55 protein-coding genes, 1 pseudogene and 4 riboswitches (2 of these 60 running past the window's edge) are annotated in these 57671 nt (G+C 48.6%); of the genes and pseudogenes, 46 read left to right on the top strand and 10 right to left on the bottom strand.

Annotation, left to right across the window (positions count from 1 at the left end; translation table 11 throughout):
* The 5 genes from ACIFQN_RS01270 to htpG all read left to right on the top strand — a co-directional run.
* Positions 1-15 carry the 3' portion of an amino acid ABC transporter permease gene (locus tag ACIFQN_RS01270; protein ID WP_429831203.1) on the top strand. The gene continues 645 nt to the left of window position 1, outside the view, so the window shows 15 of its 660 coding nt (coding positions 646-660); its start codon lies beyond the left edge, outside the window; the stop codon is at positions 13-15.
* A 12-nt stretch (positions 16-27) separates the two neighbouring features.
* On the top strand, positions 28-750 hold the full coding sequence (locus ACIFQN_RS01275; RefSeq protein ID WP_429831204.1) for an amino acid ABC transporter ATP-binding protein: 723 nt from the start codon (positions 28-30) through the stop codon (positions 748-750).
* Positions 751-762: 12 nt separating this feature from the next.
* Complete coding sequence (locus tag ACIFQN_RS01280) at positions 763-1569, top strand: GNAT family N-acetyltransferase (protein ID WP_429831205.1); 807 nt, start codon at positions 763-765, stop codon at positions 1567-1569.
* A 223-nt stretch (positions 1570-1792) separates the two neighbouring features.
* Positions 1793-2644: a hypothetical protein gene (locus ACIFQN_RS01285; protein ID WP_429831206.1), complete on the top strand. Its 852-nt coding sequence runs from the start codon at positions 1793-1795 to the stop codon at positions 2642-2644.
* A gap of 163 nt (positions 2645-2807) precedes the next feature.
* On the top strand, positions 2808-4688 hold the full coding sequence (gene htpG / locus ACIFQN_RS01290) for a molecular chaperone HtpG (protein WP_429831207.1): 1881 nt from the start codon (positions 2808-2810) through the stop codon (positions 4686-4688).
* 53 nt (positions 4689-4741) lie between these two features.
* Here htpG and ACIFQN_RS01295 read toward each other — a convergent pair whose 3' ends face one another.
* Positions 4742-5479, bottom strand: a complete 738-nt coding sequence (locus ACIFQN_RS01295; RefSeq protein ID WP_429831208.1) for a cyclase family protein — start codon at positions 5477-5479, stop codon at positions 4742-4744.
* Positions 5480-5903: 424 nt separating this feature from the next.
* Between ACIFQN_RS01295 and ACIFQN_RS01300 the strand changes: the two genes are divergently transcribed.
* Positions 5904-6671, top strand: a complete 768-nt coding sequence (locus ACIFQN_RS01300) for a hypothetical protein (protein ID WP_429831209.1) — start codon at positions 5904-5906, stop codon at positions 6669-6671.
* Between the two features lie 74 nt (positions 6672-6745).
* Here ACIFQN_RS01300 and ACIFQN_RS01305 read toward each other — a convergent pair whose 3' ends face one another.
* Positions 6746-8869, bottom strand: a complete 2124-nt coding sequence (locus tag ACIFQN_RS01305) for a 5'-nucleotidase C-terminal domain-containing protein (protein ID WP_429831210.1) — start codon at positions 8867-8869, stop codon at positions 6746-6748.
* 151 nt (positions 8870-9020) lie between these two features.
* On the opposite strand from ACIFQN_RS01305, the gene ACIFQN_RS01310 reads away from it, so the two are divergent.
* Both ACIFQN_RS01310 and ACIFQN_RS01315 read left to right on the top strand, forming a co-directional pair.
* Positions 9021-10199, top strand: a complete 1179-nt coding sequence (locus tag ACIFQN_RS01310) for a substrate-binding domain-containing protein (protein ID WP_429831211.1) — start codon at positions 9021-9023, stop codon at positions 10197-10199.
* A complete protein-coding gene (locus ACIFQN_RS01315) occupies positions 10177-11052 on the top strand; it encodes a hypothetical protein (protein WP_429831212.1) in 876 nt (291 codons plus the stop codon). Before ACIFQN_RS01310 ends, ACIFQN_RS01315 begins: the two co-directional genes overlap by 23 nt.
* Before the next feature lie 3 nt (positions 11053-11055).
* On the opposite strand, the gene ACIFQN_RS01320 is transcribed toward ACIFQN_RS01315, so the two are convergent.
* The 3 genes and pseudogenes from ACIFQN_RS01320 to ACIFQN_RS01330 all read right to left on the bottom strand — a co-directional run.
* Positions 11056-11928, bottom strand: a complete 873-nt coding sequence (locus tag ACIFQN_RS01320) for a DMT family transporter (protein WP_429831213.1) — start codon at positions 11926-11928, stop codon at positions 11056-11058.
* A gap of 227 nt (positions 11929-12155) precedes the next feature.
* On the bottom strand, positions 12156-13541 hold the full coding sequence (locus tag ACIFQN_RS01325; RefSeq protein ID WP_429831214.1) for an amino acid permease: 1386 nt from the start codon (positions 13539-13541) through the stop codon (positions 12156-12158).
* A gap of 266 nt (positions 13542-13807) precedes the next feature.
* A riboswitch (glycine riboswitch) is annotated at positions 13808-13866 on the bottom strand.
* 2 nt (positions 13867-13868) lie between these two features.
* Positions 13869-13968: riboswitch (glycine riboswitch) on the bottom strand.
* Positions 13969-14166: 198 nt separating this feature from the next.
* A pseudogene (locus ACIFQN_RS01330) lies at positions 14167-14334 on the bottom strand (adenine deaminase C-terminal domain-containing protein); the annotation flags it as partial.
* A 54-nt stretch (positions 14335-14388) separates the two neighbouring features.
* Here ACIFQN_RS01330 and ACIFQN_RS01335 point away from each other — a divergent pair.
* From ACIFQN_RS01335 to ACIFQN_RS01375, 9 genes are all read left to right on the top strand, one after another.
* Complete coding sequence (locus tag ACIFQN_RS01335; RefSeq protein WP_429831215.1) at positions 14389-14877, top strand: hypothetical protein; 489 nt, start codon at positions 14389-14391, stop codon at positions 14875-14877.
* Positions 14878-14899: 22 nt separating this feature from the next.
* A complete protein-coding gene (locus ACIFQN_RS01340; protein WP_429831216.1) occupies positions 14900-15970 on the top strand; it encodes a C45 family autoproteolytic acyltransferase/hydolase in 1071 nt (356 codons plus the stop codon).
* Between the two features lie 42 nt (positions 15971-16012).
* Positions 16013-16945: an alpha/beta hydrolase gene (locus tag ACIFQN_RS01345; RefSeq protein ID WP_429831217.1), complete on the top strand. Its 933-nt coding sequence runs from the start codon at positions 16013-16015 to the stop codon at positions 16943-16945.
* Positions 16946-16974: 29 nt separating this feature from the next.
* Positions 16975-17547, top strand: coding sequence for an MOSC domain-containing protein (locus ACIFQN_RS01350; RefSeq protein ID WP_429831218.1), 573 nt, complete (start codon positions 16975-16977; stop codon positions 17545-17547).
* An 18-nt stretch (positions 17548-17565) separates the two neighbouring features.
* Complete coding sequence (locus ACIFQN_RS01355) at positions 17566-17871, top strand: hypothetical protein (RefSeq protein WP_429831219.1); 306 nt, start codon at positions 17566-17568, stop codon at positions 17869-17871.
* 79 nt (positions 17872-17950) lie between these two features.
* Positions 17951-19201, top strand: a complete 1251-nt coding sequence (locus ACIFQN_RS01360; protein ID WP_429831220.1) for an RNA-guided endonuclease InsQ/TnpB family protein — start codon at positions 17951-17953, stop codon at positions 19199-19201.
* Positions 19202-19569: 368 nt separating this feature from the next.
* Complete coding sequence (locus tag ACIFQN_RS01365; protein ID WP_429831221.1) at positions 19570-20313, top strand: metal ABC transporter ATP-binding protein; 744 nt, start codon at positions 19570-19572, stop codon at positions 20311-20313.
* Positions 20313-21173 carry a metal ABC transporter permease gene (locus ACIFQN_RS01370; RefSeq protein WP_429831404.1) on the top strand — a complete coding sequence of 287 codons (861 nt, stop codon included), beginning with the start codon at positions 20313-20315 and terminating at the stop codon, positions 21171-21173. Before ACIFQN_RS01365 ends, ACIFQN_RS01370 begins: the two co-directional genes overlap by 1 nt.
* Before the next feature lie 12 nt (positions 21174-21185).
* Positions 21186-22127, top strand: coding sequence for a metal ABC transporter substrate-binding protein (locus ACIFQN_RS01375; RefSeq protein ID WP_429831222.1), 942 nt, complete (start codon positions 21186-21188; stop codon positions 22125-22127).
* 260 nt (positions 22128-22387) lie between these two features.
* Here ACIFQN_RS01375 and ACIFQN_RS01380 read toward each other — a convergent pair whose 3' ends face one another.
* Positions 22388-23341 (bottom strand): ABC transporter substrate-binding protein, encoded by a 954-nt coding sequence (locus ACIFQN_RS01380; protein WP_429831223.1) that lies wholly within the window; start codon positions 23339-23341, stop codon positions 22388-22390.
* 213 nt (positions 23342-23554) lie between these two features.
* On the opposite strand from ACIFQN_RS01380, the gene ACIFQN_RS01385 reads away from it, so the two are divergent.
* The 4 genes from ACIFQN_RS01385 to ACIFQN_RS01400 all read left to right on the top strand — a co-directional run bounded on the left by ACIFQN_RS01385 (position 23555) and on the right by ACIFQN_RS01400 (position 27963).
* Positions 23555-24421, top strand: coding sequence for a LysR family transcriptional regulator (locus ACIFQN_RS01385; protein WP_429831224.1), 867 nt, complete (start codon positions 23555-23557; stop codon positions 24419-24421).
* A 178-nt stretch (positions 24422-24599) separates the two neighbouring features.
* On the top strand, positions 24600-26009 hold the full coding sequence (locus ACIFQN_RS01390; RefSeq protein ID WP_429831405.1) for a YfcC family protein: 1410 nt from the start codon (positions 24600-24602) through the stop codon (positions 26007-26009).
* 30 nt (positions 26010-26039) lie between these two features.
* On the top strand, positions 26040-27149 hold the full coding sequence (locus tag ACIFQN_RS01395) for a mandelate racemase/muconate lactonizing enzyme family protein (RefSeq protein ID WP_429831225.1): 1110 nt from the start codon (positions 26040-26042) through the stop codon (positions 27147-27149).
* 421 nt (positions 27150-27570) lie between these two features.
* Positions 27571-27963: a hypothetical protein gene (locus ACIFQN_RS01400; protein WP_429831226.1), complete on the top strand. Its 393-nt coding sequence runs from the start codon at positions 27571-27573 to the stop codon at positions 27961-27963.
* Between the two features lie 211 nt (positions 27964-28174).
* Here the strand turns inward: ACIFQN_RS01400 and ACIFQN_RS01405 are convergent, their stop codons facing one another.
* From ACIFQN_RS01405 to ACIFQN_RS01415, 3 genes are all read right to left on the bottom strand, one after another.
* Positions 28175-28339 carry a hypothetical protein gene (locus tag ACIFQN_RS01405; protein WP_429831227.1) on the bottom strand — a complete coding sequence of 55 codons (165 nt, stop codon included), beginning with the start codon at positions 28337-28339 and terminating at the stop codon, positions 28175-28177.
* Positions 28340-28426: 87 nt separating this feature from the next.
* Entirely contained in the window at positions 28427-28549 is a 123-nt protein-coding gene (locus ACIFQN_RS01410) for a GNAT family N-acetyltransferase (RefSeq protein WP_429831406.1), read from the bottom strand.
* Between the two features lie 138 nt (positions 28550-28687).
* Complete coding sequence (locus ACIFQN_RS01415; protein ID WP_429831228.1) at positions 28688-29632, bottom strand: helix-turn-helix transcriptional regulator; 945 nt, start codon at positions 29630-29632, stop codon at positions 28688-28690.
* Positions 29633-29739: 107 nt separating this feature from the next.
* On the opposite strand from ACIFQN_RS01415, the gene ACIFQN_RS01420 reads away from it, so the two are divergent.
* From ACIFQN_RS01420 to purU, 11 genes are all read left to right on the top strand, one after another.
* Positions 29740-30534, top strand: a complete 795-nt coding sequence (locus ACIFQN_RS01420; protein WP_429831229.1) for an alpha/beta fold hydrolase — start codon at positions 29740-29742, stop codon at positions 30532-30534.
* 162 nt (positions 30535-30696) lie between these two features.
* Positions 30697-30801, top strand: a riboswitch (glycine riboswitch).
* A 268-nt stretch (positions 30802-31069) separates the two neighbouring features.
* On the top strand, positions 31070-31381 hold the full coding sequence (locus ACIFQN_RS01425; RefSeq protein WP_429831230.1) for an iron-sulfur cluster biosynthesis family protein: 312 nt from the start codon (positions 31070-31072) through the stop codon (positions 31379-31381).
* 39 nt (positions 31382-31420) lie between these two features.
* Positions 31421-32839, top strand: a complete 1419-nt coding sequence (gene lpdA / locus ACIFQN_RS01430; protein WP_429831231.1) for a dihydrolipoyl dehydrogenase — start codon at positions 31421-31423, stop codon at positions 32837-32839.
* Positions 32840-32880: 41 nt separating this feature from the next.
* Positions 32881-32984: riboswitch (glycine riboswitch) on the top strand.
* A 290-nt stretch (positions 32985-33274) separates the two neighbouring features.
* Positions 33275-34525, top strand: a complete 1251-nt coding sequence (glyA, locus tag ACIFQN_RS01435; protein ID WP_429831232.1) for a serine hydroxymethyltransferase — start codon at positions 33275-33277, stop codon at positions 34523-34525.
* Positions 34526-34540: 15 nt separating this feature from the next.
* Positions 34541-35059, top strand: coding sequence for a serine dehydratase beta chain (locus ACIFQN_RS01440; RefSeq protein WP_429831233.1), 519 nt, complete (start codon positions 34541-34543; stop codon positions 35057-35059).
* On the top strand, positions 35060-35932 hold the full coding sequence (sdaAA, locus tag ACIFQN_RS01445; RefSeq protein WP_429831234.1) for an L-serine ammonia-lyase, iron-sulfur-dependent, subunit alpha: 873 nt from the start codon (positions 35060-35062) through the stop codon (positions 35930-35932). It begins immediately after the preceding gene.
* 129 nt (positions 35933-36061) lie between these two features.
* Positions 36062-36451, top strand: a complete 390-nt coding sequence (gene gcvH, locus ACIFQN_RS01450) for a glycine cleavage system protein GcvH (RefSeq protein ID WP_429831235.1) — start codon at positions 36062-36064, stop codon at positions 36449-36451.
* 23 nt (positions 36452-36474) lie between these two features.
* Entirely contained in the window at positions 36475-37806 is a 1332-nt protein-coding gene (gene gcvPA / locus ACIFQN_RS01455) for an aminomethyl-transferring glycine dehydrogenase subunit GcvPA (RefSeq protein ID WP_429831407.1), read from the top strand.
* Entirely contained in the window at positions 37766-39319 is a 1554-nt protein-coding gene (gene gcvPB / locus ACIFQN_RS01460) for an aminomethyl-transferring glycine dehydrogenase subunit GcvPB (RefSeq protein WP_429831236.1), read from the top strand. Before gcvPA ends, gcvPB begins: the two co-directional genes overlap by 41 nt.
* Positions 39300-40178, top strand: a complete 879-nt coding sequence (gene lipA / locus ACIFQN_RS01465) for a lipoyl synthase (protein WP_429831237.1) — start codon at positions 39300-39302, stop codon at positions 40176-40178. The genes gcvPB and lipA overlap by 20 nt, the downstream gene beginning before the upstream one ends.
* A 103-nt stretch (positions 40179-40281) precedes the next feature.
* Entirely contained in the window at positions 40282-41157 is an 876-nt protein-coding gene (purU, locus tag ACIFQN_RS01470; protein ID WP_429831238.1) for a formyltetrahydrofolate deformylase, read from the top strand.
* 97 nt (positions 41158-41254) lie between these two features.
* On the opposite strand, the gene ACIFQN_RS01475 is transcribed toward purU, so the two are convergent.
* On the bottom strand, positions 41255-41752 hold the full coding sequence (locus ACIFQN_RS01475; protein WP_429831239.1) for a DinB family protein: 498 nt from the start codon (positions 41750-41752) through the stop codon (positions 41255-41257).
* Between the two features lie 185 nt (positions 41753-41937).
* Between ACIFQN_RS01475 and ACIFQN_RS01480 the strand changes: the two genes are divergently transcribed.
* The 14 genes from ACIFQN_RS01480 to ACIFQN_RS01545 form a co-directional block, all read left to right on the top strand.
* Entirely contained in the window at positions 41938-43308 is a 1371-nt protein-coding gene (locus ACIFQN_RS01480) for a sigma-54 interaction domain-containing protein (RefSeq protein WP_429831240.1), read from the top strand.
* A 231-nt stretch (positions 43309-43539) separates the two neighbouring features.
* Positions 43540-44496, top strand: coding sequence for an agmatinase (gene speB, locus ACIFQN_RS01485; RefSeq protein ID WP_429831241.1), 957 nt, complete (start codon positions 43540-43542; stop codon positions 44494-44496).
* 83 nt (positions 44497-44579) lie between these two features.
* On the top strand, positions 44580-45992 hold the full coding sequence (locus tag ACIFQN_RS01490) for a purine-cytosine permease family protein (protein ID WP_429831242.1): 1413 nt from the start codon (positions 44580-44582) through the stop codon (positions 45990-45992).
* Positions 45993-46240: 248 nt separating this feature from the next.
* On the top strand, positions 46241-47074 hold the full coding sequence (gene ahlS / locus ACIFQN_RS01495; protein ID WP_429831243.1) for an AhlS family quorum-quenching N-acyl homoserine lactonase: 834 nt from the start codon (positions 46241-46243) through the stop codon (positions 47072-47074).
* Positions 47075-47100: 26 nt separating this feature from the next.
* Positions 47101-48189 (top strand): zinc-binding dehydrogenase, encoded by a 1089-nt coding sequence (locus ACIFQN_RS01500; RefSeq protein ID WP_429831244.1) that lies wholly within the window; start codon positions 47101-47103, stop codon positions 48187-48189.
* Between the two features lie 47 nt (positions 48190-48236).
* Positions 48237-49679, top strand: coding sequence for an aldehyde dehydrogenase family protein (locus tag ACIFQN_RS01505; RefSeq protein WP_429831245.1), 1443 nt, complete (start codon positions 48237-48239; stop codon positions 49677-49679).
* Between the two features lie 101 nt (positions 49680-49780).
* The gene (locus ACIFQN_RS01510) at positions 49781-50959 is read left to right on the top strand and encodes a CaiB/BaiF CoA transferase family protein (protein WP_429831246.1); all 1179 of its coding nucleotides are present in this window, start codon (positions 49781-49783) and stop codon (positions 50957-50959) included.
* Between the two features lie 31 nt (positions 50960-50990).
* The gene (locus ACIFQN_RS01515) at positions 50991-51893 is read left to right on the top strand and encodes an HpcH/HpaI aldolase/citrate lyase family protein (protein ID WP_429831247.1); all 903 of its coding nucleotides are present in this window, start codon (positions 50991-50993) and stop codon (positions 51891-51893) included.
* Positions 51890-53242 carry an MmgE/PrpD family protein gene (locus ACIFQN_RS01520; protein WP_429831248.1) on the top strand — a complete coding sequence of 451 codons (1353 nt, stop codon included), beginning with the start codon at positions 51890-51892 and terminating at the stop codon, positions 53240-53242. The genes ACIFQN_RS01515 and ACIFQN_RS01520 overlap by 4 nt, the downstream gene beginning before the upstream one ends.
* Position 53243: 1 nt before the next feature.
* A complete protein-coding gene (locus ACIFQN_RS01525; RefSeq protein ID WP_429831249.1) occupies positions 53244-53882 on the top strand; it encodes a succinate dehydrogenase cytochrome b558 subunit in 639 nt (212 codons plus the stop codon).
* Between the two features lie 33 nt (positions 53883-53915).
* Complete coding sequence (sdhA, locus tag ACIFQN_RS01530; RefSeq protein WP_429831250.1) at positions 53916-55721, top strand: succinate dehydrogenase flavoprotein subunit; 1806 nt, start codon at positions 53916-53918, stop codon at positions 55719-55721.
* Positions 55718-56464, top strand: coding sequence for a succinate dehydrogenase iron-sulfur subunit (sdhB, locus tag ACIFQN_RS01535; RefSeq protein ID WP_429831251.1), 747 nt, complete (start codon positions 55718-55720; stop codon positions 56462-56464). The genes sdhA and sdhB overlap by 4 nt, the downstream gene beginning before the upstream one ends.
* A 9-nt stretch (positions 56465-56473) precedes the next feature.
* Complete coding sequence (locus tag ACIFQN_RS01540) at positions 56474-57316, top strand: fumarate hydratase (protein ID WP_429831408.1); 843 nt, start codon at positions 56474-56476, stop codon at positions 57314-57316.
* A 9-nt stretch (positions 57317-57325) separates the two neighbouring features.
* On the top strand, positions 57326-57671 hold the 5' portion of the coding sequence (locus tag ACIFQN_RS01545) for a Fe-S-containing hydro-lyase (RefSeq protein WP_429831252.1). 191 nt of this gene lie beyond the right edge of the window; the window shows 346 of its 537 coding nt (coding positions 1-346); the start codon lies at positions 57326-57328; the stop codon falls past the right edge of the window.

Raw genomic sequence — 57671 nt, forward strand, 5'->3', positions numbered from 1 at the left:
GTTTCAAATTCGTAAAGGAGTGAGAGAATGCTGATTGCAAAGAATGTACGGAAATCCTTTGGTTCATTGGAAGTATTGCATGATATTAATTTGCAAGTAAACCCTAGTGAAGTTGTTGTGATGGTGGGGGCGAGCGGCTCCGGTAAGAGTACATTGCTTCGGTGTTTCAACGTTTTGGAAGAGATTGATCATGGGGACATCATAGTCGAAGGGGAAAGCATCCGGTCCTTGCAGTCTGATTTATGCAAACTGCGCTCAAAAATAGGGATGGTCTTTCAACACTTCAATCTGTTTCCGCACAAAACAGTGCTGGAAAATGTGATTGAAGCCCCCATGATCGTAAAGAAAATCAAGAAAGACGTGGCTATAAAAGAAGCAATGGTACTTTTGGAAAAAGTAGGCTTGGTAGAAAAAGCGAATCAGTACCCCAGTAAGTTGTCCGGTGGACAAAAACAGAGGGTCGCGATTGCCCGTTCCTTGGCGATGAAACCAAAAGCGATTCTCTTTGATGAGCCGACTTCGGCCCTGGACCCGGAATTGGTGGGAGAGGTCTTGCAGGTCATGAAGAATCTCGCAAAAGAAGGAATGACGATGGTCATCGTTACGCATGAAATGAATTTTGCCAAAGAGGTTGCAGACCGTATTGTCATGCTGGATAAAGGGAGAATCATTGAAGAAGCTGATCCAGAAACCTTTTTTCAAAATCCAAGCCATGAACGAACCAAGCAATTTCTGCAGCTGGTCATTTAGGAGTGAGGCAGCATGAGTGTTGAATGCAGAGTTCTTACGCATATGGATGAGATGAAAGCAGCTAATCAGCTCATTCAAGAGGTATGGGGAAGCAGCAACGGGATTTCCCCCTATCTGCTTCTGGCCAACTCTCAGGTAGGCGGGCTGGTGCTGGGCGGGTTTGTAGAGGATAAACTGATTGGGATATCCTATGGGTTCCCCTGTATGGATGGTACGGACATATTGCTTTATTCGCATTTGCTTGCTGTCGATCCGGATTACAGGGGATTGAAGGTAGGGACTATGCTCAAAGCATTTCAAGCGAACATGGCTCGTGAGCGCGGATTTACTGCGATAAGGTGGACCTTTGATCCATTAGAAAGCAGAAACGCCCATCTGAATATCTGCAAGCTAGGAGCTACGAGCCAAATCTATAAAGTCAACTTTTACGGCGAAATGGCGGATCTTTTGAATGCTGGTTCGCCAACGGATCGATTACTGGTTGAGTGGGATCTGCGAGAAAGTCGGATAGAACCAGGCTTGCAAGAACTGGAAGCGTATCAGCAAGTGGCATCCGTCGAGTGGGACCATCAGGAACAAGTACCTGTCTGTAAAGGCTGGTTACAGCAGCAGGGTGACTTCGTGAAGATACCAATCCCGACGGACACCCAGTGGTTGAAAGAGAAATCGCCAGAAGTGCTGCTGTCCTGGCGATTACAAGTCAGGGACATGCTGCTGCATTATTTCCAACAGCAGTATCGGATTCAAGGCTTTCATTACGCCTCTGAAAGCCCCGTTCAATATTATTTATTACACCAGAACACAGAATCGACCTGTTAAAGGGAAAACCCGCCTGGCACATCAGTAGCCACTGGTGGGTTATTTTTTTACGGTGCATCTTCGCCTGTCTCCGTTCCGCGAATGAACTCGCGTTTTTTTGTCTTTGGGGGTGCCTCACGAAAATGGCAGCCTCTTTTCTATTTGTTTATCAAGCACCATTAAAACAACACCTACATGTAAAACATAATAGTGTGGGTCCGCTATACGCTTGAGGAGGAGTTATGTGGATATTTATCAAGCTATTTGGGAGGCAGATATGAGAGGCAATGGCATTCGACCGATTTCAACCACTGAAAAAGGGGAGATTTCAGAAGGATACGTTGTTGTGGATACAAAAATCTGCAATCCTGAACACCGTGTATTGAAGGAAGTACATATACCCGAGAGAAAAAGAAGAAGTTATCAATTGATCGAAAAACTTTTTGACAACTATAAATTAAACCAAACGAATCAAGAAAAGAATACGCTGGACGAGTCAAAGGAAGTGGAAGAATTTTTACGAATGGCGATTCATTCGCTTCCCGGCCAAATAGCAAAGGAATACATTGAGGAAAAAACGAATAAAAAATTTAGTGAGCAGCAATGGTATACATATTTATACGATCTATGGTTTAGGCAATTTTATTGGGAGAGCGGAATAGATTTATCAGGCTTTGAGCATGTCTTTATCGGCGAACAAAAAAAGAAAAAGCTTGTTGGCCATCATTTTTGGTATAAATACTGGGTAGAAGACAATGCGGATCTAAACAAGCATCATAGAGACCAAATTGAAATGACATGTGCGAATCACCATCAACAAAATCTTGCTGCACCGTATGTGATTACAGTAGGTTATCATTTAGATGCCTTTGACTATGAAAAAAAGCGTTTTATGACAATCATCAAAAAAAGATGTGCATTCTTTGTCGGGATAAGTGCGGAGGGCCTGTTAGCCTTAGGAACGGTACGAGCTATGCCTGAAGAGTATCTACCAGAGAATTTTGTCCTCAACGACGTACATTATAAGCTTGAATTATTTATGAGCCCTGATGGCAAAAGCATACGAACCTTTTATCCTACTTATGTACTCTCTTGAGGGACCATCTGAAAAGGTGGTCCTTTTTTCAGGCTCAACGCTTAACACATATTGACAGAAAAATGGATGACTGCTATAAAAATAGTGAATAGCACTCGATGCAAGAGAGTGCTAAGACAGCAGCATGCATGGCTACTAAGTTGATAAGAAGGGAGCTATTCCAATGGAAAAAAAGCAGTTTCAAGCCGAATCCACCCGACTGCTGGATATGATGATCAATTCCATTTATACGCAAAAAGAGATCTTTCTACGAGAGCTGATCTCCAATGCAAGTGACGCAATCGACAAGATCTACTACAAGGCGTTGACCGATGATAGTTTGGTTTTTGACAAAGAAAAATATTTCATCAAGGTCAGTGTGGATAAAGAAAACCGGACGCTGACTATCCGCGATACCGGTATCGGCATGACAGCAGAAGAGCTCGAAAATCACCTGGGTGTCATCGCCAAGAGCGGCTCTCTATCTTTCAAGAAAGAAAATGAATCCAAGGACGGCTACAACATCATCGGGCAATTCGGTGTGGGCTTTTACTCCGCCTTTATGGTGGCGGATGTCGTTACGGTGATCAGCAGGGCACTGGGCAGTGACAGTGCGTACAAGTGGGAATCTAGCGGAGCAGACGGCTACACGATCGAACCGATTGACAGTGATTTCGTCGGGACAGAAATCACCCTGAAAATCAAAGAGAATGCGGAAGAAGAGAACTTCGACGAGTATTTGCAAGAATACCGTCTAAAAGCGATTATCAAAAAGTATTCCGATTTCATCCGCTACCCGATTAAAATGGATGTCACCAATCGTAGAGTCAAAGAAGGCACCGACAATGACTTCGAAGAGTACGTGGAAGAACAAATTGTGAACAGCATGGTTCCGATTTGGAGAAAAAATAAAAGCGAGCTTACGACCGAAGATTACGAGCAGTTCTATACTGGGAAGCATTACGGCTTCGACAAGCCGCTGAAGCATATCCATATCAGCGCGGATGGGGCAGCCGTCTATCAGGCGATTCTGTTTATCCCAGAGAACATTCCGTTTGACTATTATTCCAAGGAATATGAAAAAGGCCTGGAGCTGTATGCCAACGGCGTGTTGATCATGAATAAGTGCGCCGACCTGCTCCCGGACTACTTCAGCTTTGTCAAAGGGATGGTCGACTCCGAGAGCTTGTCTCTCAACATTTCCCGTGAGATGCTGCAGCATGACCGTCAATTGAAGCTGATCGCGAAAAATATTGCCAGTAAAATCAAAAGCCAGCTGCAAAGCATGCTGAAGAATGAAAGAGAAAAGTACGAGCAATTCTACAAGTCATTCGGCAGACAATTGAAGTTCGGGATTTACAGTGATTTCGGTGCCCATAAGGACGTGCTGCAAGACCTCATCATGTTCCATTCTTCCAAGGAAAAGGCGCTGGTTACATTAGATGAGTATGTAGCGAAAATGCCGGAGGATCAGAAGTACATTTATTACGCGTCCGGGGAGTCGATTGAACGAATCGAGAAGCTGCCTCAGACTGAGCTGGTAGCTGATAAAGGCTATGAAATCTTGTACTTCACGGATGATATTGATGAGTTTGCGATCAAAATGATCATGAACTACAAAGAGAAAGAATTCAGATCCGTATCGAGCAGCGATCTCGGTATTGAATCAGACGAAAACGATAAAGAAGCCGATTCCACAGGCTCCGAAAACAAGGAGCTATTCGACTACATGAAGGATTTGCTCTCCGGTAAAGTAACAAACGTCAAAGCGTCCAAGCGTCTGAAGTCACATCCAGTGTGCCTGTCCACAGAGGGCGAAGTAACGATCGAGATGGAAAAAATCTTGAACGCGATGCCGAACAACCCGAATGTGAAGGCAGACAAGGTATTGGAGATTAATATCAACCATGATGTATTCCAATCGCTAAAAGATGCGTTTGAAAAAGACAAGGAAAAGCTGAATTTATATACCGCTCTATTGTATAATCAAGCACTTTTGATCGAAGGCTTGCCGCTGCAAGATCCGGTCGAGTTTACCAATGATATTTGCAAAATCATGGTGTAATAGCCAAATGAAAAACACGCCCACTTCAGCTGCGGCGTGTTTTTTGGCATCGCTTACGGCAAAATTGCAAAGGACCGTACCGGAAATCCAGATGCTTTGTCTGGTTTGGGCACAATGTTAAAAATGATGGCACCTGTTGCAGGTACTTTGTCTAAATTCTTCAAAAGCTCTACCTGGTAGGTGTCTTGCTCGAGTACGTAATACTCACCCAAAAGGGCGCCATTTTTTTGATAGTCGATACTGGCGTCCGTATCGAACGTCTCATGTCCGACTGCTTTAATCTTTCTTTCCTGAAATAAAAATTGGAGTGCTGCAAGCGACCAGCCGGGTGCATGGTTATGGCCATCCGCGTCTTTGTTGCTGAAAGCTTCTTTATCCGGCCAGCGCTTGCTCCAATCCGTTCGCAGAGCTACGAAAGAGCCTTCTTCGATTTTGGCGTGCTCCGCTTCGAATTGAAAAATGTCTTCTATGCTGAGCGAGTAGTCATTGTTTTCTTCTGCTTCTTTTGATTTATCAATAACGACAAGGGGTAACACCAATTCCTTGAGGTCCAGCTCATCCAAAAAGCGTGTATTTCGAACAAAATGAATAGGGGCATCCAGATGAGTACCGTACTGCCCAGCGAATGTAAAGCTTTGCGCAAAAAAACCGTCATCATGGTTGAACAGAGTAGTAAACTGGGCATCGGGAAAAGCTGAAAAATGAGGGGACTCAGGACCAAAAGTATGCGTCAGGTCTACCCATTCTTTTTCTTTTAATAGTTGAAATGCTCTGATTAATTCGTTTGCCATACGTTCACCTCATCCTATTTACTGATCGATCTGTTGCTAGAGGGAATCCTTAGCTGCTTGTTGCCATTATTTTACACGCTTATATATCCGAGTATCAAGATGTGATTTAGGAAATTACCAGAAAGGGGGCCGAGCGCTACCGGGCGTTTTATGAAAAGGGAAAAATGTGTTTGCTAGCACTGTGAATCCCACCATCATCTCGATTATCGGCGTGGCCATTTTTGGGGTTCGCCAATTTATTTGGAATCAAGTCATATAGTCCTCAATCTACGGAAGAGAACAGCTCCAACGGTAGATTGGGGATGTTTTGCGTATGCACGTATGCTTTTGGTTTTTTGTCCATAGAAATGATTTCATGTAAATATGTGTCAAAACCCAATCCGAAATCGTCTTCCTACTAGGAACGTTGGAGGTGAATGACGGAGTGAAACTCGGATTAATTTCCTTGACTCTCCTGTTGTTAGTGGAGGGCAATTCGGTTGATTCGCACCATGACATATCCCCTCAAAAGAGCACGAAAACGCCGATGATCATTCAACTTACGGAAAACTGTGTAACGAAGGTCGACGAATATGATCCTGCATTGAAATGGAATGACACCAGGTATATAAAAGATTATGAATCAGATACGAAGAACCTGGAGCGAGGGACGAAATTGAGCGAAGTCTCCCTAAAGCTGAACGGGAATGTTTGCCCCGGATACAGAATGCAAAATGGAGATGCGACCTGGGCTGAGATCGGGACCCCCATCTATCAAGTAAAGGGATATTCAGCGAAGTTCCGGCTCTTTGTGGGCGATGAGTTATACGAAGCCAATGAGAGTCCAGATGCGAAAAAAATGGGGGAGCTTTTTGACGTAGCTGGAAAAGTAAAAAAAGTGACACTGGAGTATTATGATGAGAATACAGAGCGGTACGCCGTTGACTTCTCTGAAAAGGACAGCAAGCAATTTACAGACCATTTTTTGACGCTGGATTATGTACCCTTCGATGAAATGATTGAGAAATTACCTGAGAATCGCAAATCAGAATTTGTCATACGCTTTGTTCTAGATGACCATTCTAGTTTTCACGTTCTGTACTGGTTTGACGACAACGCATTTACACGAGGGTTTGGAAATGACACGATTCAATCGCTAGTCAAGAAATATGCGGGGAAGGCGAAAAAGATCCCTAGCCCATCCGATCAATAGAGGGATTGAAGAAACAGCGCCCCATTCTCACAAATCGCTGTGAAAATAGGGCGCATACATTTGAAGTGCCTCACTTATTTTGCTTGAATAATACCTCCCTTCAAGAGCTCGTTTACATTCAACGATTTCGCATACGGCACTTCAATCTTGCCATTGTTCACGAGCTTAATCACTTCATCGCGGTAAGGACTATTTAAGTCCACGCCGATGATTTCCCAGTTGTTGTCGACTTCCGGGGAGATCACCTTTTGTTCTTGAATGTACTCGACCAGGTAGTCGCGAATGCTGCGCGGGGATTCCCAGTCGCGATTTCCGCTCACGAGCTTGAGTGCTTTGAGTCCGCTGCTGTAGCGGTAGTTATTGACGGCGAGCTTCAGCTCTTCTGTATCCGACAATGGCTTTCCTTTGTACATAACATCTACCATTCGTTGACCCGCTGGTTTAGACAGATCAATCTTATAATCGACACCTGCAAACATGTCATATAGATAGCCAGGCACCTCTGGATTGAAGCTGATGGAAATATCGCCTTCCTTCCACTGATTATAGTGGCTTGCCGACCATTCCATATAGGCTTTCAATTCTTTTCCGGTTACTTTCACTGTATATAAGGTGTTATCGAATTTGTAGATGTCGAAAATATTGGCGTAGGTGATATCTCCCTTTTTCAGATTGGAAGTATCTTTAAACAGCGCTGCGGCTGAAACGTCTGCGCCAGTTGCTTTCAGCTGCACTTTATTGATTAAATCGACGACTGCTGTGTCTCTCAGCTTGCCTTCAGGGATTCCGTTGATTTCATTTTCTGGCTGGAAGTCCGCGGTTGCTTGTCCAAATAGACCGCCGCTGGAGCCTGCCTCGCCGGCACTGCCGCCACCCGCAATGAAGGAAATCGTTGCTTCATGGGCGTCTTTGATCATGTCTCTGATTTTTTGATCAGGCTCGTACCCAGCCATATCGACTACTTCGACCTTCCGATCTACAACCGATGCGCTCCCGGCTTCTTTTTTCACCGTCAGATCAAAGCGTACGACATCCCGTCCGAGGTTGCGAGGACCGCCAACGACTGTTTGGCCCACTTGGTCTTTTACGATAATATGCATATGACCTACGAGGAGGGCGTCCAGATCAGGGACCATTTCAATGATCTTGGCTGCCGCATCTGATCCACCGTCTTCGTCAAACTCAGCAATCATGCCAGAGTGAGCACTCGCGAGGAGGACGTCTACTTTTTCAACTTCTCTCAACTCTTTTGCGTACTTCTTCACGGTTTCGCCCATGTGCTGGAAAGAGAGACTATCTACCTTTTCGCCATCCCAGCGCGGAACGTTCGGTGTCGTTACCCCGATGATTCCTACTTTGAGACCGTCTACACTGACGATGGTGTACGGTTTTACAAATGGCTTCCCATCTTTGGTAGTAATATTCGCTCCAAGCACAGGGAATTTGACTTCTTTTTCAACTCGGCGAATCAGATCTAGCCCAAAATTGAATTCATGATTTCCCAGAATCATGGCATTGTAGTTCATCGCATTCATGGCTGCCGATACAGGGTGAATTACCTCAGGTTTTTTTCTGTAAATATCATCTGTCAAAATATTACCCTGGTAAGTATCTCCGTTGTCTACGAGCAGCACATGTGGAGATGATTGCTTCACTTCATTTACATAGGTAGAGACTCGAGCCAAGCCGCTGTTTGTCGTTTCTTTACCATCCTCATACACGTATCCATAAAGGTTGCCGTGAACATCCGATGTTCCCAGGATGGTGATCGTGGTTGTATCTGCCTCATTTGTTACGGTTGGAGCTGGGGTGGTCGGGGCCACAGGTATTGGTGTCGCAGGTGTTACAGGTGCTGGTACTGCAGGAGTCGCTGGTGCCGATGGTTTAGGTGCAGCGGCAACGGGTGCTACTGGCTTCGAGCTTGCTGGCGAGGCAACAGGTGCCGGCTTCGCTACAGGAGCAGAAGAAGCTGCACTGTCCGGTAGCTGCAAGGTTTGGCCAATGCGTAAGTAGTTTACATTGGGCAGTTGATTGAGCTTTTGCATGGCTGTGACTGTCGTTTTGTGGTTTCTCGAAATTCGCCACAGGTTGTCCCCTTTTTTCACCGTATAGGTTTGGGCGGCAGCTGCACTGGCAAACAGCGTTGAAAACAAGAGCAAAAAGGATAAGAGCAGACTGATGTGTTTTCCTTGCCTCATGAAGTTCCTCCTAATGGAATTAGATTTGTGCATCATTTCCATTATAAAGAAAAGGAAGAAACAATGGACATATATAAAGAGAAACATAACGAAAGATTTACCACTTTCGTGAAAAAAATGTAGTCGATCTGATATTTTCAGGAGGATACCGATGAATGAAAATCTGATAGGAAAAATCATAGGATGTATAATTGCATTTGTTCTTCTGGCGTTTGTGGGCTTCGCGGTGCTAGTTTTTTCGTTATTTTCTACCGGAACGAAGTTTTATACGCCACTCACGATCGTGGTCACCGGGGTACTGGTCGTTTTTACGGTTCTGCGTATATTCGCGCCGACGATTGCGCGTATTTTGAATCGTTCCCTGGCTGTATTTTTTATTCTCGCTACCTTGGCTGTTATTGGCTTTGAGATCAAGGAAGCCTATGTAAACAGTATCCCGACGGTTAGTGAGCAAGACTTTGATTTAGAGGAGTACCGACCCTTTGGTGAAAATACAAAAGCAGTAAAACTAGACCAGCCTTCCACTCTCAAGCTGGATTCCGATCTGCCCAGATTAGACGGTGCGACCGCACTATATCCATTGTATGCCTCGTTTGCCCAAGCTGTTTACCCCAAAAAGCAATACGACCAATACGAGGGAGAAGTGATGGGGAATACGACTCCCAGAGCTTATGAAAATCTGATAGAGGGTAAGGCTGACATCATTTTCGTCGCCGCCCCATCAAAGCAGCAGCTAAACGACGCTAAAAGACAGGGTGTGGAGCTGAAGCTGACGCCCATCGGACGGGAGGCCTTCGTGTTTTTTGTGAATGCTGCCAATCCGGTGAAAGGACTGTCAACAGAGCAAATCCAAAAGATTTATTCCGGGCAGATTACGAATTGGCAGGAGGTAGGCGGCCAGAATGAACAAATTCGCGCCTTTCAACGTCCCGAAAACAGCGGAAGCCAGACCATGCTCCAAAAGGTCATGGCAGGCCAAGAACTCATGACACCCCCTCAAGACGACGTGGTGAGCGGGATGGGAGGCATTATCGAAAGAACGTCCAACTACAAAAATTACAACAATGCGATCGGGTATTCGTTCTTGTTCTTTGCTACCGAGATGGTGAAAAATGGGAATATCCGACTGCTGGAGGTAGACGGGGTTATGCCTGACAAAAGCACAATCGTGAACAAAGAGTATCCTTTAGCAGCAGAATTTTACGCTGTCACAGCGGGCAGCACCAACCCGAATGTATCGCGATTGATCGAATGGATTTTGTCAGGGCAAGGGCAATCCCTTGTGGAGGAGACAGGGTATACGCCTGTTGCCGCTGCGAAAACGAAATAAGCGGGCATGGGAGTGGTTGAAGCCAGTCTGCTTGAACTACAATGGGAAAGATAGAAAAGAGAAGGCATCGGAGGGTGGCAGCTTGGAGTGGTTTGAGCATTTTGATTGGAAAGTCTTTTTTCCAGAGCAGCGAATGTATATCATGCGGCAGCACAATTGGGCGTTTGCGGCATGGGAGATGGAGAGGCTGAAAGGAAACCTGCAGCCGCAGTCATTGCTGGTGCATGTGGACGCTCATTTGGACGATACACCGGATGGAGTGTTTGTACCGGGCTTGCTAGAGGCAAAGAGTGTGGAGCAAATCATGGCGGTAGCCCAGGGGCACGATTATGCGAGCGGCCAAGTGTGCCCGCCGGATTGCATGCAGATCGACAATTTTATTTGGGCAGGTGTGGCAAGAAATACGATCGGAAAGACCTTGTTTGTCTCTCATCAGGATGACGAGGTCTTGTCGCTTTCAATGCTCCGCTATGATGCGGTACATAAACGCAACCAGAATTGTCAAAATATCATCGACAAACTGCCTGCAGGATGTACGTACACGCATCAGCGGTTTATGGATATGGACTCTTTTCTAAGAGAAGTGGATCCGAACAAATGGAGCCCCCAGCAGACCAAAATTTTAGATATCGACCTCGATTATTTCAACATGTCTCGGGATACGACGCCCACTCTGCAGCCGCTTGAGGAAATTCGTGCTTCCTTGCTAGCCCTGCGGGGCCTTTGCCAGTGGGATGCTATTACGGTTGCCATATCCCCAGAGTATTGCGGCGGCAAAGAAGAGGCGGACTATTTGCTGCATATTTTTTTGGAGACATTTGAGATCAATCTCGCTTCTGCGCGAGAATGGTAGTGCTCAGCTTTTTTCACTGATAGCAAGTGACAGGAAAATAATGATAAGCGCAGCGATGGCATTCCAGGTTACCTGATCATCTAGTACGAGTGTTCCTAATAAAATCCCGAACAGGGGGACCAAATAATTCGTGAGCGATGCAAAAGCGGCGTTTGTCCGTCTAATCAGCGTATTGTAGAGCATGTAAACGATACCTGCTTGAAACACGCCCAAGATGACCACGTATACGACCTGCATCCAGCTGGGGCGTATTTGAAAGGGGTCTTCAAATAGAAAAGCGAGCGGCAGCAATAAGATAGTCGCAACGAATAAAACATTACGCATCGCTAGAATGGAAGAAACGGGTGGAAGCTGCTTGATGAGAATCAGCGAAATCGCAAAGCTCATAGATGCCCCGATGAGAGCCACATAACCCATGATGTTTCCCACAAAAGAAAGGGAAGACAGGGTAGGGGCAAACAGCAGGCACAAGCCTCCAAATCCGATGATAATGCCCAACCATTTTTTGAATGGCAGCTTTTCATGCGGTGCCGCTAGTTTCATAAAAATCAGTGTGAAAATCGGCCCGGTGCCGAGCAAAATAGAAGCAGTGCTGCTATTGATATACTGCTGTCCCCACCCAATCAGGATGAAAGGGACAACTGCCTCGAGGATCCCAATCCAGATAAACAATTTCCATCCTTTCAGGGTTGTGGGGACCTTTTCTTTGTTTCCGCCAAACAAATGCAAAAGGGCAAGTGTGAGGGTGCCAAGTAAAGCTTTGTAAGCAGCTAACGTAATCGGTGTAATCGAGGTGATCACGAGGTCGACAAAGAAAAATTGCGACCCCCAAATGATCCCGATCCCGAGCAAAAGCAAAACATTTATCTGATTCATGATCAAAAGTCCTCACTTGAAATATTTTTATAACAGATGTCCGGGACATATATGGAATGCTTTTATCTGGCGCCTTGCCATCATAGTAAAGCGAGTGGGGGGAGGCTTCAATCAAGAAAAAGGGCATCTGTATCGGTACAGATGCAACTGGGGCTGGAACGAGGAAATAAAAAACCACCCCGCTCTCACTTCTATCAGTGAAAACAGGATGGCTTGTACGTTGCCTTTTAATTTTCTGCTAAATTTCGTTGCTCCACTTGATTTGAGGCCGGGGCCGGCTTTCGCAGCTTGTAAATCACAACCAAGAGAAGGAACCAAACCGGAGTGATAAACAAGGCAACACGAGTATCATCTGCAAGAGCAAGCACGACCAGAATGAACACCAGGAAGAGAAGGATCAAGTAATTGGAGAAGGGATAGAGCGGTAATTTAAACTTGCTCGCTTTCGCCAGATCTGGTCTTGTTTTGCGATATTTCAAATGGCTGATCACCGTAATTCCCCAAATAAAGAGGAAGCAGACTGTTGAGACGCTTGTGATCAGTGTAAATACTCCTTCGGGCATGACATAGTTCAAAATAACAGCAATGAGAATGACGACCGTTGAAAAGAACAAGGCGTTGGATGGTACTTTCCCTGAGGTAAGCTTTGTAAAGGACTCAGGTGCATTCTTGTCTTTGGCAAGTGAGTATACCATCCGGCTTGTACTGAAGATGGCGCTGTTACAGGCCGAAGCTGCCGAGGTCAGGACGACAAAATTGACGATACCAGCCGCTGCAGCGATACCAACTGCGACGAAGACTTGAACGAAAGGGCTTTCCATTGGATTGATGGCGTTCCACGGATAAATGCCCATAATGACGATCAGTGCGCCAATGTAGAAAATTAAGATTCGAATCGGGATGTTGTTGATTGCTTTCGGAATAACTTTTTCTGGGTTTTCAGTTTCACCTGCTGTAAGTCCTACAAGTTCGATACCAACAAAAGCAAACACGACCATCTGGAATGAAAGTAGGAATCCATTTATTCCATTCGGGAACATGCCGCCGTGGTTCCAGAGATTCGAGAAGCTCGATGCGCCTGAATTCGTGGAAAAGCCTTTTATAATCATGAAAACACCGATCACGATCAATGCTAGAATGGCGATGACTTTAACTAAAGCGAACCAGAATTCCATTTCGCCAAAAAGCTTTACGGTTGCTAGATTCATAATGAGCAAAATGACAAGCGCAATTAATCCAGGCATCCACTGCGGTACTCCAGGGAGCCAATACTGCGTGTAGAGACCAACTGCCGTCAGGTCGGCCATGGCGATGGAAATCCAGCAAAACCAGTAAGTCCATCCGGTAATAAATGCCGCCATATTGCCTAAATAATCTCTGACAAAGTCTACAAAAGTATGATAGTTTAGATTGCTTAAGAGTAGTTCTCCAAGTGAGCGCATGATTAAGAAGCAAATGACGCCTGTAATCAAGTATGCAAATAGAATAGAGGGTCCTGCTAAATGGATCGATTTTCCCGCACCGAGGAATAACCCCGTTCCGATGGCTCCGCCAATCGCGATTAATTGGACGTGCCTGTTTTTTAGACCTCTATCTAGTTTTTGGTCTTGCATATGATCCCCCACTTTCAACTTTTCTAAACACTTTGCAATTTCATTGATTTGATATATGTTAATAATAAATATAAATCAAATAATTGCAAATTAAATTTCCAATAAAAGTTATTTTACCGTCCGTTTTTTATTGGTAAAAACGCTTACATTTTTGAAAATAATAAACATTTTGTTCAATCTACGCTGAATTCCCTCCTTTCTGATTTTATGGTTCCTATTTTTCGCCAATAAAAAAAGGCATTGAAAAATAGGGATGCTCCTATTTTTCTCTGTCCTTTTACCTGAGAGTATAACTCCTTTGGTGGCCAGTGGCTCTCTCCAGAGATGCGTCCTATTGCGGTCCTTTTACCTGAGAGATTTGCCCTAATGATCAGGGTTTGCTCCTTCGGTGCTAAACGATGTGTTTAGTCTCTCCCGCAATATTCATCCGCTTATGCAGTTATGGAGTTCATATGCGTCTCTTACATATTAATTTCTCGCAAGGAGCTTGTCAATTAAAAATTGTGAATTAAATAACTATTCGAAAAATGATTCATTATCTATTTAAACTTACAGCTAAACGAAAAGAAAAAGCAGCATAGACAAAAGTCTTTGCTGCCTAAACGTTCCCTATAACAATCCATCCTTATTCTACAAAAAGCGAGACCTGTTCAAAGCCCTCATCGGAGATCCGAATCAATCCCGTATCGGAAATATGTAGCGTAGGGATGACGACCAGGGCGAGCAGTGACAACGTCATGAAGGCGTAATTCATCGTGCAGCCTGCCTGAGCGAGCGCGCGGCTAATCTCCATGACATACGCTTTGATCACATTTTACTTTCGATGATCGATCAGCTTTCCGAAAAGGTGCGCATCAAAAAAGAGCGATTCCTGCTTTTCGGTTTTTCCGGGGGCGGCCATTTTGCCCATCGCTTCTACTATTTGCACCCCGAGCGTCTTTTGGGAGTTTCGATTGGCGCGCCTGGCATCATTACTTATCTGGATTCATCCAAACCGTTTTATGTGGGGACGAAAGATTTGGAGGAAGTGTTTGGCAAAAAGCTGTCTCTTGAGGAGATGCGGCGCGTTTTTGTGCAGATGGTCATTGGCAGCGAAGACAACGAAACATGGGAGATCAACAATAAAGCCTCCGCCCATTGGATGGAAGGGACGGATGCGTATGGTCAGACACGGCTTGCGCGACTCGGCGCCCTGAGAGACAATTTTGAACGGGAAGGCATTCGTGTTCGCTATGATGTAGTTCCTGGCGTTGCTCACGATGGGGGCAAGGTTCTAGCAGAAGTAAAAGATTTCTTTACCCACGTTCTAGCAAAATCAAAAGATAATGGTCGATGAAAGCCCAAGGAGGAGTATAAGCATGAATCAAAAAACCTTTCCGTTTTATCGGTTTGAAGGCACCCATCGTGAAATCGGCAGACAGTATGGCGAGGCTTGCGCGGACTTGATACGAAAGCATCGTGATTATGCATTGGCACGTCTGGAATCCAAGGTGAAGATCCCGTCCATAGGGGCATTGGAAGAGGCAGCCCTGCATTACAGGGAATACGTAATGAAATACGCCCCCTACTTTGATGAAGAAATCCAAGGACTCTCGGAGAGCACTGGCCTCACCCTTGGAGAGGCTTACTTGCTTCAACTCCGGGCAGAGCTTTACAACGAATTTGATTCCAATGACGAATGCACGACCTTCGCGATTCAGACGGAAGCGACAGCAGATGGTACACCCCTGATTGGACAAAATGCTGATCTGCCGAATTTTTACTCTGAAATCGGGATTGTCGCTGAATTTGTACCCGACAATGGTCACACATGTCTGATGCTCACTCCGGCAGGCCAGATTTCGTACATCGGCATCAATAAGCACGGACTTGGTGTTTTTGCTAATTTTCTCACGTGCGACGGGTGGAGAGTCGGGTTTCCGCGTTATCTTCTCTCTAGATTGGCATTGACCAAAGAGACAGTCCCGGAAGCGATTGCCCTGGTACGCAGTGTTCACCGCGCATCTTCTCGCAATTTGATCATGCTGGATAAAAAAGGGAACGCAGCTGATTTGGAAACAACACCGACTCGCGATATGCTCATCGAGCCGTCTCATGGGCTGTTGGCGCATTCCAACCACTACATCGGTCAGGAGCTTATGGCAGAGGAGAGACTGACAGGAGCTCATCTGGACAATTCGCAGACACGCTATGCTCGTATGCGCAGCCTGCTGGAGGGCCACCATGGCCAGTTGGATGCGCAGGCGATGCAGAACATTTTGCGTGATCGTGGAAGCGAGCCGTATCCACTGTGCAGAATGCCCGGTGACGATGGAACGGATTCCATTACTTTTGCCTCGGTCATTGCCGAACCAACCAAAGGACAGCTATGGATCGCGATTGGTCCTCCTAATCAATACGAGTACAAGTGCTACTCTTTTTCCTCCTAATAAAAGGAAGCATTTCATGTTACAATGAGAGGAGAGACTAGGGTGCCGATTGATCCGCAAGTGAAGGACTTGTTGCAAAGGCTGGAGAGAGCTGGCGGTGAGCCATTGTATAAGCTGTCTCCAGAGGAAGCACGCAGGGCATTAGCAGCTTCCAGAGCGAGTATAAACGAAATCGTTTCATCCGTTGCTTCGGTGGAAGATGTCGAAATAGTCAGTCCGGATGGAGGGATTCCTCTTCGAATCTATACACCGGCGGGGACCGGACCATTTCCGATCCTCGTCTTCTTTCACGGCGGTGGGTTTGTACTGGGCGATTTGGAAATGGTCGATCGGATGTGCCGATTCTTTTCAGACAAGGCAAAATGCCTGGTCGTCTCTGTCGCCTACCGGTTAGCCCCAGAGCATAAATTTCCCGCGGCCGTTGAGGATGCTTCTTTCACCGTCAACTGGGTAGCAGAAAATGCAGCGAGGTTGAACGGAGATCATGCGAGATTGGCTGTAGGGGGAGAAAGCGCGGGTGGAAATCTGGCAACGGTCGTCTCTCAGCTTGCACGGGATACAGGTGGTCCGTCTCTCGTGTTTCAACTGCTCATCTATCCGGTTGTCCGATTTGACTTTGCTACCCCTTCCTACGAAGAGCATGGACATTCCAACAATTTGACGATAGATGAAATGAAGTGGTTCAAGGAGCATTATTTAGAAAGAGACCAGGAGAAACACCCTCTTGCCTCGCCCCTGTTTGCTCCGGATTTAAGCAACTTGCCGCCTGCCCTGGTCATAACAGCTGAGTACGATCCGCTCCGAGATGAAGGGGAGGAGTATGCCGACAGACTGCGTTCATTTGGTGTACCTGTGACCGGCATACGATATCAGGGTATGGTCCACAGTTTTCTCAATTATTCAGGTGAAGTAGAAGAGAGCAAGAAGGCTCTGGAAGAGATTTCTGAACAATTGCGGCAGGTATTTGGAACATAAGCATCAATCACAAAAAGAGGGAGGATCCCATGAAAGCACACGCTGCATCCATTGAAGCCATACTCATTGCAGACAATCCCGATACATTCGTCACACGCCGTATCCCAGAGACGAAGCTGGAATTCGGAGGCATTCCGGGCGACCGGCATTTTGGCGTGACCTTCGGGGCGGACTCCCGTCAAACGATGTATCCGCGCGGAACAGAAATCTTGAATCGCCGCCAAATCACGGTTGTGTCACAAGAGGATTGTGCCATTATCGCTGAAAACTTACGGGTTCCGTTTATCTTGCCCGAATGGCTAGGGGCGAACCTGTTGATAAGCGGTTTTCCAGATTTGACAAGCCTGACGATGGGCTCTCGCATTTTATTGCCTGGTGGAGCGGGGCTTATCTGTATGGGAGAGAATCTCCCGTGCGTTCATCCGGGAGAAGAAATCCAAAAAAATCATGATGAACAGGTGCATCCGAAATTGGCCGCACGGTTCGTGAAAGCCGCATTTAAGCGAAGAGGGATTGTCTGTGCTGTCGAATGTCCGGGAACGATCAAGCAAGGGGACCAGGCTCAGATTCTGGTGAATAACTTTACGAATCCGATGCAGTAAGCCACGGAGTCATTACCAATGAAAACGCACCTCACCATCAAATACATCAAAATTTCTTCCTACATAAAGCTGTGCGTGCTAGCAGCGCTTTCGATCGGGATTGTGGATGGAATCATTCGCTTTTTGTTCAGTGTCGCGGTAGGGAGCGTAGAAAGTGCCGAAGCGCAGATCGTAAATCTGAATCTGACAGGGATGCCTGCAGGTCTTCTGATGGCTCTGGCTGTCCCAATGATGTATGCATTCTCAGCTTTGATGTTCAGTTTGATTTCGTACTTCCCGTTTATCTATTTAACCGCAGAAGACTCCCACCTCTATAGGTGGTGAGATGAATGCGGTTTTTTTGCTTCTAGAACATACGTTTCCTATCGTGTGGTAAAATGAGGAATAAGGAGGTGATACGAAAATGAAGCTGACCTATAAATGGATTCCACGAATCAGCGAGAAACAACGCTTTCTTTTGGAGGATTTGGCCTTTCATACAACCAAGCTCAATAACATCGCCAACCACCTTTGTCGGGAAGAGGGATTTCGTTCCTACGTAAAACTGGAAAAGGAACTAAGGTCCAATTGGCACCGGGAGTACCTCCATTCGCATACCTATCAGCACTGTTTGAAGATGGTAGAACAGAACTGGAAGAGTTTTTTTGCTTCCAGCAAAGACTATCAGAAGAATCCCCATAAATACAAAGGTGTGCCTCAACCTCCCAAATATAAGCATATTCAGTATCACAAAAACGAAATCATATTCACCAATCTCGCCATTCGTGTACAAGGGAACTTGCTTAAGCTGTCGCTGGCGAAAAAGATGCAGGAACGTCATCAGGTTGACAGTTTGGATGTTGTCATCGATCCTGACAACATGCCCGTTGACGTAACCACCCTTCAACAAATTCGTTTTCAGTGGCGGCAAGTCTTTCGTACATGGGAGATGGTGATCATTTACAAAAAAGAGGAACAAGAACTCCCGGAACACTTCAGCAACATCATGTCCATTGACCTTGGAGTAAATAATTTGGCTGCACTCACGTTCTTGGAAGGCGAAGACAGTTATCTGATCAACGGGAAGCCGCTAAAGAGCAAAAACAGCTACTACAACAAAGAGATCGCTCGCCTTACTTCGATTGCGATGAAACAAACGGGAAAGAGCGAGGGATTTGTTCGTACGTACCGGATTCGTTCTTTGCAAGGGAAGAGGAATCGCTATATCCACAATTTTCTACATCAAGCGAGTCGAAAAATAATGGATCTGGCCATAAAGCATCAGTGCCATACCATCGTAATAGGCGATATGAAAGACATTAAACAAGAAAACCCGGTCAAATCGTTTGTCCAGATTCCACATGCACGATTGGTTGATCTCATCATCTATAAGGCACAGCTCTTTCGCATCAGAGTAAGGAAACAGAATGAAGCCTTCACCAGTGGTTGCTCCGCGCTGGACGAAGAGAAGATTTCAAAGAAAACGTACGACCCCAAAAGGAGAATCCATCGCGGACTTTTCGTAACGAATTCCGGCTTACGAGTGAATGCGGATATCAACGGAAGTCTGAACATCCTACGAAAATACGTAAACCAGAAAGGTAGTCCTGATCTGATTCGTTCAGCAAGGGATAATGGGTGCTTGAAGCATCCGAAACGTATCCTCGTCTCCTAGACGACTTGGAACGTTTGAATCCCCCACCTCTAAGCGTAAGAGAAGGTGGCGGGAGCCTTCAAGTTTGTCCTCAAGCGTTGGAAAGGATTTACCATCGAGGGTGAATTCGAAATAAAGCAATCATGCACGAAAGAAAGATTTGAATGAAAAAAATAGCGAAGCACAGCTCTTTGAAACGAGGGCTGTGCTTTCTTGTTTGTATTTATCAATGAAAATGAATATTGACAGAAACAGGGGAATCGGATATTTTTGCATTAGGGAAACATTTTTACACACAGGCATATTATTTTACTGTAGTGAATATTATTGGTTAAAAACCACAGTGTTGTGCTTGAGCATACATGTATAGTTATTCTGGAGGGAATCTCATGGATCATGCTATTGCAGTCAGAGAGCTTCACGTCTCCTACTTTGGAAACGAAGTCGTTCGGGATGTCTCATTTTCCATCGAACAGGGGAGCATGGTAGGAATTATTGGTCCCAATGGCGCAGGGAAATCGACCTTGATTAAGGCAATGCTGGGGTTGATTCCAAGCGATAAGGGCGAGATTCGCTTTCACGGAAAAGAAACGAACGAAGTCAGGAAGAAGATCGCATATGTACCGCAGCGCAGCCAGATTGATTGGACGTTTCCGATTACGGTGATGGATACGGTCCTGATCGGAACGTATCCGCATGTCGGATTATTCAAATTTCCGAAGAAGAAGGAAAAGGCATGGGCGCTAGAGTGTTTGCGAAAAGTCGGTTTGGAAGAATATCGCGACAGGCAGATCGGGGAATTGTCCGGCGGCCAGCAGCAGCGTGTATTCCTGGCGCGAGCCTTGGCGCAAAAACCGGAATTGCTGCTTTTGGACGAGCCGTTTGTAGGGATTGATGTGGCTAGTGAGGAGACCATTATCCACATTTTGAAAGAGCTGCAGATGGAGGACAAAACGATTGTGGTCGTCCATCACGACTTGAGTAAAGCGAATACCTATTTCGACCAGCTTCTTTTGCTGAACAAAGAATTAATCAAGTTTGGGGCTGTTCAGGAAGTATTGAATCGAGAGGTCATGTCCAAAGCTTACGCCCATCAGCTTCAGTTTCTCGAGAAAGCGGAGGTGCATGCGTGATGGAATTTTTACAAGCCATTGGGCAGTATGAGTTTTTGCAAAAAGCGTTGTTTACATCCGTGGTGGTCGGGATTATTTGCGGGGTAATCGGCAGTTTCATCATCTTGCGGGGCATGTCCTTGATGGGGGACGCAATCTCTCACGCTGTTTTGCCGGGTGTTGCCCTGTCTTATGCCTTTGGGATCAATTTCTTTGTGGGGGCAGTTGCTACTGGTGTGCTCACAGCGGTTGGGATCGGCTATGTGAGTCAAAACAGCCGCATCAAGAACGACACGGCAATCGGGATCTTGTTCACATCGGCTTTTGCCCTGGGGATCATCTTGATTACGATGCTAAAAAGCAGTACCGACCTGTATCACATCTTGTTCGGAAATGTGCTGGCAGTTCGACCGTCCGACATGTGGGTAACAGTGGGCATAGGCGTGGTGGTGATCGTGACCGTCTACGCGTTCTTCAAAGAGCTGCTGTTGACTTCTTTTGACCCTACGATTGCGGCGGCATACGGTCTGCGCAACAATCTCATTCATTACTTGCTGATGACCTTGCTGACGATGGTGACGGTAGCCTCCCTGCAAACAGTGGGAATCGTTCTGGTAGTCGCCATGCTGATCACACCGGCAGCTACCGCTTATCTTTTGACAGACCGCTTATGGGTGATGATTTATTTGGCTGCTGGCTTCGGGATGATTTCTGCGATCATTGGCTTGTACTTCAGCTTTACCTATAATCTGGCCTCTGGCGCCACGATTGTATTAGTAGCAACAGCGCTATTCCTCTTGGCATTTCTTTTCTCCCGCAAACATGGGGTGGTCTGGAAATCATTACGAGCTCGGCAAAAACGAGTGGAGCTTTCAAAGTAAAGGAGAATCGTCATGAAAAAATGGAATCTATTTCTCGTGTTTCTCGTTTCAACGGTGATGGCAGCATGTGGTTCACCACAAAATACGGCAGAGCCCGGAAAATCGGATAACGACAAGCTGCAGGTCGTGACGACGTATTCGATCCTGTATGACATCGTCAAAAATGTGGGGGGAGATCGAGTGGAGATTCACAGCCTGGCTCCTGTCGGTTCGAATCCCCATGAGTATGATCCACTGCCAGCAGATGTGAAAAAAACGACGGATGCTGACGCTGTCTTCTACAATGGCCTGAATCTCGAAGCAGGAAACTCATGGTTTGAAAAGCTGATGCAAACAGCAGGCAAATCAGGTCAGGATGCTCCTGTGTTCCGTATGAGTGAAGGAGTAGCCGCCAAACACTTGACGACAAAAGGGAAAGAAAGCGAAGAAGATCCTCATGCTTGGCTGGACATTCGCAATGGCATCAAGTACGCGGAAAATGCCAGAGATGCACTGATCAAAATTGACCCTGATCACAGGGGGGCGTATGAGCAAAATGCCAAGCAGTATATTGAAAAGCTGGATGCTCTGCATCAGGAAGCAGTAAAGCAGTACAATTTGATTCCAAAAGAACAGCGCGTTCTGGTCACGAGTGAAGGTGCATTTAAATATTTCAGCGAAGCTTACCAGTTTGACGCTGCTTATATTTGGGAAATCAATGCAGAAAATCAGGGAACACCCGAGCAGGTCCGTCAGGTTGTCGATTTGATCCGTGAGAAAAAGATTCCTGCCTTGTTTGTGGAAACAAGTATCGACCCGCGCAGCATGGAAATGGTATCAAGAGAAACGGGTGTGCCAATCGTAGGCACAGTCTTTACCGACTCCCTCGGAAAACCTGGCGAGGATGGCGACACGTACATCAAGATGATGGAATGGAACATCAAAACGATTTACGATGGATTGACGAAAAAATAAAACCGCCTCCTAAAAGGAGACGGTATACATCGAGCTCGTTAGTTTTGAGGTGTTACCGATCATCACGTGCGACGCATCTACCTCCAGATTGAGTTAGAAGCTTACTTACGTGTTGCGGTTTCCCTTATTCACTAGGTGATCGTGTAAATCATCCATGGCACATCGCCTCCTAGAAGACTAACGCCTGATTGAAAACACACCACCGAGCTCGATAAAGGTAGTATGATCCATATTCATTTTTTCATGCATGCCAGCCGTGATTATTTCAGGATGTGTTTCTGTATAGCAATCAAAAACTGCTGGTTGCTGTAAACAGTGCCACCAGCCAATACCGGATCGACTGCATTGACGTATGCTTGATTCGTTTTTACTGCTTTCAAGTTTGTCCATGGAAAGCCTTGTTGCAGCTGATCGAATGCAGCTGCGTCGGCAGTTGCTCCGATTTTGTCCACCATGACAAACAGGAAGTCAGGGTCTGTTTGTGTCAGAATTTCCATGGTAATCGGCATGCGCTCGTTTGCTTTTGCGACAATGTCTGGTTCCTCAAAGGCCAATTCGGTATAGAGCAGGTGGTTGTACCTCTCGTCCTTCGGATAGACGAAAAAGGCACCCTCATGAAACCATACGGTCAGGATTTGTTTATCTTTGAATGAAGCGAGCTTGTCACGTGTGGTTTGCGTGTTCTGCTTTAACTTGGTTATAAGCGTATCAACATTTTCTTCTCTTCCGCGGACATCTGCCACAAGACGCAGATTTTCTGCCCAATGCGCACCACTCGTGGAGACAGGGATGACTGTTGCTGCGCTTTGCAGCTTTTGGATGTCTTCTGAAGAGGTTTTATCCGTTGTCAGGATTGCGTCAGGCCGCAGGGCCGCTAGCTCGCTGATGTTATCCGCGATGTTCCACGGAAGATGCTTTGCATTTTGGGTGATGGTCGCATATGCCGTTGGGATTGTACCGTTTTTATCCATCGTTGCTGCAAACGGTGGGATTCCGAGCAACAGGGCATCTTCATACGTGCCATGAGAGCCGACGAATGCGATTTGCTTTGTGCGGGCCGGGATCTTGTAACTGTTACCAAGGTACTCGACCGATCGTGTCGGTTTGGGCTCTGCGGTATTGTCAGAGGTGTTTCCCGCAGGTCCGCCCGTGCCGCAAGCTGCCAGCAGGACGAGCAAGGCAGCCATGGGGATAGTTAGTAGCCGTTTATACATGCACGTCACTCCGTTCTTAACTTTCATAGGTTCCGGTAAAGGCGAGTCGTCACTGTAAATTATAGGCTACCCGATCTATCAGACGCTGTTGCATTTCTGAACATTTTCAAACGTTCTCTTGCAACCTTTTTCTTGTCTGAATTCAGGAGATGTTCTACGATGGACAAAACCGACCTGAGGAGAACCGACTGAGGGCATCTGAGGTGATAATAGATGGAATTGCGCCATTTGAAGACGTTTCATGTCGTTGCAGAATGCCTCAATCTGACAAAAGCAGCAGAGATGCTACGGTACAGTCAACCGACGATCAGCTTGCAAATTCAAGCATTGGAGAAGGACATCGGTCACTCGCTTTTAAACAGGGTGGGAAAGAGGACTTTTCTGACGCCAACGGGCAAGCTGCTGAAAAAACATACGGATAAGCTGTTTCAAAATCTGGAGGAGCTGGAGCAGGATTTGCGCAGGCTGGAAAAGCCTTTTGGAAATTTGAGCATAGCTGCACCCGAATTTTACTGCAGCTACTATTTGTCACAGCTCTTGAGTATTTATTTGAAGCTCCATCCGCAGGTCCAGATGAAGATGCTATGTTACAACAGCAAGGAAACGATCAAGCTAGTCGATACCAATCAGGTCGATATTGGAATTATTGCGGGTTCTGCCAATCGACCAGGGATCGAAGAGATTTTGATTGATCAGGAGGATCTGGTGCTCGTAGCCAGTCCGCTGATCGTCAAATCGAGAAACGCAGCGGAGCTCTTCGAGGAATATTCATTTATTTCCTATGATCTGGAAGGGACCATTAAGGAGTGTCTGGATGAAATCAATTGCGTCCCTCGGTCTACGATCGAATGCGGCAGCGAAGAGGCGATCAAGCGAGCAGTGATGTCACAAGCAGGGATTGCCCTTATCAGTGACGTCCTGATAGAAAAAGAAGTAAATCTGGGAACGCTTCAGGTCCTGCACCGTTTTCCAAAAAGGCTGTTGACGCACTTGATCTATCCGCGAGATCTGCGGGATTACAGCACGGTCAGCAGCTTCATTGATGTTTTAGTGGATGTATGGCCAACCTTTCGATTGTGATGGTATAGGCAAAAGGGAACTCGGTCTTTTAACAGCCAGGTTCTTTTTTTTCGGGTCTGAGAACACGTTTTGGTTTGTACCTAATAATTTCTTAATGGTTATCATTGAACAAACTCATTTTTCATGAAATTCAAAATGAACTACTATAAAAAAACAGAATTATTTTGAAAAAGGAGAGATCGGTGTGCCTCAAAACAACAAGGTTGGATCAACGGGCCGAAAAAAAGGGATTAACGTTTTTGTTCTGCTGTTTGGGGTTTTGGTAATCGCAACGTTCCTTACCTACATCGTGCCTGCTGGCGAATACGCCCGGGTGGAAGTAGACGGAAGAAATGTGGTTGATCCACACTCATTCCAACAAGTAGACTCGACGCCTATCTCTTTCTTTCAGCTGTTTAGCTCAATCCATACAGGGCTGGTAGAAGCAGGAGATATCATCTTTTTTGTTTTGATCATTGGGGGAACGTTTGGAGTGCTGACGGCGACAGGTGCCGTTGATGCGTTCATCCGCACCTTGTCCAAAAAGCTCGGTGACAAGGAGAAATGGCTCATACCCATCATGATGCTGTTTTTTGCATTCGCAGGTGCGTTTACGGGCATGGCGGAGGAAACATTGGCTTACATCCCGATCCTGGTGCCTTTGGCCGTCTCGCTCGGGTTCGATGTCATTACCGGAACGGCGATCGTGCTGGTCGGGGCTTCAATCGGCTTTACAACAGCAATCATGAATCCGTTTACAGTCGGAATCGCTCAAGGAATTGCCCAATTGCCGATCTTCTCAGGCATTGGCTATCGGATTGTGTTGTTCATCATCATGTACGTCGTTTCGGTCAGCTTTATTTACCGCTATGCGATGAAGGTGAAGAAGAACCATGCTCTCGGCTTTTATGGAGAAGGAGGAACATTCGAGGCGGCCGCTCCATCGAATGATCAACCTTTATCGAAAACACACAAGCTCGTCCTCACATGCTTTCTTCTCAACTTTGCTGTTCTGATTTTCGGTGTGCTTCAATTCAAATGGTATATTACTGAAATTTCTGCCCTGTTTGTGGTTTTGGCGATTGTGATTACGATTATCGGCCGCCTGTCAGCCAATGAACTGATCGAATCGTTTATGAAAGGGGCAGCGGGCATGTTGACCGGTTGCCTGATTATCGGTCTGTCTAGAGCGACGCTGGTTGTCTTAAACGATGGACAAATCATCGACACGCTGTTGTATCATGCTGCCGGCGTGCTGGATGAAATTCCGCCTACGCTCAGTGCCGGAGGAATGTTTATCCTGCAAGCCTTGATCCACTTTGTTGTTCCATCCGGCAGCGGACAAGCAGCGCTGACCATGCCGATCATGGCACCTTTGGCCGATTTGGTGGGCGTCACGCGGCAAACGGCGGTTCTCTCCTTTTCTCTGGCTGATGGTATTGGAAATATCATCTACCCGACCTCCGGCTATTTTATGGCGGGACTGGCACTTGCGGGCATCCCCTGGATTCGTTGGGCCAAATGGATTTTGCCGCTGATTTTGATGCAGTATGCCATTGGACTGGTTGCTGTCTTGATCGCAAACCTGATGCACTATGGACCGTTTTGACAAAAGCTGATTTGAACGGAGGAATCATTCTTGAAAATCGTATCGATTGAAGTGTTTGCTACCCAGTTGCCTTTGCTGCAACCGTTCATCGTCGCCTACGACGAGTTCCATGAATTGCCGAGCATCATGGTCAAAATCACGACGGACACGGGGATCATCGGCTATGGAGAAGGTATGCCGGATCCGCATGTAACGGGAGAATCCTTTTCCAGCACTTATGAGATGCTGGCGAAAGATATAGCGCCGCTCGTCATCGGGCAAAATCCGTTTGATATTGAAAAAATTCACCGGATCATGGCAGAAGCGGTCTATGCAGCACCATCGGCAAAAGCGGCAATCGATATCGCCTGCTACGATGCCATGGGCAAAGCCGCAGGCCAGCCCGTCTACAATCTGCTCGGAGGCAAAGCGCACGAATCGCTTGCAGTACCATACGTCGTGAGCATTCTCGCTCCCGAAGAAATGGCGCGCCAGGCTGCCCAGGCGGTAAAGGACGGCTATACGTGCATCAAAATAAAGGTTGGCACAGACCCGGCTGTCGACGTAAAACGTATCCGTGCTGTACGGGAGGCGATTGGCGAACACATGCAGCTGCGCGTGGATGCCAATCAGGGATGGCGGAATGTAGCTACCACGATGCGCGTCTTGAAACAGGTAGAGGACTGCCAGTTGGAATGGATTGAGCAGCCGGTGCTGGCCGACGATCTGATCGGCTTGGCCGAAGTCAGACAGAAGACGTTCATCCCCGTGATGGTCGATGAGGGACTGCACGGGGACAAGGAAATGCGCGAGGTGATCGTCAGACAAGCGGCTGACCTGATCAATATCAAGCTGATGAAATGCGGCGGACTGTATCCTGCCCTAAAGCTTGTAGCCCAGGCGGAAATGGCCGGAATCGGCTGTCAGGTCGGTTCCATGGTGGAATCAGCGGTTGCGACAGCGGCAGGTGCGCATCTCTCCATGACAAAAGACATGATTTTTTCCAATGAGATGGTAGGGCCGCTGATGTTCTCCCGTGATTTTGGGAAATTGAACTACGATAAATATCAGTTGCAGTTAAGTGACCGCCCGGGGCTCGGGGTGGACGTGGATGAGGAAGCTGTGCGTGAATTAAGCGTGCACACCTGCTTCATCGGGTAAAGGCTGCTAAAGGGGAAAACCAGAAATCGCTGGGGCAGGTCTTGACCAGGTTTTCCGGTTTTTCTTTTTTTACGTATTGCCGATTCCTATACCGTATATGCACAATCTGGGTAAAGAAGAGATTTTTCTAGTTGAACAAATAGAATATGGAAATTATACTCTGATACATAGATTTACGATGCATGATATATCTATGTATGAATGAAGCATGGGAGGACCAATGAAAATCAATAAAGAGCTGATGAAGGGCAGTACCGTCATCCCGATTTTAACCATGCTGGGTCAGAGCGTCAGAGATGCATCAAGAGATTCGGCTGGAGCTGGAAAGCCACTTCAATGATCTGGTCGAAGAGGGAATGGGAGAAGGCTTAATGAGGAGGAGGCGATCCGGCAAGCGATACGGAGAATGGGCGATTCCGCCATGGTCGGGAAGCAGATGCACGAGATTCATAAACCAAGGGTAGAGCGGAGCCTTCTTTCCGGCGTGGTCGTTTTTTTGGCAATAGGGTTGTTTACCATGTACGGGGTTCAGGTCGATTTCATCTTACTGGATTTTGCGGCCATTGCGTCGTATTTGTTCCTGGTGAGTGCTGCGGGAATTATACTAACCAGAATGTGGCGATATCAGGGTGCCGCCGTGAAACTAAGCGTATTGATACTGTTGCCAGGCTCCCTTTTTATCCTGAGCAAATCGCATGTAGACCTTATGCTTTACCTCGTTGGGGTAAGCACGCTCATCGTTGTTGCAAAGGGCAAGTGGAAAGAAAAAAGCTTGTTTTTGCTCGCGGGCACGGTAACGGCCGTGGGTGTTTAGATTAGTAAAGGGTACGTTCCGAGAAACATTGCTGCCTGGATGAACCCGCATGATTCACTGCAGGGAGACGGTTATGTGAGAGGAATCGTCCCTTTATTTTTCCTGTCTTTTTTCTGGCCGATTTTGATGTCCTTGGGTATGCTGCCGATTGTGAAATTAGGGGACAACAAAAGAAACACCCTCACTTTTTCGGGTGAAGGTGCGGCGAAAACTAATCCTTCAGTTCTGTAATGACCTCAGATGCACGCTTTTCATCAGGGGTAGGAAACATCTGGAATTGATGCTGGATCTCGATTTCTTTTTCATCCACGTTGGAACGGTTCTGCATGGACCGTTCCTTCGCCGTGTGTTCACCATGTTTTTCGCTGCTTTCCATGATCAGTCACCCCCTCAAACAGGTAGGGTTTACAACAAGGCAACGCTTTATTCCAAAAAGAGGAAGAGATGTCTGGAGAAAACATCGCTAAATGGTAAAGCCGACGCATTTGTAGCGATGGACCTGTTCGAATCCGAGGTGAAGCGCTATTTTTTTCGACGCGTCATTGTGCGAGGAACAATCCCAGTAGGCAAAATAGCCGTTTTCCATAATTTCTTTCACCACAATGCCTTTGCTCCAGACCAAGGCAGTTTTCGGTGAGTCGGCTTGATCTGTAAAAATCCAACCGGGATTATTGTTCTCGATCACAGCAAGAATTTCGGGATGAGAATGTCCTTTCTTCTCTATTTACACGTCGTATTTGGCTGTAAGCTCGGATAAATAGCTTTTGATGCAATCCAAAAGCTCTGGGGAATATTTCACCGCTACTTCTTTCCCTAAGCTAATGAAAAACTTTGCGAAAAACAGAATGTCACTCTTTGAAATACTGCCTTCCAGCCAACCGGTACCATCCGGCCGAATATGGAGCATAGCAACTGACCAAGGCTCAGCCTCGCACGTCTGGACGCCTTCTTTGGTCAGTTCTGCAAAAAGGGTGACGTCCTCGGGTTCCTTCCCTCTATTTAAACGTCGGTTTTCCAGGTGAATATGACGCAGATCCAACGGTTTCGATGACGAAGGGGCGACAGCTTGAATGCGATCACACCTGAACAAGCGAATGTCATCACTTTGGAAGCAATGGGCAGGACAATACCAGAAGCCGTTCCGTGTATAAATTCCAATGGGTTGTATCTCCCGACTGTCCGGTTTTTCCCGAGATTCGTAATCGATCAGCAAGACTTTTTGCTGGATAGCTGCGTCGAGGAGGACGGATAAATATCGTGAGCTGGCTTGCCTGGTAGGCGTGACAAAATCCACACGGTTCTTCATTTGATCAATCCGATCCCGGATGTCTTGTGGCATATAAGCATAAAATTTGCTCAACACCGAAGACGATTCGGTTTCAAAAGGCAGGGAGGAATAGTGGCGAAGGGCATGGATCGCAAAAAAAATGGCGACGGCTTCTTCCTCGGAGAAGGCAATCGGAGGCAGAAGTCTTTCTTTCAGCACGCGATAGCCGCCATTAGGCCCCACTTCCGAATACAGTGGCACCCCTAATTCACTTAATTCCTGCAGATCCCTTAAAATCGTTCTTTGGGAAACGCCAAATTCTTGCGCGAGCTCTTTGACCGTAAATTTCCGCTTTTGGTTGACGGTCATCATTAATTCCATCAGTCTTTTTGATTTGGGCATGGCATGACTCCGGTTTTCATAATTATGACAAGATTTGTCACTATTATCTGTTAGAGTGGGGATGAAAGCAAGTGAAACTAGCACTAGAAAACAAAGGAGGAATAGTTATGCCGACAAGAAAATATTTTCAATCAGGTACGCTCAAGCTTTCTTACCTTGACTATGGTGGAGAGAGTCAAAATGTACTGCTCCTGTTACATGGGCATATGAATGATGCACGAACCTTTTCCGCATTTGCGTCTGCATTCAAAGAAGAGTGGCGAGTGATTGGCTTGGACCAACGCGGTCATGGCTGGAGTGAACATTCGTCCGAATTGGATTATTCGAGAGAGAGCTATATCAATGACATACAGAACTTGATTCAAACCGAGCTGGGCGGACGACCTGTGACAATCGTGGGTCATTCCCTGGGCGGAGTCAATGCGTATCAGTTTGCCGCGCGTTACCCTGATCTCGTCAAAGCTGTCATCGTGGAAGACATTGGAGTAAAAATTCATGCCGATTTATCCTTTGCCGAGCAGCTCCCCGAGCGTTCTGCCTCTCTACAAGACTTGAGGGCGTCGATTGAACGGACAGGGGTTGTGGCCATCGACTATTTTTCGGAAAGCGTATTTGAGGATGAAAAAGGGTGGGGATTTCGTTCTGATTTGAAAGGAATGAAAATTTCCCAGCAAAACATAAATGGCGGGTGGTGGGAAGACTGGCTTGCCTCTACATGTCCCATTCTGCTGATTCATGGCCAAAAAAGCTTTATACTAGACGAAAACCAAGCCGAGCTAATGGTATCGCGAAGACCAAACACCAAGCTAGAAACGTTTGAACAATGCGGTCACGGTGTCCATTCAGATGACCCAAGCGGCTATGAGCAGGTTGTGAAGAATTTTCTTGTACAGCTGAAGTAAAGCCTGTGCGAGGGGGGAAAGGGGAAACAAAAGCCCTCTTCCTCCCAAAAAGGTGCTCACTCAAGAAAGATTACCTGAATAATAACTTTTTTCTGAATTGACACAGATATGACTGCTGTGATTTACTTAATAAAAAGTTATCCATCAATTGAATAGCGGCGGATGATGATTGTAGGAGAGACTAAACGACTGGTTTAGCACCGAAGGAGCAAGTCCCATAAAACCCTTGGGATCAATCTCTCAGGTACAAGATACTACAATTGGACGCACCTCTGGAGAGCGCTGAGCACAGCCACCCAAGGGGAATACTCCGAGCACCATATGCGGAGTTAAACTCTCAGGTAAAAAGGACAGAGGAAAGGTAGAGTATCGTCACTCTATCTTTCCTCTGTCCTTTTTTTCGTGAAAAACGTCGAGACGTTTTTCAATAAACGGGATGTGACCACTTGCGGGCGAGTAAATGGTCATGACCGTTTTATATGTAAGGTCATGAGAGAAAGATGGCGAGATGGGAAAGGAGGAAACGAAAAAGAATATGGAGCTTACGGTCAAAGACGCGGCTCAAAGCGAACTCGGCAAACTCAGCTTCCCAAAGGATACGGCTCTGCGGATTGACGTAGTGCTGTCGGGGGATTGTGGTTGTGCATTCTCTGTCCAGCTCGCAGTGGATGAGTTGCGAAAAAACGATACGCTGATCTATCAGAATAGCATTCCCTTTTGCATCGACCTTTTGACCAAAAGAAATCTGGGCGACGTGCTCACACTGGACTATGATCTTGTTCTAGGTTTTTCGTTATCCAGTCCAGACGAATTGTTCTCGGATCGGCTCCAGATTCGCTTGAGCTGATCACCTGCAAGAAACAAAAAGAGAAAAGCGGAGGGAATCATGACAGAGAATGGAAACGGAAGTACGGAGCAGCTGGATGTCTTGGTCATCGGATCTGGACCAGGTGGATATGTAGCAGCCATTCGCGCGGCCCAATTAGGCAAGCAGGTGGCGATCGTAGAAAAAGATGTGGTCGGCGGTGTTTGTTTAAATAGAGGCTGTATTCCATCCAAGGCGCTCATCTCCGCAGCGCATCAGTACGAAGTGACGACTCATTCCCATGAGATCGGACTGCAAGTAGCGGAAGTCAGCGTCGACTTCGCGAAAGTACAAGAATGGAAGCAAAGCGTGATTGATAAACTAACGGGCGGCGTCAGCTCCCTGCTCAAAGGGAATAAGGTCCAACGAATCAAAGGGGAAGCAAAGCTGGTTGGGGACAATCTGGTACAAGTGAACAACGGGGAAGAGGCGAGTCTTTACCGTTTCTCACATTGTATCCTCGCTACTGGTTCCCGGCCGATTGAACTGAAAGCCTTCCCGTACCAGGGACGTGTACTTTCCTCGACGGAAGCGCTTAGTCTCACAGAGATCCTGAAAAGCCTTGTTGTGATCGGTGGAGGCTATATCGGAATTGAGCTGGGCCAAACGTATGCGAAGCTAGGTGCCAAAGTAACGATACTGGAGGGATCGGACTCTATTTTGCCAGGATTCGAAAAAGAGATGTCCCGCTTTGTTGGACGAAAGCTAAAGAAGCTGGGGGTAGACGTACAGACGGGAGCGATCGCAAAAGAAGCGCAACAAACCGCAGATGAAATCACCGTCACGTATGAGACAAAAGGGGAAGTGCATCAGATCACGTCTGAATATTTGCTGATTACAGTAGGTAGACGTCCGAATATCGATCATCTCGGACTCGAAACCGTCCATATAAAGCTGACGGAGCGCGGCTTTATTCAAGTGGATGAGCAGTGCAGAACAAGCGTCCCGGGCATTTATGCGATCGGCGATATCGTGGAAGGCCTGGCATTGGCGCACAAGGCTTCGTACGAAGGGAAAATCGCGGCGGAAGTCATTGCCGGGCAGGGTAGTCGAGTCAGCTACAAAACGATCCCTGCTGTCGTTTTTTCCGATCCGGAAATAGCAAGTGTCGGTCTCAATGAGACGGAAGCGAAGAGCCAAGGCTATACGGTTACAATCGGCAAATTCCCTTATGCGGCAAATGGGCGGGCACTGTCGCTAAATGCCGGTGATGGTTTTGTCAAAGTCATTGGGGACGAACAGAAAGGAGCTATTCTTGGAGCGCAAATCGTTGGTCCGGAAGCATCCAATCTCATTGGAGAGCTCGGGCTGGCGCTTGAAAAAGGACTTACGCTAAAAGATATTGCCCATACGATTCACGCCCATCCGAGCCTGGCCGAAATCATCATGGAGGCCGCAGAAGGTGCGCTCGGGCAAGGTATTCATCAGTTGAGCAGGTAAACAAGAGCATTTTGCGACAGTCAAAATTTCATAGATCGCGGATGATGATTGTAGGAGAGACCAGACGATTTGGCTGGCACCGAAGGAGCAAGTCCCAAAAACCCTTGGGATTAATCTCTCAGGTAAAGAGTACTACAATTGGACGCACCTCTGGAGAGAGCGTATGCCACCCAAGGGGAACGCTTTGGCAAGAATTTCGCTGCGATAGGCAGGGACCAGACCAAAGCTAAACTCTCAGGTAAAAAGGACAGAGGAAAGGTAGATTACACGTGAATCTATCTTTCCTTCGTCCTTTTTTTACTTTCTTAAATCTTGATTTCGCTAACGCGATTAAGGAAGGAAGTATAAGAAAAACTAAGGCTTTCGATATTCGAATTGGCGATAAGCCGAGTTTTTCTCATAAGTGAGGAAAGGTAGCAAATAGGAGGATTGTTCATGAGTTTGCAGGAGCGTGACTTTGAAATTTTTTCAGCCATCGATAAGGAAAACAACAGACAGCACCGGACGCTGGAGCTGATCGCCTCCGAGAATTTTGTCAGCGAAGAAGTCATGCAAGCGATGGGATCAGTACTGACCAATAAATACGCCGAAGGCTATCCGGGAAAACGCTACTATGGCGGCTGTGAACATGTGGATGTGGTTGAGCAGCTGGCGATTGAGCGGTTAACCACCTTGTTTGGCGCCAAGTACGCGAATGTACAGCCCCATTCCGGTGCGCAAGCGAATACGGCCGTCTTTTTCTCCCTGCTCCAGCCTGGTGATACGATCATGGGAATGAACCTCTCCCACGGAGGACATTTGACGCACGGAAGCCCAGTCAGCCTTTCGGGCAAATGGTTCAACGTCGTAGATTACGGCGTGAGAGAAGACAATCACCTGATTGATTACGACGAAGTGGAGGCGACTGCCCTGCGCGAGCGTCCCAAGCTGATTATCGCCGGAGCGAGCGCATATCCGCGCCAGATTGACTTTGCCAAGTTTAAAGAAATTGCCGACAAAGCCGGAGCCAAATTCATGGTGGATATGGCGCACATCGCCGGTCTGGTCGCAGCAGGCCTGCATCCGTCGCCCGTTCCCCACGCAGATGTGGTGACGAGCACGACGCACAAAACATTGCGCGGCCCTCGCGGCGGGATTATTTTGACCAACGATGAAGACATTTTCAAAGGTATCAACAAAGCGATCTTTCCCGGCATCCAGGGCGGCCCGCTGATGCATGTGATCGCAGCCAAAGCCGTTTCCTTCAAGGAAGCACTCCAGCCAAGCTTTACTGAATACGCAGAGCATGTCGTGAAAAATGCGTTTGTATTGGCAGATACGCTCAAACAGGAGGGCGCGACGCTGGTGTCAGGCGGAACGGATAATCACCTCGTACTCTTGGATGTTCGTCCATGGGGCTTGACGGGAAAAGAAGCAGAAGCCCTGCTGGAGGAAGCAGGCATTACAGTAAACAAAAATACGATTCCATATGACACAGCGAGCCCATTTGTGACGAGCGGTGTACGGATCGGCACAGCAGCCATCACGACTCGCGGCATGAGGGAACAAGAGATGAAAGTGATCGGAGGGGCGATCGCCAAGGTGCTGAAGGAAAAAGGCAATGCCACGGTCACCGAGCAAGTGCGTGAGCAAATCGGGCAGCTTTGCCAGGCGTATCCCCTGTATCAAAAGATCCCAGTCCAGTAAGGAGGAGGAAGGGCGATGGTTTATGATAGCTGCTTTGATATTATCGGTCCGATTATGGTAGGTCCGTCAAGCTCCCATACAGCCGGAGTAGTGTCCATCGGAAAGTTTGTCCATGACTTTCTCGGAGGGGAGCCAGAAGCGGCGCATATTGTTTTCTATGATTCATTCTCGGAGACCTATAAAGGGCACGGAACGGATAAAGCAGTCATTGGCGGCTTGCTCGGAATGGACACTGACGACAAACGGATCAGGGAAGCCATAGAGCTGGCCGCTCGGCGCAAGGTGGCCCTAACCTTCGAATGCCAGGGGGATTGCCCATATTACGACCATCCCAATACTGTCCTCATTACCGCGACAAGAGCAAATGCGACGGCGATCATTGGAGGGGTTTCGATCGGGGGAGGAATCTCCAAAATTTTCAGTATCAATGGATGTGAGCTTGACCTTCCGTTGAATCTCGCCTATGAACTCGAAGCGATCAGAACCAAGTACGAGGAGAAACCGCGCTATGTGGCGTATGCAGGGGGAGCCTAAATGAACTTCACATCAATGGAGGAGCTGCTGAAGGTTTGCGAGAGTATGAACATGAGCATTGGAGAGGCGATGCTCGCTCGCGAAAGCACCAAGTCGGGACAGCCGGAGCGGGAAATCAGCGAAAAAATGAAGCTGCGCCTGGTTCGAATGAAAGAAGCAATTGATCAGGGAGTGGGCGATCAAACACTTGCTCCGAGCGGAATTTCCGGCGGGGACGCCTACAAAATGGAGCGCTATCTGGATCGGGGCGAGCAGCTCACAGGTAGTATTGTCGGGGATGCGATGAAGTTCGCTTTTGCCACATCTGAAATGAATGCGCGGATGGGGATTATCGTGGCGACGCCTACCGCAGGATCGGCAGGGATTTTGCCAGGCTGTTTATTCTCGCTGCATAAGAATCAAAAATATACGTTTGAGCATTTGGTCATGGGGCTGTTTACCGCGAGTGCGATCGGCTATGTGATTGCCAACCGTTCCTTTATTTCTGGAGCTGCGGGCGGATGCCAGGCTGAGGTAGGATCGGCTACCGCTATGGCTGCTGCCGCAATTGTAGAAATCAAACAGGGAACACCCCGTCAAGCCATTCATGCCGCGGCAATTGCGCTCAAATCTATGCTCGGTCTGGTGTGCGATCCGGTAGCTGGTCTGGTAGAAGTGCCGTGCATCAAGCGCAATGTCATCGGTTCATCCATTGCTTTTTCCGCAGCAGATATTGCTCTAGCGGGAATCGAGAGCCAAGTTCCATGTGATGAAGTGATTGGCGCTATGTATGACATTGGCAGAAAAATGCCGCGGGCGTTGCGGGAGACGGCACTGGGAGGTCTCGCGGTAACCCCGACTGGGGAAGCTGTTAAAGAGCGCATCATGAAATAAAAGACTGGGGGAGTGTGGACAGGATGGACGGATCAAAAAGAACGCCGTTGTTCCCACTCTACGAAAATGACGGAGCCAAAGGCATTATAACAATACAAATCAAGCAGAGCCATCAAAGGAGAATCGATCATGAGCAAAGTCAAAGAAAACTGGTTGTACAGCAAGGAACACGAATGGGTAGAGGTACTGAGCGAGACTCGCGTACGGGTAGGAATCACCGATTTTGCCCAAAATCAGCTCGGAGACCTGGTATTCGTTGAAATCCCCCAAGTAGGCGATGAAGTGACGGCAGATCAAACGATGGGAACTGTTGAATCGGTAAAAGCGGTATCCGATCTGTTTTCCCCCGTCAGCGGCACGGTCGTGGAAGTGAACACAGAGCTCGAAGACAACCCGGAGGTAATCAATACAGAGCCTTATGGCCAAGGCTGGATGATCGTCATTGAACTGAGCAATCCAGACGAGCTGTCAGGGCTTTTGAATGCGAAACAATACGCTGCATTTGTCGAGGAGGAATAAAGGTGAATTATCGTTATCTGCCTATGACCCCAGATGACAAGTCTGAGATGCTCTCCTTTCTGGGCATCGAGAGCGTGGATGAACTATTTGCGGACATTCCCGAAGACGTGCGCTTCAAAGGAAGCCTGCAAATCCCGCCGGCACTGTCCGAGCCGGATACAGTCAGGCATTTCAGCAACCTGGCAAAAAGCAATGTGGACAGCAGCGAGTACGCCTATTTTCTCGGTGCGGGCATTTACGACCACTACATCCCAAGCACGGTCAATCATGTGATTTCGCGCTCGGAGTTTTATACCGCTTATACGCCATACCAGCCGGAGATCAGCCAGGGAGAGCTGCAGGCGATTTTTGAATTCCAGACGATGATCTGCGAGTTGACGGGCATGGAGGTCGCCAACTCCTCGATGTACGACGGTCCTACAGCATTGGCAGAGGCAGCGAACCTGGCTGTCGGCGGTGCGGCAGGCAAAAACGTGGTTGTTTCCAAAGCAGTTCATCCGCAAGCACGCGAAATTCTGCTGGTGAATGCCAAGGGTCAAGGCTACGAGGTCATTGAGGTGGACTGCAAAGGCGGCGTGACCGATCTGGCCGTGCTGGAGTCGGCAGTGAATGAGCAGACAGCGGCAGTCATGGTCCAATACCCCAATTTCTTCGGGGCTGTTGAGGATTTGGCCTCGATTGAAAAAATCGCCCATAAGCATAAAGGCTTGTTTGTGGTCAGTGCAAATCCGCTCGCTTTGGGCGTTCTGCAACCGCCTGGTGCATACGATGCAGATATCGTAGTCGGAGAGGCACAGCCATTTGGTATCCCGATGCAGCTTGGCGGCCCGTCCTGCGGATATTTTGCCGTTGGGGAAAAGCTCATGCGCAAAATTCCTGGACGTATCGTCGGACAAACGACAGACCAAGAGGGCAGAAGAGGGTTCGTACTCACGCTGCAGGCACGCGAACAGCATATTCGCCGGGAAAAGGCGACATCCAACATCTGTTCCAACCAAGCCCTCAATGCTTTGGCTGCATCTGTAGCGATGACGGCTCTGGGCAAGCAAGGTGTACAGGAAATGGCGAGATTAAATGTGCAGAAAACACAGTATGCGATCAGGGAAGTCGCCAAGCTGACGGGCTACAGCCTAATTCACCACAGTCCTGTATTCAATGAATTCGTCGTCAAAGTACCGAGATCCGTAGCAGAAATAAATCGCGGGCTGCTGGGGAAAAAAATCGTCGGTGGATACGATTTGGGACGTGACTATCCTGAACTCGCGGGCCATATGCTGCTCGCTGTCACCGAAGCGCGCACAAAAGAAGAAATTGATGCACTTGTACAAGGATTGGAGGAGATCGGCCGTGGCTAACAATAAGGATAAAGACCTTATTTTTGAAATGAGCAGAAAAGGTCGGGTCGCGTACAGCTTATCCGCGTGTGATGTTCCAGAGGTCGAGCTGGACTCGGTTTTTCCCGTCCAATACCTGCGTCAAACGTCAGCAGAGCTGCCTGAGGTATCCGAGCTTGATCTGATGCGTCACTACACCGAGCTGTCCAATCGCAACCATGGCATCGACTCCGGGTTTTATCCACTTGGTTCCTGCACGATGAAATACAATCCGAAGATCAACGAGGATGTGGCCAGATATGCCGGTTTTGCCAAAATCCATCCCTATCAGGCAGAAGAAACGATCCAAGGCGCACTGCAGGTTCTCTATGATTTGCAGATAGAGCTGGCTGAAATTACAGGCATGGATGAAGTGAGCCTGCAGCCTGCGGCAGGGGCCCAGGGCGAGTGGACAGCGTTGATGATGATTCGCGCCTACCATGAAAGTCGTGGTGAAAAACGGACCAAAGTAATCGTTCCAGATACAGCGCATGGAACGAACCCTGCAAGCGCATCTGTTGCCGGGTTGGAGACTGTCACCATTTCCTCTGACGAGCATGGAAACGTCAATCTGGATGAGCTGCGCAAAGCGGTTGGCCCAGACACCGCAGCCTTGATGCTGACGAATCCAAGCACGCTGGGCTTGTTTGAAGAAAATATCAGGGAAATCGCCGATATCGTCCACCAGGCGGGCGGTATGCTCTACTACGACGGAGCCAATACAAACGCGATTTTGGGAATTGCACGACCAGGAGACATGGGCTTTGACGTCGTTCACCTGAATTTGCACAAAACCTTTACAGGTCCTCACGGCGGGGGCGGTCCGGGTGCAGGTCCGATAGGCTGCAAAAAAGAGCTGGTGCCATTCCTTCCGCGTCCACAAGTGGTAAAGGAAGGCGAGACGTATCGCCTCAATTACGATATTCCGCAATCCATCGGACGAGTAAAAGCGTTTTATGGCAACTTTGGGATTTTGCTTCGCTCGTTTGTCTACATTCGTTCGAACGGCCCAGAAGGACTCTTGCGTGTATCTGAAGAGGCGGTGCTTAATGCCAACTACATGATGCGCAAGCTGGCGCCGTACTATGATCTCGCCTATGACCGCGTCTGCAAGCATGAATTCGTCCTGTCCGGCCGTCGTCAAAAGAAGCTGGGCGTTCGTACGCTGGATATTGCCAAGCGCTTGCTTGATTTTGGCTATCATCCGCCAACAATCTACTTCCCGCTCATTGTCGACGAGTGCATGATGATCGAGCCGACGGAGACCGAATCCAAAGAAACACTCGATAAATTTATCGACGTGATGATTGAGATCGCCAAGGAGGTAGAGGAAAATCCGACGATCGTCCAGGAAGCTCCTCACAGCACCATCGTCTCTCGCCTGGATGAGGTAACGGCAGCCCGCAAGCCGATCCTGCGCTATCGCAAGCAGGCCCTTGAGAAGACTCTGCCTGGGGAAGAAAGGAGCAAAGTGGATGAGGGTGTCAACGTCTGAGCGAAAGCCTGACTGGCTCAAGATCAAGCTGCATACGAACGACCAGATGAAAGAGCTAAAAGCCATCATGCGCGGCAGCGAGCTGCACACCGTTTGCGAGGAAGCCAAGTGCCCGAACATCTACGAATGCTGGAGCAATCGGACAGCGACGTTCATGATTTTGGGAAGCATCTGCACGCGGGCATGCCGCTTTTGTGCCGTGAATACGGGCTTGCCGACCGAGCTGGACAGGGAAGAGCCGGAAAAGGTAGCCAAAGCGACAGCCCAGATGGGGCTTAGGCATGTAGTTGTTACTTCCGTCGCGCGCGATGACTTGAAAGATGGCGGCGCCTCCATTTTTGCGGAAACGATCCAGGCCATTCGCGCGCGCAATCCACTCACGGGAATAGAGGTTTTGATTCCGGATTTTAATGGCTCTGAGGACTCGCTTTCTGTCGTTTTGGAGGCGAAGCCGGATATTTTGAATCACAACATCGAGACCGTCGAACGGCTGTCGGATCGCGTGCGGGCACGAGCCAAGTACCAGCGCTCACTGACCCTGTTACAAAATGCGAAGAAGCTTTGTGATGGGCAGATGACAAAGTCGAGCATCATGCTGGGTCTGAGTGAAACGATGGATGAGATCGTGCAAACGATGCGTGACCTGCGAGAAGTGCAGTGCAATATTCTCACAGTTGGTCAGTATTTGCAGCCTACCAAAAAGCACCTGCCTGTCATGAAGTACTACACGCCACAAGAGTTTCTGGCCATCAAGGAAATCGGCGTAGAGATGGGATTTGACCATGTAGAATCTGGTCCGCTCGTTCGCAGCTCGTATCATGCGCACGAACAAGTCACCAAAGCAAAGATGGCACGATAAACCGAAGACTACACAAATCATGGAAAGATCTCCCGTGCCTGGACGAAAGCAGGCAGCGGGAGCTTCCTGTTTGTAAGCGGAAATGAAAAACGGAGGAACGAGAATGGATCACAACATGACGAGAAATGAAAACAGAGCGGTACTTTTGATCTCCTGCCCGGAGCGACTCGGGATCATCTCAGCCGTATCCAACCTTTTGTTTGGCTATAAAGCGAATATCGTGCAGTTCGATCAGCATACAACGGATTCGCGCGACGGCATGTTTTTCATGCGTATTTTGTTTGATCTGGACGCGCTCCCTGAGTCTTACCCCAAATTGGAGCAGGATCTGTCCGTCATGGCACAGGAGTACCCGATGGAGTGGCGCCTCAGCAAAGAGAGCCAGACGAAGCGAATGGCGATTTTTGTTTCCAAAATGGATCATTGCCTGGTCGAGCTGTTATGGCGTTGGAAGTCCAAAGAAATTCTCATGGACATCCCGATGGTGATCAGCAATCATCCTGACACCAAAGAAACGGTGGAAGCGTACGGGATTCCTTTTTACCACATCCCCATGTCTACACAGAGCAAGGAAGAGTCAGAGCGAGCGGCTCTGGAGCTATTGCAGGATCAAGTTGACTTCATCGTGCTGGCAAGATACATGCAGATTCTCTCCCCGCGTTTTATCGCGAAATTCCCGAATCAAATCATCAACATCCACCATTCCTTCTTGCCGGCATTCATCGGCGCCAATCCGTACCAACGGGCATTCACGCGCGGCGTCAAGCTGATCGGAGCTACGGCACACTACGTGACCAACGATCTCGATGAAGGACCAATCATCGAGCAAGACGTCATTCGCGTCAACCATCGCCAAAACGAAACAGATCTAAAAGTCGCCGGCCGCCACGTAGAACGAAACGTCCTCGCCCAAGCCATCTCCTGGCATGTAGAAGACAAAGTCATCGTCTACGGAAATAAAACGATCGTGTTTGCGTAAGAGGTCGACGATATAAGGGAACTAATGAATCATAGCTGACGCCTTTGTGAATTCGGGCGTCAGCTATTGTTTTAAATGCTGAAGCTAACATTTTCCGTTAGCACAGTGATTTCAGATCTATAATTTGCTCGATATGCCGCTGCTCGTGTAAATACAACAGTTCAACCCATTGATCTAGTGGCAAACAGCCAAAAATCGGATGCTTTGCTGCTATTACCTTCAAAACGGACTTGTCATCGATCTGGCCGAGGATATCCATGAATTTGTTTCGTGAATCGTTTAATAATTGAGTGATTTGCAGAACTTGAAAAGGTTCGGAACTTGGTTCAGAAATCTTGGGTGCTTGAATTTTATTGGACCGATCTGACACAAAGTGAACCGGCATGTGTTCTGCTTCCGGTGGATTCTTTTGCTCAAGCCCGACCATAATTGCTTTTGTGAACAGCTTTTCCGAAATAACCAAATGATGACAAACCTGAGCGATACTCCATTTATTCAGCTCCACTCGTCGATTGAATTCATCAAAACCTACAGAAGAAATCTCATGTAACAGCTGCTCTCTGGTATTACCTAAATTCTCTTCCCATTTATCCATACGCTTCTCCTTTCCATTCCATTTGTTTGCTTTTCTTGTGATGCTCGACGCTTTAAAGAGTACGATTACCTCATTATACCATGTGCCAGTTTCACTGATGATTTGCTTACCACAATGTACTCAGACTAGGCAAACTAGTCTTTTTTGACTATTCTATAATCAATAATGACTAGGTGGTGTGAGCGATGGAAATCAAGCATGACGTGCTACTCCGAACGATCATTCAGTACTCCTTTGACGAAATATTTGTCATTGATACAAAAGGAGACGTCATTTTTGTCAGCCCGACCTGCAAAGAAATGTTTGGGATTCCTGTGGAGGAGATGGTCAAGCAAAACGTCTACGATCTGGAGGAAAGAGGAGTCTTCTCTCCATCGGTCACCGTAAAGGTACTGCAAACGAGAAATAAAGAAACCGTCATTCAAGATACCCGAACAGGACGAAAAAATATCACTTCGGCGTATCCCATATTCGACAATCAGGGAGAGTTTTTGGGGGCAGTCAGCTTTTCCAGGGACATCACCGAGCTTGAATACTTGAAAAAGCGCGATGACGAGGTCGCGAGGACGATGCTGTATTACCAAAAGGAGTTGGTGCAAAGAAAACATGGCAGCACAGCTTCCACTTCTGTACGAACAGGCAAAATGGAAAAGGTGTATGACGTCGTCTCCAAGGTTGCTGGCCTGGACGTGACCGTTTTGCTCATCGGAGAATCTGGAGTGGGGAAAAACCATCTGGCGCAGACGATCCACGAAATGTCGAAGAGAAGGGAGAATCCTTTTGTCGAGGTCAACTGCGGGGCGATCCCGGAAACCTTGATGGAATCCGAGCTGTTCGGCTATGAGGAAGGCGCGTTTACCGGGGCGAAAAAAGGCGGCAGGAGGGGATACTTCGAAGCAGCAGAGGGCGGGACGATTTTTTTGGACGAGATTGCCGAGCTGCCACTCCATTTACAGGTAAAGCTCTTGTCCGTGCTGCAAAACCAGACGATAACGCGCGTGGGCGGCAATCAGAAAATCGAATTGAAATGCAGGATCATTTGCGCGACGAATCAGAACTTGGAGCGGCTGATTGAAGAAAAGAAGTTCCGGGAGGATTTGTACTACCGAATTAATGTGATCAAAATCGAGATTCCTCCGATCAGGGAGCGGCGCGAAGAGATGGTCTCGCTGATTTATGACATTACCGAGGAGATCAATCAAAAATACAAAATGAACAAGCAGTTTTCGACCGCGATGGTGACGTGGCTGAGCCAGCAGGATTGGCCGGGGAATGTGCGAGAGCTGCGGCATTTCATCGAAAAAACGATTATTACGTCGAATGACCAATTTATCGAGTGGGACGAGGAGCTGACGGGACACAAGCAGTCAGTAAATAGCGATCGCGAGCTCACGTTGGATGGGTATATGGAAATGCTCGAAAAGGATTTTATCCTGCGTATGTACGGGAAATATCCGAGCAGCGTCAAGCTCGCGGAGAAATTGGGGATTAGCCAGTCAACTGCAAACAGGAAGATCAGAAAGTATCTCGGTCAGGGGCTAGTCAAAAATGACTAGAAAAGCTGGCGGATGAAATCACACATTCTGCGAAGCACCGGGGAAAACCTTGCTATAGCAGGAATCGACAATTTTTTCGTCTGGGCGCGCGCAGTTTGGCACCGGATTTGCTAGTAACAAATAGTGAAAAGCGAGGTGCAAGAGAAAGGGGATAGACAAAGGGGAAAAGGAGCTTTGGATAGGAGTCAGCAGCTAAAAGAATGGTCATTCCACATACGAGGAGGATTAACAATGCTGGATAGAAGCGAAAAACAAGTACTAAATCTGCCTTACACAGGGATCTGCTCATTTGGAAAGTACCCTATTTGCACGGATCTCGATCAGTTGGAAGCGGATGTAGCCATTATCGGTGTGCCGTACGATATGGGGGCGCAATGGAAATCCGGAGCGAGAATGGGGCCGAGGGGGTTACGGGAAGGATCGACGCTTTACAGCTTTGGCTTGGATGGAGCCTACGATATCGAGCGGGACGAAATGTATCTGGGGTCGAATTGGCGGATTGTAGACTGCGGCGATGTGGATATGGTGCATGGTGATTTGTTACAATCTTTCGAAAATACTGAAGTAGCGATCCGTAAAATTGTCGATAAAGGAGCCATGCCGATCGTTTTGGGAGGGGATCACTCCATTACGATCCCTGTTGGTAAAGCGTTGGATTCGGTCGGACCCTTCCATGTAATTCAAATTGATGCGCACATGGATTGGGCGGATCATCGCTCGGGTCAACGTTTTGGACATGGCAGCTGCATTCGTCGTCTTTCTGAAATGGACCATGTACAGCAGATTTTCCAATTTGGAATCCGCGGAATCAGCAGCAGTAAGAAAGAAGATATTGACGCTGCGAAAGATTATGGAAGCGTTATCATGTCGCCTCGTCAAATGAGGAAAGCAGGACTTACGGCTGTTCTGGATCAAATTCCAGCAGGGGAACGGTATTTCGTCACGATTGATATTGACGGATTGGATCCTTCGATTGCGCCGGGTACGGGTACACCGTCACCAGGCGGTCTCAGCTATGACGAGGTGAATGAGCTGCTGGAAGGAATCGCAAAGCGCGGTCAAGTCATCGGATTTGATTTGACTGAGGTGTCGCCGCCTTATGATATGACGGGGATCACAAGTCAGGTTGGCGCGCGGGTCATCCTCGATTTTGTCAGCTTCATTTTAAAAGAGAGAGAAAGAAAGTAGTTTGCGAGGGCAGCATCGTGGTTACGGGAGGCAGAAGAATTTTCTGCCTTCTACCTAGAATGAAAAAGATGGGGGGAGCTCGCATGAAAGTAGAGACGAGGAGTATTGAGTTTGTTCCTGTGGATGAGCGGCATGGCAAAGCCCGAGATCTGTTTCCTGTATGGTTCGGAGCGCAAATGCACATTACGACGCTAGTTACAGGTGCACTATGCATCAGCTTTGGACTGAATCTATTCTGGAGTGTAGTCGCTATTGTGGTGGGGAATCTGCTTGGCGCTTTATTCATGGCTTCGCACTCGGCACAGGGACCGAAGCTAGGAATCCCGCAGATGATCCAGAGCCGCGCGCAGTTTGGAGTGATCGGCGCAATCATTCCGCTGTTGATCGTCATCTTCATGTACCTCGGTTTTTTTGCCAGCAGCGGTTTGTTTGGGGCACAAACCCTTGCGAGTGCATTCAATCTAGACCTTACGTGGAGTATCATCCTGTTGAATGGTGTCACGTTTCTCATCACCTTGTATGGGCATGACATTATCCATAAAATGCAAAAATATTTATCATGGCTGTTCTTCATCGTGTTCCTGATTGCTACTATTATGGTCTTTCAATTGCCACTGCCAGCCGGAAGCTGGTCTCCCGGCAGCCTCAATCTCTCCGCTTTTATGCTCTCGGTTGCTGTCGTTGCTACTTGGCAATTATCCTTTGCACCATATGTTGCCGATTATTCCCGCTATTTGCCTGTCAAGACGTCCATGGCGAAGACATTCTGGTATACGTATGCAGGTTCCGTTTCCGGTACGATTTGGATGATGGGCCTTGGGGTTATATTAACCGTTGCGATTCCCGGATACCTCGATCAGGCAGGTGCCAATTTTGCCAAGATGTTCGGCAGCCTGGCTCTTTTCATGTACCTCGTGCTGGTGGCAGGTCAGCTCTCCATCAACGTATTCAATCTCTATGGAGCCTTCATGTCTCTAACTACAACGATTGAACCATTTTTCCAGTTAAAAGTGACAGCTAAAGTGCGTTTCACACTGATGCTTCTGGTGACGGTGATCGGTACCGCTATCGAGATCGGAGGTCAAGGCAACTTCCTCAAGCTGTTCGTCAATTTCATCTTGTTCATTAGCTACTTCCTGATTCCTTGGACCGCCATCAATCTAGTCGATTACTACCTTTTGCGTAGAGGCGAATACAGCGTGAAGGACATTTTTGATCGAAACGGAAAATACGGGGCAGTCAACTGGATCACAGCCATGGCGTATACCGTCTCCGTCATTGTAGAAATCCCGTTCATCAACACATCCTTTTACGTAGGACCGGTCGCCGCAGCCTTGGACGGCGCAGATATCGCCTGGATATTAGGATTGATCGTCCCGTCCGTCCTCTACTACTACCCAATGAAACGCAAAATCAAAAGAGAACAACAAGCGCAGCAGCAACAGCCAGCGCAATCAGTCCAAGAACCCGGTTTTGATGATGCAATCGCAAAATAGTTTGCAGCAGCCTCCGCCGACGAAGCGAGGCTTTTTTTTCTCCCTTCATACAATAGTTTCCGCACCAAAATATTGACAATTACATTTATTCAAAATATTATGTAATTAAGTAATTTTGGATCCAATATACAGGATTCTAAAATTGTAGTTTTAGCACTTCTTCCATAACGGGCATGGAGGTGGTCGTTTTAAGAGCTGGACAGGTATAGCTGAAAGGCAAGGAAATTACAATAAGGAGCTGAACGGTAATGTCAAAACCCAAACTGTTTGTACTTGACACCGGCAGAATGCGCATGGACAAAGGCTTTATGGTTGCGATGAACAATCCTGCATCTGTACTCAATCCGAATCCTCCTGCTGAATTTATCGAATTTCCCGTATACGCTGTCTTGATCGACCATCCTGCTGGGAAAATCCTCTTTGACACAGGCTGCAATCCTGAAGGCATGGGGGACAATGGTCGCTGGCCACAAGGCGTACAGCAGCTATTTCCACTGGCTATGTCAGAGGAATGTTATTTAATCAACCGGTTGGCGCAACTGCGCGTGCGACCTGAAGATATCAAATACGTGGTAGCTTCTCACTTGCATCTCGATCATGCGGGCTGCTTGGAAATGTTTACGAACGCCACGATTATTGTGCATGAGACAGAATTGGCGAACACGATGAAAACGTACGCCATCAACAAGGATATGGGTGCATACGTCTGGGCGGATATCGATGCCTGGATCAAGACAGGTTTGAATTGGCGCGCAATCCGTCCAAAAGACGAGGAAGTGCAGCTAGCCGACGGGGTCAAAATACTCAACTTCGGGGCAGGTCATGCGTGGGGGATGCTAGGGCTACACGTCGAGCTGCCTGGAGCTGGCGGAATTGTTTTGGCCTCCGACGCTGTCTATTCTGCGGAAAACTATGGTCCGCCAATTAAGCCACCAGGTATTATTTATGACTCGGTCGGTTTTGTCAGTACCGTTGAACGAATCAAAGAATATGCAGAACGTACCAACTCCCAGGTGTGGTTTGGACACGACCCTGAACAGTTCAAATCGTTCATCAAATCCACAGAAGGATTCTACGAATAATAAAAGCCTGATTGGAGGGACGGGACATGAAAGGAAAAGTAGCGGTCATGAGCGAGCCTGGCAAATTGTCGTTTGCGGAGTACCGATTGCCGGAACCAGGACCTGGAGCGATTTTGGTCAAAGTAGTCCGAACCAATGTATGCGGCTCTGAGTTACATATTTGGCTCGGTCATCATCCGACGAAAAAGTCGGGAGTTCTCGGACATGAGATGGTTGGCGAAATCGCTGTTCTAGGGGAGGGCGTAACTACCGACTATGCGGGAAATCCAGTAAAAGTCGGGGATCGGGTGGCCGCAGCTTACTTTATTACGTGCCGCAAGTGTGCCCCTTGCCAGCAAGGTCAAATGAACTTATGTGAAAACGCTTATACACACTGGGTCAAAGACCCGGAGGAAGCTCCTCATTTCCACGGTTCGTTTGGCACGCATTACTATCTGCCGCCTGATCAGTATTTTTACAAGGTTCCAGAAAATGTGCCCGATTCCGCTGCAGCGAGTGCGAACTGCGCCCTTTCCCAGGTCTATTTCGGCATTGATAAAACAGGTGTGCGCTTTGGAGATACGGTGGTTGTCCAAGGTGCAGGCGGACTCGGGCTGAATGCATGCGCGGTAGCCAAAGAATACGGAGCTACTGTTATCTGCATTGATGGCATCACGAGTCGGCTGGAAAAAGCGAAGCAGTTCGGTGCCGATCATGTGATTCATATGGGCGAATACGACACGATGGAAAAGCGCGCCAAGGCGGTGAAAGAATTGACAGGCAGCAAAGGCGCAGACGTGTGCATGGAGCTTACTGGGGTACCTGCTGCTCTCAATGAGGGAGTCAACCTGCTGCGCTACGGGGGGAAATACATTAGCATCGGAAATATTTCTCCTGGTCAAATGGCCTCGTTTGATCCCGGGCTGATGACGAGAAAGTCGCTGACGATCTACTCCTACATGCGTTACGAGCCGTGGTATTTGAACAAGGCGCTCCATTTCATCTCAAACACGATATCTAAGTATCCGTTTGACGAAATGCTCGATGCGGAATTCGATCTGGAAGAAGTTGACATTGCGCTCGACAAGTCATCGACCAGAGAGATTACACGCGCGTCGATCATCGCCAACCGATAAACAGACGCTGGCGAATGGGCATTTTCAAGGAAGGAGATGAGAAACAGATGGATCGTTTGCGAATGTACATTGGCGGCGCATGGACGGACAGCTCCTCCAATGAAGTGATTACGACGATTAACCCAGCGACCATAGAAGCGCTGGCAACGTTTCCGCGCGGGAATAAGGATGATGTCGACCGGGCTGTCAAAGCAGCGCGGGCTGCTTTTGAATCCAAGGAATGGCGAGAAATTTTGCCTGCCGAAAGAGGGCGGTTGCTGCTTCGTCTGTGCCAGCTGATTCGTCAGCAAAAGGATGAGCTCGCTCATTTGGAGACGCTCGATACCGGAAAGCCGCTATCCCAAGCACAGGCGGATGTAGAAGTGGCAGCACGATATTGCGAGTACTACGCAGGGGTAGCGGATAAGATTTTGGGAGAGACGATTCCTATTCGCGCAGATATCTTAAATTACACCCTGCGTGAGCCGTTGGGGGTCACAGCGCATATCGTTCCTTGGAATTACCCGATTCAGATTGCAGTTCGAAGCCTCGCTCCTGCCGTTGCAGCGGGAAATACGGTAGTCATGAAGCCTGCCGAGGATACGCCGATGACAGCTTTGCGCATCGCCGAGTTGTGTGAGCGGGCTGGGTTCCCGCCAGGCGTGGTCAATATCGTCACTGGGTACGGAGCTGAAGCGGGCGCTGCATTAGCATCACATCCAGACATTGATCACATTACTTTTACTGGTTCTGTGGAGACAGGCAAGACGATTATGAAGACTGCGGCTGCACAGATCAAGCCAGTGACACTGGAACTCGGGGGCAAGTCACCGAATATTGTGTTTGCTGATGCGGATTTAGACGAGGCTGCCCACTGGGTCGTACGCTCGATCACACAAAACGCGGGCCAAACATGCTCGGCTGGCTCTCGCTTGCTGGTCGAAGAGTCGATTCGTGAAGAGTTCGTGGAAAAAGTAACAGCGCTGATGGCTGGTCTGCGCATCGGGCCTGGTCTGGACAATGCCGACTTGGGACCGATTATTTCGGAGAAGCAATTAGAGCGAATTGAGTCTTACATGCAGGTGGCTGCGGCAGAAGGAGCGACGATACGGACGGGAGGTCGCAGACATGCCGAGGCAGGAGACGGATTCTTTTTTCAACCGACCGTCATTGATGGCATTGCGGCTGAGGGGAGATTGGCGCAGGAGGAGATATTTGGACCTGTACTCGTTGTCCTGCCGTTTACGACCACAGAGGAAGCGCTCGCCATAGCCAATGGGACGGAGTATGGACTCGTGACGGGAATTTGGACCTCCAATATTCATAAAGCGCATTGGCTAGCGAGCCGGGTTAAGTCAGGGCAGGTATTCATCAATAACTACGGGGCAGGCGGGGGCGTGGAGATGACTTTTGGCGGATATCGCAAAAGCGGATTTGGACGCGAAAAGGGCTTGGAAGCGCTAAAATTCTATACTCAAGTGAAAAATGTGGCAGTCAAAGTAAATGGATAAAACGAGCAAGCCCCTCGTTGGAAAGCGGGGGGTTTTTGCCCCGAAAGTACTGGATCCAATATACAATATTCGCTTATGAATCTACTAAAGAGGTGTTGTCGATGCGTCCATTGGATGGGATCACGGTAGTTGCCTTGGAACAGGCAGTAGCTGCTCCATTTGCAACTCGTCAATTAGCAGAGCTTGGTGCTCGCGTGATCAAAATCGAAAGACCAGGCGTTGGTGATTTTGCCCGTGATTACGACAAGACGGTGAAAGGTATGTCCAGCCATTTTGTCTGGTGCAATCATTCCAAACAATCACTGACCCTCAATATAAAGGAACCAGCAGCCAAAAATATTCTGGACCAGCTACTTTCCACAGCCGATGTCTTTATCCAGAATTTTGGGCCGGGAGCGATCGATCGTCTGGGCTTCGGCATCGAGGTGTTAAAAGAAAAATACCCGCAGCTCATCATTTGCAGCATTTCCGGCTATGGGGAAAATGGCCCCTACCGAGAGAAAAAAGCATATGACCTGTTGGTGCAATGCGAGGCCGGACTTGTCTCTGTAACTGGGTCCGAGGAGGTGCCGTCCAAGGTAGGGATTTCCGTAGCAGATATTGCTACAGGCATGTACGCCTATTCTGGCATCCTGACGGCGCTGTTGACCCGCAGCCAAACAGGCAAAGGCTGTGTGCTGGAGATTTCCATGCTGGAGGCGCTTGGTGAGTGGATGGGCTTCCCGCTGTACTACACCAATTACAGTGGGACTGAGCCCAAACGAAATGGCGCCAGCCATGCGACGATCTATCCTTATGGACCTTTTGCAGCAGGGAATGGCAAAACCGTATTCCTCGCTATCCAAAATGATCGGGAGTGGGAGCAGTTTTGCAAAGTCGTTTTGCGTCAGCCAGATCTTCTACAAGACGCTAGGTTTGTCACCAATTCGAGCCGGGTGCTCCATCGCGGGGAGCTGCAGCGATTGATTGACGGCGCTTTTATGCAATTAACAGCAAATGAAGTGATTGACCGGCTGGAGGCGGCCAAAATTGCCAATGCCCGATTAAATACCGTACAGGAATTGTGGAATCATCCGCAGCTTCAGGCGCGAAATCGCTGGAGACAGGTAGATTCGCCTGTAGGTCCGCTGAAAGCCTTGCTGCCACCTGTCACGATGGAAGGTATGGAGCCGTATATGGGGCCGATCCCTGCACTGGGACAGCATAGCGAGCAAATTCTTGCCGAGTGCGGGTTTGATCAGAACACGATTCGCAAGTGGCAGGAGGCAGGCGTGGTGTAACCAAATAGAGGGAAAGAGGGGACAGAGGCGAATGAGGCTGACACGTACGTGGATGTTCGTTCCCGGGTCTGATGAGAAAAAAATCGCCAAAGCCGCACGTTTGCCCGCTGATACGTTCATTTACGACTTAGAGGATGCCGTGGCTGTGGGGGAAAAAATCAGGGCTAGGCAAGTCGTCAAGCAAGCGCTGCTCGATAATGTCAACAGTCAGGCTGGCCGCTACGTGCGCGTCAATGCGGTGGAGACACCCTGGTTTGAAGCAGACGTCCAAGAGGTTTTGTCTGCGAATCCAACAGGCATTGTCTTGCCAAAAGCGGACGGAAAAGAAGCCATCGAGCGGGTGACAGCTCTGCTGGAGCGAAGCCTGATTGAAAATCCTGAGGCAAAAGACGCAGTCCAAGAAGTGGAGATCGTTCCGCTGATCGAGAGCGCCCGTGGTCTTTATCACGCCTATGAAATCGCATGTGCCTGCAAACGGATCAAACGCCTGATGTTTGGCGCTATTGATTTTGCTCTCGACATTTCGGCGCAAATCACAAAGGGAGAAGAGGAATTGCTGTACGCCCGATCCCAGTTGGTTGTCGCTTCGAGAGCGGCTGGCATCGAGGCTCCCATCGATTCGGTCTATCCCGACTTTTCCGATTTGGCGGGCTTGATTAGACAGACGCAGCGTGCAAGGCAGCTAGGCTTTGCAGGCAAGCTGGTCATTCATCCCATCCAGCTTGCTGCGGTTCAAGACGTATTTACACCAACGTCGGAAGAACTGGCCGAAGCGAGCGGGATTGTAACGGCGTTTTCACAGGGCCTGGCACAAGGGATGGGCAGCGTGCAGGTAAGTGGAAAAATGGTGGATTATCCCGTATATGAGCGGGCCAAAAGAATGCTTGAGCAAAATCAGGTGAGGCAAGCAAGTGGCAAGGAGGACGATCTATGAGCGTGAGTAAGGAGTTCGCCCGCTATATCCTGAACGTGCATTTCGAGAATCTCCCTCAAGAAGTGATCGGAGCAGCGAAACGATGCGTGCTCGATTGGCTAGGGTCTGCCATAGCCGGGGCAAATCAGTCACCCATTCAAATCATTCGTCAGGTGGCCGAGGAAATGGGGGGAGCAGCACAAGCGACAAAGGTCACAGGCGGACAGTCATCGGTGGCTCTCGCAGCCTTGGTCAACGGGGCGTCAAGCCATATCGTTGAGCTGGATGACATTCATAAAGCCTCCATTATTCATGCAGGAACGGTTGTGATTCCGGCAGCCTTGGCAATGGCCGAGTGGAAAGCAAGAAGCGGAAAGGAGCTCATAGAGGCAGTAGTGGCCGGATATGAAGTCTGTTATCGCGTCGGGGAGGCGGTATCTCCTTCTCATTACTATCATTGGCATAATACGGCTACTTGCGGTACGTTCGGGGCCGCCGCCGCCGCTGCAAAGCTGCTGGATCTTGGCGATGAGCAGATCGTCCATGCATTGGGCAACGCAGGGACACAAGCAGCAGGACTGTGGGAATTTATTGTCGATGGTTCGATGTCCAAGCAGCTTCACCCCGGGAAGGCTGCGATGAACGGCATCTTGGCAGCTCTTTTGGCGGAAAAGGGGTTTACAGGAGCGAGCAGAATTTTGGAAGGGGATCGTGGATTCATCAAAGCGATGTCTGCCGAGGACAAACCACACTGCCTAACAGAAGGACTGGGTGCGGTGTACAAGATCATGGAAAACTCGTTTAAAATTCATGCTTCTTGCCGGCATACGCATCACGCCATTGACTTGGTGCTGGAGTTGTCTGCACAGAACAGATTGCAACCGGTAGACGTGGAGAGCATACGGGTCAAAACGTATCAGGTTGCCTTGAATATAACGGATAATTCGAAGCCGGATTCTGTGTATGCAGCCAAATTCAGCCTGCAATTTTGCACGGCTCTGGCTTTGGTGAGAAAGAGGGCAGGACTCTCTGATTTTACAGAAGAGACGTTGTATGACTCCAAGATACGAGAACTGATGAAAAGAGTGGAGGTAGTGGTCGAGCCTGAAATAGACGCGCACTATCCGGAAACCTGGGGAGCAACCGTAGAAATTGTGAAAACGGACGGAAGCATCCTGCATAAGCATGCCGAGTATCCGAAGGGGGATCCCGAAAATCCGGTTAGTGAGAGCGAAATCGTAGCCAAATTCCGCTATTTGGCTGCTCATTTGCCACCAGAGACTGTAGAGCGTTTTGTCCGAACCGTAGGGGAGCTGGAGCATCTAGGGGATGTCAGGGAGTTCTTCCCTGCCGGCGAGGGGGCGAAATAGCTTGCGTACAGAAAAAGCGATCAGTCCTACTGTTTTGCATAGGCATTTTCTTTTATCTCGCCTGCACTCATTGGCTGGGATCGTGCCGCTCGGGGTCTTTTTGGTCGAACATTTTTATTCCAATGCCATTGCCATGCTGGGAGCCGCATTGTACGACAAGCAGGTGAAGGCGATTCAAAGCATTCCTTGGGTATGGGTGATTGAGATCCTCTTCATCATGCTTCCCTTGCTGTATCATGCGGGCTATGGAATTTATGTCGCCTTTCTTTCCAAGCATAATACGCAGACCTATGGCTACCAGCGCAACTGGCGTTTCCTGCTTCAGCGGATCAGCGGCATCGTGACGCTCGTTTTTGTGATCTATCATGTGTGGAGCTTTCGGATCAAGAGTGCATTATTTGGAGTGGACGTCTCCTTTGAGATGGTTTCATCCCATCTTTTGAATCCGTGGATTTTTGCGTTTTACGTGCTAGGAATTTTGTCCACTACCTTTCATTTTACGAATGGTTTATGGTCGGGATTAATCACGTGGGGAGTGACTACGGGACCTCGTTCCCAGGAGATATCGTCACGGGTGATGGCAGGCGTGTTCCTCGTGTTCACTGTCATCGGTGTAACGAGTCTGGCTGCGTTTGTGTAAAGGCGTGACCATCTGCAAAGGATGTGAAAATGGGTGAAGCATGAAGAGGTCATCGTAATTGGTGGAGGGCTGGCCGGGCTGATGGCTACGATTCAAATAGCGGAGGGGGGCGGCAAGGTCAAGCTGTTTTCAGTCGTTCCTGTGCGTCGTTCTCATTCGGTTTGTGCCCAAGGGGGGATCAATGGGGCGGTCAATACGAAGGGAGAGGGAGACTCTGCCTGGGAGCATTTTGACGATACGATTTACGGCGGTGACTTTTTGGCAGATCAGCCTCCGGTCAAAGCGATGTGTGAGGCAGCCCCCGAAATTATTTACTTGTTCGATCGGATGGGGGTTCAGTTTAACCGGACAGTGGAAGGAAAGATTGACTTTCGCCGGTTGGGGGGAGCCAAATATTCGCGGACGGCATTCGCGGGAGCGACGACGGGACAACAGCTTTTGTATGCGTTAGACGAGCAAGTAAGACGCTACGAGACAGAGGGCCTGGTGGAGAAGCTTGAATATTGGGAGTTCTTGTCCCTGATCTTGGATGATGAGCCTCGCTGCCGCGGGATTGTGGCACAGGATTTGAAAACGATGGAGATTCGCCATTTTCGCTCCAATGCTGTCATTTTGGCAACAGGGGGAATCGGCTACATTTTCCGCAAGAGCACCAATTCTGTCATCAATACAGGCAGCGCGCACAGCATCGCCTATCAGCAGGGGGTTCATTACGCGAATCCCGAGTTTATTCAAATCCATCCGACAGCAATACCAGGCGATGACAAGCTGCGCCTGATGTCAGAGTCAGCGCGCGGAGAAGGCGGAAGATTGTGGGTTTATCGAGACGGCAAGCCGTGGTATTTCCTGGAGGAAAAATATCCGGCCTATGGCAATCTGGTCCCGCGCGATATCGCTACACGCGAAATATTTCACGTCTGTGTCGACCTCAAGCTAGGGATCAACGGAGAAAATATGGTCTATCTTGATATTTCGCATCTACCACGCAAGCAACTGGATGAGAAGCTGGGTGGTATTCTCGAGATTTACGAGAAGTTCGTAGGCGAAGACCCGCGAAAAGTACCGATGCACATATTCCCTGCCATGCATTATTCGATGGGCGGGCTGGCTGTCGACTACAATCAGATGACTAATATCAAGGGAGTCTTCGCCTGTGGCGAATGCGATCACCAGTACCATGGAGCAAACCGACTGGGAGCCAATTCACTCGTCTCCGCCGTCTACGGGGGGATGGTGGCGGGACCAGAGGCACTACGTTACATTCGCGGCTTGCCTACCTCGGCTTTTGATCTATCGTCTGCCTTTTTCGAGTCCGAGACGCAAAAAGAAGAGGAGAGCTACGCCGCTTTGCTCCGAATGGATGGGGCGGAAAATCCGTACCTGCTTCACGTGGAAATGAGCGACTGGATGGTGGAAAACGTAACGGTCGTCCGGCATAATGATCGCTTGCGAAAAACGGATGAAAAGCTCCAGGAGCTATTGGAACGCTGGCAGCACATCGGTGTGGATGATAGGTCTGCCTGGAATAACAAGACGACGACATTCACCCGTCAACTGCGAAATATGCTGCAATTGGCGCGAGTCATCACATTGGGGGCCTTGGAGCGCAATGAGAGCAGAGGAGCGCATTACAAACCGGAATTTCCTGATCGCGATGACGAGAAGTGGCTCAAGACTACGGTCGCAACCCATGCGGAATCAGGACCGCAGTTCCACTACCCTGATGTGGATATTTCCTATATCAAACCACGCGAGCGCAGATATGACGTGGTGAAGGAAGCCGAAAAGAGTAACCTCGAAACGGCTGAGCAGCGGGAACGGGAGGGGCTGGCGACATGACCACGGGGATTCGGCTAAAGATCAAGCGGCAGGATGGGGCAGCAGAGGAGCCTTATTGGGAGGAATTTGAGGTACCTTACCGCAAAAACATGAATGTCATCTCTGCGTTGATGGAGGTTCAGCGCAACCCTGTGACGGTAGAAGGAAAGCAGGTCCGAGCCGTGGTTTGGGAGTACAACTGCTTGGAAGAAGTATGCGGGGCATGCAGCATGCGAATTAACGGAGTGGTGCGTCAAGCGTGTTCAGCCTTGGTAGATAGGCTACAGCAGCCGATTGTGCTTGAGCCGATGAGCACGTTTCCCACCCTGAAGGATTTGATCGTCAACCGTCAAATGATGTTTGCAGGACTGCAAAAAATCAAAGGCTGGATCGCCATAGACGGTACGTATCCGCTTGGAGCCGGACCACGGATTTCGCCAAACGAGCAGCAGGAGGCGTACCGGTATTCGACTTGTATGACGTGTGGCTGTTGTCTGGATGCTTGTCCCAACGTCAACGATCATTCGCCTTATTTAGGGCCGCAGGTGATGGCACAGGCGAAGTATTTCAATCTGCATCCGATTGGAAAAATGACGCAAAACGAACGGATGGAAGCGGTGACAAGTGACGAAGGCATCGCCAATTGCGGGAACTCGCAAAACTGTGTCCAGGTCTGTCCCAAGGAAATCCCGCTCACCACTGCGCTGGCAGATTTGAATCGACAGGCAAATCGCTTCGTCCTACGAAAGCTTTTGAAAGGATGACCTTAAGTGATGCGTGAAGTGACCTATCAGCAAATTGCAGAGGCTGTCAAAAAGCTGTGTATCGAAGCCAATGTAAAGCTCGGGACGGATGTTGTCCTTGCGCTGCAGGAAGCGAGGACAACAGAACATTCTGCCGTAGCTGAGGAAGTACTCGGACAGATCTTGCAAAATGCCGAGATCGCGGCAGAGGAGCGCGTGCCGATGTGCCAGGATACAGGCATGGCCGTCTTTTTCGTGGAGCTGGGGCAGGATTGCCGGATTGTTGGAGGCAGCTTGTACCAGGCAATCAATGAAGGAGTACGCAATGGATATCGGGAGGGCTATTTGCGCGCCTCGATTGTAGCGGATCCGCTTCAGCGAAAAAATACGGGTGACAACACGCCAGCGATTGTCCACGTCGAACTGGTCGAGGGAGATACATGCTCCATCCAGATGACAGCCAAAGGCTTTGGGAGTGAAAATATGAGCCGCTTGCAGATGATGGAGCCGTCAGACGGACTTGCGGCAATCAAGGCCTTTGTCATAGAAACCGTACGTCTCGCAGGTCCGAATGCCTGTCCGCCCGTCGTCGTGGGCGTAGGATTGGGAGGGAATTTTGAGATGTCCGCCTTGTTGGCAAAAAAGGCGCTGTTCCGCCCGATCGGCCAGCGAAGCATGCGAGCAGACGTGGCAGAGCTGGAGATGGAACTCATGGAGGAAATCAATTCACTGGGGCTCGGGCCGCAGGGAATGGGGGGACGAACGACTGCCCTTGATGTTCACATCGAGCTTTTTGCCACCCATATCGCAGGGATGCCAGTCGCGGTCAATATCAACTGCCACGCCAGCCGTCACAAGCATGTCGTGCTGTAGGAGGACAAGATGACAGTCAAACAGATCAAACTGCCATTGGAGCAAGCCCAGATCGATCGTTTGCGCGCAGGGGATCGAGTAGAACTGACGGGAACCATGTACACCGCAAGAGACGCTGCCCACAAAAGAATGGCCGAAGCACTGGCAGCTGGCCTTCCCTTGCCTATCGAGCTGCATGGTGAAACGATCTACTACGTAGGGCCCACTCCAGCCAAGCCAGGGCAAGTCATAGGCTCAGCAGGCCCCACCACCAGTGGAAGAATGGACCTCTATACACCGATGCTCCTGGCCAAAGGACTAAAGGGAATGATCGGGAAAGGAAAGAGGAACAGCCAAGTCAAACAAGGAATCGTCG

It is taken from the genome of Brevibacillus sp. NRS-1366 (assembly GCF_050467985.1).

Bases quoted from the DNA above. Each gene is read 5' to 3' on its own strand.
- sdhB (WP_429831251.1), top strand. From the start codon at position 55,718: ATGACCACGGGGATTCGGCTAAAGATCAAGCGGCAGGATGGGGCAGCA.
- ACIFQN_RS01295 (WP_429831208.1), bottom strand. From the start codon at position 5,479: ATGGCAAACGAATTAATCAGAGCATTTCAACTATTAAAAGAAAAAGAA.
- ACIFQN_RS01420 (WP_429831229.1), top strand. From the start codon at position 29,740: ATGCCGACAAGAAAATATTTTCAATCAGGTACGCTCAAGCTTTCTTAC.
- ACIFQN_RS01500 (WP_429831244.1), top strand. From the start codon at position 47,101: ATGAAAGGAAAAGTAGCGGTCATGAGCGAGCCTGGCAAATTGTCGTTT.
- ACIFQN_RS01275 (WP_429831204.1), top strand. From the start codon at position 28: ATGCTGATTGCAAAGAATGTACGGAAATCCTTTGGTTCATTGGAAGTA.
- ACIFQN_RS01400 (WP_429831226.1), top strand. From the start codon at position 27,571: ATGGTCGGGAAGCAGATGCACGAGATTCATAAACCAAGGGTAGAGCGG.
- ACIFQN_RS01440 (WP_429831233.1), top strand. From the start codon at position 34,541: ATGGTTTATGATAGCTGCTTTGATATTATCGGTCCGATTATGGTAGGT.
- gcvPA (WP_429831407.1), top strand. From the start codon at position 36,475: ATGACCCCAGATGACAAGTCTGAGATGCTCTCCTTTCTGGGCATCGAG.
- glyA (WP_429831232.1), top strand. From the start codon at position 33,275: ATGAGTTTGCAGGAGCGTGACTTTGAAATTTTTTCAGCCATCGATAAG.
- ACIFQN_RS01370 (WP_429831404.1), top strand. From the start codon at position 20,313: ATGGAATTTTTACAAGCCATTGGGCAGTATGAGTTTTTGCAAAAAGCG.
- ACIFQN_RS01305 (WP_429831210.1), bottom strand. From the start codon at position 8,869: ATGAGGCAAGGAAAACACATCAGTCTGCTCTTATCCTTTTTGCTCTTG.
- ACIFQN_RS01425 (WP_429831230.1), top strand. From the start codon at position 31,070: ATGGAGCTTACGGTCAAAGACGCGGCTCAAAGCGAACTCGGCAAACTC.
- htpG (WP_429831207.1), top strand. From the start codon at position 2,808: ATGGAAAAAAAGCAGTTTCAAGCCGAATCCACCCGACTGCTGGATATG.
- ACIFQN_RS01280 (WP_429831205.1), top strand. From the start codon at position 763: ATGAGTGTTGAATGCAGAGTTCTTACGCATATGGATGAGATGAAAGCA.
- gcvH (WP_429831235.1), top strand. From the start codon at position 36,062: ATGAGCAAAGTCAAAGAAAACTGGTTGTACAGCAAGGAACACGAATGG.
- ACIFQN_RS01365 (WP_429831221.1), top strand. From the start codon at position 19,570: ATGGATCATGCTATTGCAGTCAGAGAGCTTCACGTCTCCTACTTTGGA.
- purU (WP_429831238.1), top strand. From the start codon at position 40,282: ATGGATCACAACATGACGAGAAATGAAAACAGAGCGGTACTTTTGATC.
- ACIFQN_RS01385 (WP_429831224.1), top strand. From the start codon at position 23,555: ATGGAATTGCGCCATTTGAAGACGTTTCATGTCGTTGCAGAATGCCTC.
- ACIFQN_RS01360 (WP_429831220.1), top strand. From the start codon at position 17,951: ATGAAGCTGACCTATAAATGGATTCCACGAATCAGCGAGAAACAACGC.
- ACIFQN_RS01325 (WP_429831214.1), bottom strand. From the start codon at position 13,541: ATGCAAGACCAAAAACTAGATAGAGGTCTAAAAAACAGGCACGTCCAA.
- ACIFQN_RS01380 (WP_429831223.1), bottom strand. From the start codon at position 23,341: ATGTATAAACGGCTACTAACTATCCCCATGGCTGCCTTGCTCGTCCTG.
- ACIFQN_RS01540 (WP_429831408.1), top strand. From the start codon at position 56,474: ATGCGTGAAGTGACCTATCAGCAAATTGCAGAGGCTGTCAAAAAGCTG.
- ACIFQN_RS01490 (WP_429831242.1), top strand. From the start codon at position 44,580: ATGAAAGTAGAGACGAGGAGTATTGAGTTTGTTCCTGTGGATGAGCGG.
- ACIFQN_RS01320 (WP_429831213.1), bottom strand. From the start codon at position 11,928: ATGAATCAGATAAATGTTTTGCTTTTGCTCGGGATCGGGATCATTTGG.
- ACIFQN_RS01340 (WP_429831216.1), top strand. From the start codon at position 14,900: ATGAATCAAAAAACCTTTCCGTTTTATCGGTTTGAAGGCACCCATCGT.
- ACIFQN_RS01415 (WP_429831228.1), bottom strand. From the start codon at position 29,632: ATGCCCAAATCAAAAAGACTGATGGAATTAATGATGACCGTCAACCAA.
- ACIFQN_RS01480 (WP_429831240.1), top strand. From the start codon at position 41,938: ATGGAAATCAAGCATGACGTGCTACTCCGAACGATCATTCAGTACTCC.
- gcvPB (WP_429831236.1), top strand. From the start codon at position 37,766: ATGCACTTGTACAAGGATTGGAGGAGATCGGCCGTGGCTAACAATAAG.
- ACIFQN_RS01410 (WP_429831406.1), bottom strand. From the start codon at position 28,549: ATGGAAAACGGCTATTTTGCCTACTGGGATTGTTCCTCGCACAATGAC.
- lipA (WP_429831237.1), top strand. From the start codon at position 39,300: ATGAGGGTGTCAACGTCTGAGCGAAAGCCTGACTGGCTCAAGATCAAG.
- ACIFQN_RS01510 (WP_429831246.1), top strand. From the start codon at position 49,781: ATGCGTCCATTGGATGGGATCACGGTAGTTGCCTTGGAACAGGCAGTA.
- ACIFQN_RS01520 (WP_429831248.1), top strand. From the start codon at position 51,890: ATGAGCGTGAGTAAGGAGTTCGCCCGCTATATCCTGAACGTGCATTTC.
- ACIFQN_RS01405 (WP_429831227.1), bottom strand. From the start codon at position 28,339: ATGGAAAGCAGCGAAAAACATGGTGAACACACGGCGAAGGAACGGTCC.
- sdaAA (WP_429831234.1), top strand. From the start codon at position 35,060: ATGAACTTCACATCAATGGAGGAGCTGCTGAAGGTTTGCGAGAGTATG.
- ACIFQN_RS01475 (WP_429831239.1), bottom strand. From the start codon at position 41,752: ATGGATAAATGGGAAGAGAATTTAGGTAATACCAGAGAGCAGCTGTTA.
- ACIFQN_RS01350 (WP_429831218.1), top strand. From the start codon at position 16,975: ATGAAAGCACACGCTGCATCCATTGAAGCCATACTCATTGCAGACAAT.
- ahlS (WP_429831243.1), top strand. From the start codon at position 46,241: ATGTCAAAACCCAAACTGTTTGTACTTGACACCGGCAGAATGCGCATG.
- ACIFQN_RS01310 (WP_429831211.1), top strand. From the start codon at position 9,021: ATGAATGAAAATCTGATAGGAAAAATCATAGGATGTATAATTGCATTT.
- ACIFQN_RS01375 (WP_429831222.1), top strand. From the start codon at position 21,186: ATGAAAAAATGGAATCTATTTCTCGTGTTTCTCGTTTCAACGGTGATG.
- speB (WP_429831241.1), top strand. From the start codon at position 43,540: ATGCTGGATAGAAGCGAAAAACAAGTACTAAATCTGCCTTACACAGGG.
- ACIFQN_RS01515 (WP_429831247.1), top strand. From the start codon at position 50,991: ATGAGGCTGACACGTACGTGGATGTTCGTTCCCGGGTCTGATGAGAAA.
- ACIFQN_RS01505 (WP_429831245.1), top strand. From the start codon at position 48,237: ATGGATCGTTTGCGAATGTACATTGGCGGCGCATGGACGGACAGCTCC.
- ACIFQN_RS01355 (WP_429831219.1), top strand. From the start codon at position 17,566: ATGAAAACGCACCTCACCATCAAATACATCAAAATTTCTTCCTACATA.
- lpdA (WP_429831231.1), top strand. From the start codon at position 31,421: ATGACAGAGAATGGAAACGGAAGTACGGAGCAGCTGGATGTCTTGGTC.